Here is a 43,167-nt window from a genome sequence, read left to right as displayed (position 1 = left end):
ATACTAAAGACATAGTTTTTCATATATATTTTTTAATCCTCTCTTTTTGAATAGCTTTGTGATCGCACAAAGCTATTTTTTTGCTGCAAAGTTCCGTCATCAGCAAATACATAAAGAGCACGGCGAAAGTTTACTTGCGAGTCGTGCTCTTTATGTATTTGCAGTGATGGGCGGAACGCCCATCAGCCACAGACGGGAGCTGCGGAAGCGGCGGCGGGATCGAAGAGACCAGGTCTGTGGGATGATGACGGAACGGAGCGGGAAGAAGCCAGAAGGGAAATTAACGGGATTTTTCATATTAATAAGTTGACATATAAAAATGAAATGATATAATAAATATATGGTAAAAATAGTAAAAACAGCATTGCACTGAATCATACTGTATGGTAAACTATACTTATCTATTATTCTATTTGCATGTCTTATGCATTTATGCGGCGTTTCTGCCAGAATTTCAAGAAGGTAACAGATAAGTACAGAATTACCTGCACTCCTGGTGATTCTGTATGGAAGGATTACAAAGGAGGTAACACGATGGGACAGAAAGATATTGTCGAAAAGATGCTGGAAGATTATCCGGATGTGTTTGCGGATATCATCAATGTACTGATATTTCATGGGGAACCGGTGGTAAAGGAGGATGAATTACACCAGACAAAGACAAGATCGCAGTATAAGGCGGATGACAGTGAACTCCATGAGCAGGAGAGGGATAATCTGAAGCTGTGGATCAGCGGATCCCGGATTGTGCTTTTTGGACTGGAGAACCAGACAGCCATTGATCATGACATGTCTCTGCGGGTGATCGGCTATGATGGAGCGTCTTACCGGGAACAGCTGCTGGAATCTCCCGGAAATAAAAGGTACCAGGTCGTGACTCTGGTGCTCTACTTTGGAGATCAGCCATGGAGGAGTCAGAAGAGCCTTCAGGACCGGATATCCAGAGTGGAAGGGATCATGGGCAGCGATTATAAGATCCAGGTATTTGAGATCGCATTTCTGACAGATGAACAGGTTCAAATGTTTCGAAGTGATTTTGGGATCATAGCAGATTATTTTGTAAAAAGACGGAGAAGAGAAGTATATGAAGGCAGTCGGAAACCGATCCGTCATGTGGATGCGATGCTGAAATTTATGGCGGTATTTGCGAAAGACCAGCGGTTTTTAAAAATAAAACTGGATGAAAAGGAGGAGGTCAATATGTGTGTGATACTGGATCGGGTAGAAGAAAGAGGGCGCCAGGAAGGAATTCGAATAGGAAGGGAAGAAGAAAGGGCCAGGACTGATAAGATACTGGATCAGGTGGAAGAAAGAGGACGCCAGGAAGGAATTCGAATAGGAAGGGAAGAAGAGAGAGCCAGGACTGATAAGATACTGGATCAGGTGGAAGAAAGAGGACGCCAGGAAGGAATTCGAATAGGAAGAGAAGAAGAGAGGGCCAGGACTTTACGATTGATCGGGATACTGCTTCAGCAAGGCAGAGCTGACGATATTGAACGAGTCTGTGCAGATGAGCAATACTGCAAAAAACTGCTGAACCAATATGGATTGCAGTAATCTTAATGGAAACGCTATCGGCAGAAATTTAAATGCTGACAGTGTTTTTCGCTTTGCAAAAAGTTTCGTTATCGGAAAATACAAAAAAAGCACAGCGCAAGCCTGCTTGCAGACTGTGTGCTTGACACTTTTGCAAGTGAAGTGGTATTGTATTTTTTAAAAAAACCGGTTGACCTTCGAAAGAGAACGTGATATGATTATCACGCTAGACTTTAGCGTTGGAAGAAGGTCTTTTTTTTATGCCTTATTTTAATTTAATTAAGAATCATAATGGAGGTGGAAGTTGTGCGCACAAGAGTAACATTAGAATGTACAGAATGTAAACAGCGTAATTACAACATGACGAAGGATAAGAAAACTCATCCGGAACGCATGGAAACAAAGAAATACTGCAAATTCTGTAAGAAACATACACTGCACAAAGAAACAAAATAGTGTTTCCGACGTGGCCCAAGCTTAAGGAAGTGGAGTATGGAAAAGAAGGACAAGAAAAAGAAAGCCAAAAAGACAAACTGGTTTAAGCAGATGAAAGCTGAATTCGGAAGAATTATCTGGCCGACCAAAGGAAGAATTGCAAAAGAAACAGCAGTTGTAGTTATCTGTGCCTTGATCATTGGTATTATAGTCGCTGTCCTGGACATGGGACTTCAGTACGGAATACAGGCACTGGTAGGATAGAGGTAAGGAGAATTTATGGCAGAAGCAAATTGGTATGTCGTTCACACTTATTCCGGCTATGAGAATAAGGTAAAAGCAAATCTTGAAAAAACCATTGAAAACCGCAAGCTTCAGGATGAGATACTGGAAGTTAAAGTACCCCTTGAAGATGTGGTTGAACTTAAGAATGGTGTAAAAAAGAAAGTTTCCAAAAAAATGTTTCCGGGATACGTATTGATCCATATGGTGATGAATGATGATACCTGGTATGTTGTTAGAAATACCAGAGGAGTCACAGGCTTTGTAGGACCAGGATCAAAACCGGTTCCCCTTACTCCTGCTGAAATGAAGCCGTTAGGAATCCAGCTGGGTGGAGGAACAGAAGCTGAAGCGCCAAAACAGGAAAAAGTCGAGTTTGACGCTGAGGTAGGAGACATGATTGTTGTAACTTCTGGTGCTTGGGAAGGAACAACAAGTGCGATTACTGCAATTAATGAACACAAGCAGACAGTAACCATTGAAGTAGAGATGTTTGGAAGAGCTACTTCTGTGGAGATTAATTTCTTGGATATCAAGAAAGCGTAGCAAAATAAAGAAACAGAACTTCTTTATTTGAGACAAAGTGGGAGGGCTATCCCGTAATTACCACAATAATCAGGAGGTTAACGATTATGGCAAAGAAAGTAGAAGGTTATATCAAACTTCAGATTCCAGCAGGAAAGGCAACACCTGCACCACCAGTTGGACCAGCTCTTGGTCAGCATGGTGTAAACATTGTACAGTTTACAAAAGAATTTAACGCAAGAACAGCAGATCAGGGAGATGTTGTAATTCCTGTTGTTATCACAGTATATCAGGACAGAAGCTTCAGCTTCGTAACAAAGACTCCGCCGGCTGCAGTTTTATTAAAGAAAGCATGCAAGATCCAGTCTGGATCAGGCGAGCCAAACAGAAAGAAAGTAGCAACGATTTCTAAAGAAGAGATCCAGAAGATCGCTGAGACAAAGATGCCAGACTTAAATGCAGGTTCTCTCGAAGCAGCTATGAGCATGATTGCCGGAACTGCAAGAAGTATGGGAATCACAGTAGAAGACTAGAAATCAGATGTGCTGCCTTAAAATTAAGAATTAAGAAGTGGGAGGGCTGGCTTCCCGATATTACCACAGGAGGTATTTTAGAATGAAAAAAGGTAAGAGATATGCAGAACTTGCAAAATTAGTAGACAAAACAACTACTTATGAGGCAAAGGACGCAGTTTCATTAGTAAAAAAATTAGCAAACGCAAAATTTGACGAGACGATCGAAGCTCATATCCGTCTTGGTGTCGATGGACGTCAGGCAGATCAGCAGATCCGTGGAGCAGTTGTACTGCCAAACGGAACAGGAAAAGAAGTAAAAGTTCTTGTATTCGCAAAAGATGCAAAAGCAGAAGAAGCAAAAGCTGCTGGAGCAGAATATGTTGGAGCAGAAGAATTAGTACCAAAAATCCAGAAAGAAAACTGGTTTGACTTTGATGTTGTTGTAGCAACACCAGATATGATGGGTATCGTAGGACGTTTAGGTCGTGATCTTGGACCAAAAGGTTTAATGCCTAACCCGAAAGCCGGAACTGTAACTATGGATGTTGCAAATGCGATCAAAGAGATCAAAGCAGGTAAGATCGAGTATAGATTAGACAAATCTAATATTATTCATGTGCCAGTAGGAAAAGCTTCCTTTACGGAAGAACAGTTAGTGGACAACTTCCAAACGTTAATCGATGCAATTGTAAAAGCAAAACCTGCTGCAGCGAAAGGTCAGTATTTTAGAAATGTAACAATTTCTTCTACAATGGGACCTGGAGTGAAAGTTGATACAACAAAATTTGCTTAAGTCTTAACGATAATCCTCTCTGTGAGATTCACAGAGAGGATTTTTTGATTTATGAAAACGATGTTCCTGTGAAATGAAAACACCCTGGAGGATCACAGTCATAGGAATTTGGAAAAAAACAAAAAAATAGTTGACAGATATAACAAAGTATGATATCTTTATAAAGTATTACTGCCGAAGACAGTAGGTGCCGTAAGGCGTAACGTAGAACTACCTACCGAGGAGAATCATTAGTATGAGCTAATTATGCCCTTTGTCTTTGGAGACAGAGGGCTTTTCTTTTTTAGGTGCGGCGGTACACGAAAATAAATCAAGGAGGTGCACCATTTCAATGGCAAAAGTTGAGTTAAAACAACCGATTGTAGACGAAATCAAAGAATTACTTGCAGATGCTCAGTCAGCAGTGCTTGTTTCTTATCGTGGAATTACAGTTGAACAAGATACAGCAATGCGTAAGGAATTAAGAGAAGCAGGTGTTGACTATAAAGTATACAAGAATACAATGCTTCGTTTTGCAGTGAAAGATACGGATTTTGATTCTTTATCCGGAGATCTTACAGGACCTACTGCGATTGCTGTTTCTAAGACAGACGCGACAGCTCCTGCACGTATCATTGCAAAATATGCAAAAGACGTAGAGTCTTTAGAGATGAAGTCTGGAGTTGTAGAAGGAACATTCTATGACAAAGATGGAATCAAAGTTATCGCAAGTATTCCATCAAGAGACGAACTGCTTGCAAAATTCCTTGGAAGTATCCAGTCTCCAATTACAAACTTTGCTCGTGTTATTAATCAGATCGCTGAAAAAGGCGGAGCAGGGGAAGCAGCAGAAGCTGCAGAATAATTTTAAGTAAAATATTAAATTTGAATTAGGAGGAAAATCATAATGACAACTCAGGAAATTATTGAAGTTATCAAAGGTTTATCAGTATTAGAATTAAATGAATTAGTAAAAGCTTGTGAAGAAGAATTCGGTGTATCTGCAGCAGCAGGTGTTGTAGTAGCAGCAGGCGGAGCTGAAGGCGGAGCAGAAGAAAAAGATGAATTCGATGTAGAATTAACAGAAGTTGGATCTGCAAAAGTTAAAGTTATCAAAGCTGTTCGTGAAATCACAGGACTTGGATTAAAAGAAGCAAAAGAATTAGTTGACGGAGCTCCTAAAGTTGTTAAAGAAGGTGTATCTAAAGCAGAAGCTGAAGAATACAAAACAAAACTTGAAGAGCAGGGAGCTAAAGTTACTCTTAAATAATTTAAGAGAATGCTTTCTTATTGAATATGTGAATGAAAACTGCCAGACTGACGATAATGTCAGGATGGCAGTTTTTTGTGTGCAAATATATAGGAATTCTACAAAATGGAATCTGCAAAAACTTTCATTGCAGATTTTACATCTTCTTTCACCCCTTCTTTTCCTGCGGCAATAATGTCATGAAGGAATATTTCGTTATTTCCAACACTCTTTACATATTCTCGGATTTTATTTCCTCCAGCCATGGCTCCATAGGTATAATAATTGATCTTGGTGATTCCGTTTTGGATCGCTGTTTTGAAATCTTCATCTGACACGCCGGATCCGCCGTGCATGACAAATGGAATATCAATCTGTTTTTTGATTTCTGTAATACGGTTCAAATCAAGTTTTGGTTCTGTCAGATAGACTCCGTGGGTTGTGCCAAAAGAGATGGCAAGAGCATCTACATGAGTGGCTTCTACAAAATTCTTTGCGGTAATCGGATCTGTATAACAGTCATCAAGTGAATTAAAATCTTCAGCTCCAACAGCGCCCCGCCCTTCTCCTCCTCCTATGGAAGAAGTAAAAATATGCCCTAATTCAGCTTCCACTGATACACCGGCGGCATGAGCGATTTTTACGATTTCTTTTGTCTCTTCCAAATTTTCTTCATAACTTTTTGCAGAGGCATCATACATGATAGAAGTAAAACCGAGACGAATTGCCTGGATGCATAAATCAAAAGAAGCTCCATGATCCAGATGAACGCAGACAGGAACGGAAGCTCTTCTGGCGTAATCCAGCATGATCGGTCCAATTTCCTGCATGGAAATCAGATTTTCATGTACTTCTGCATGCTGCAGGATGACAGGAACTTTCAGTTCTTCTGCAGCGGCGATAACAGCCTGAATGGATTCAAGGTTTGGAACGTTAAAAGCGCCAACCGCATACTTTCTATCTTTGGCATCTTTTAGTATTTCTTTCATCGTCATTAACATATTATATACCTCCATAAAATGTGAATTGCTTTAAATCTGATCTAATTATAACCAATGGTAATAAATATGTCAATTGGTATTGACAAAGGATGTGAAAGTGGGTATTTTTAAAATGACCAATGGTAATTAAAAAGGATGGAGGTAAACTTATTATGGATAAAATGGCAAAAACTCTGGTATTTACCGGCGAACGACAGATAGAACTACGAGAATATCCAATTCCAGAAGTCAGTGATAATAAAGTTCTGGTCAAAGTAGACGCATGTGCAATCTGCACATGGGAACAAAGGGTTTATACAGGTGTGAAAAAAGTGGAATATCCGTTTATCGGGGGCCATGAGATGGTAGGAAAGATCATTAAGATGGGGAAAAATGTTGACAGGCGGCAGTGGAGCGAAGGTGATTTTGTTGCGGTTGGTGTGACTCTCCCATGTAAAAACTGTTATCAGTGTAAAAGTGGAAATGAACAGAACTGTGAGCATTTTGACCACAGCAAACAGCAGGAAGGCCTTCCGGAAAAAGGAATGGGCGGTATGAGTTCTCATCTCCTGGTAAGTCCGGATAATCTGTTTCATATCAGTAATGTTTCGCCGGAAGAAGCAACGATTACAGAGCCTTTGTCATGTGTGCTTCACAGTGTGGAAACAGCTCAGATTGAATTTGGAGATGTGGTGGTTGTCATTGGATGCGGCATTATGGGACTGCTCCATACACTTTTGTCCATAAGAAGAGGCGCATGTGTGATCGTATCGGACACAAATGAAGAAAGAACAAAACTGGCTTTGGAACTGGGAGCATCCTATGCTGTGAATCCTGCAAAAGAGAATTTGGAAGAGAAGGTAAAGGAAATCACAGGCGGTATCAAAGCGCAGGTTGTATTTGACACAACGCCGATTTCGGCGGTTGCGGAGGATGCGGTAAAATCGGTAGCCAACAATGGAAGACTGGTGCTCTATAGCTCCTTTTATCCGGATACACCGATTTCTATCAGTCCGGACTGGCTTCATAAGAGTGCTGCAAAGCTTCTGGGAACAGCGAATTCGAATACGGTTGATTTTACAAAGGCAACCAGACTGCTGTCCCAGGGGATTATAGATGTGAAACCATTTGTCAGCGAAGTTTATGAATTAGAAGAATATAAGCAGGCTTTTGAATCGGCGATCAAGGGAGATAAATTCCGTGTTGTAATTAAGTTTTAAAAGCGAGCAGTCAGACCGTATTGGGCTGGCTGCTGCTTTATGTATAAATCAGATATCCTGTATTGGAAAAATTTTGTAAGGAGGAAATGAGATATTGGCAGGAATATCTCAGAGATATAAATATGGATGAAATATTAAATATGCAGATCAACGATATGGCGAAAGTGGAATTTGAATGCAGCTGTGGAAGAAAACATTTTCTGGATATCGATAAAATTGTGATGGGACAGGGCGTAATCAGCCGTCTGCCGGAGATTTTATCAGATTATGTAAAAGAGAAGATCTATATTCTGTATGATCAGAATACATACAGGGCGGCAGGAAGGAAGGTAAAAGAAGTCCTTGAAGATGCAGATTTTCAGGTAAAATGTACCGTCCTTGATTCCGGAGATCAGATTTTGATTCCGGATGAAAAAGCAGTTGGAAAAATGTTCATGGAACTGGAGGCAGGCACGGGAATGATTGTGGCGGTTGGTTCTGGTACATTAAATGATATGGCAAAATATATGTCTTCCAGAACGAAAATTCCATATACCATTGTATGTACAGCGCCTTCCATGGATGGATATGCTTCTTCCGGAGCTCCGCTGATGAATGGAGGACGTAAAATTTCCTACACGGCGACTCTGGCTTATGCGATTGTAGGGGATACAGATGTCATGAAAGAGGCGCCAATGCGTATGATCCTTGCAGGATATGGAGATATTATCGGGAAACTGACCTGTCTTGCGGACTGGCGGCTGTCTCATGAATTAACCGGAGAATACTATTGTGAAACTATTGTCAAATTGGTACAGAAAGCCATCCAGAAAGTAGTGGATCATCGAAAAGGACTGGAGCAGAGACAGGAAGAAGCAGTTCGGTATCTGATTGAGGCTTTAACTCTGACCGGCGTGGCCATGGGACTGGCAGGCAATTCCCGTCCGGCATCCGGAGCAGAGCATATGCTGAGTCATTATTGGGAAATGAAAGTGATTGCAAGAGGTGAAAATCCGGAACTGCATGGCATCAAAGTAGGAATTGCAACCCCTGTGATTGCGGAAGTCTTCGATGAGATGCAGGATCTGTTTCCGGAATCTGTGAAAGAAATGGCGCCTTCAGCCGATCAGATTAAGACATTGATGAAAGAAGCGGGAGCTCCAATCAAGCCTCAGGAAGCAGGCTTGGATAAGGATCTGTTCTATCGGGGAATTTTGGAAGGAAATACCGTCAGAGACCGGTTCAGCATTCTGGATCTGGCAGTAAAGGAGAATCGAATAGAGCGTATTGCCAGGAAAATAACAGATGAGTATTATCAGGAATAGGAGTGAGATTCATGGGGAAGATAGATCAGATCAAATGTTTCGTCCTGGATATGGACGGAACTATTTATCTGGAAGGAGAATTATTCAGCTTTACAAAAGGATTTTTAAAGCGGGTAGAGGAAACAGGAAGAAAATATTATTTTTTCACCAATAATTCTTCAAAAAGCCAGCAGGATTATATCGATAAACTTGAAGGTATGGGAATCGAGATACAGCCATCACAGATGATGATTTCCAGCCATGTGGCAATTCAGTACCTGAAGAAATACCACCCGGGACAGTCTGTTTATATTGTAGGAACGCCTTCACTGATCCGGGAATTTCAAATGGCAGGAATGACTCTGGTACAGGAGAATCCGGACATTGTGCTGCTGGGATTTGATATGACTTTGACTTATGAAAAAATGGCTAAAGCGTGCCATTATGTGAGAAATGGATGTATTTATTACGGGGTGAACCCGGATTGGAATTGTCCAATACGAAATGGCAATTTTATTCCGGACTGCGGTTCCATGGCCAAGATGATCGAGGCTTCTACCGGAAGATTTCCTGAATTTTTTGGAAAACCGTCGGTTCATACACTGGAATATATGATTGAGAGGACAGGATGTGAGCCGGAAGAGATTGCGGTCGTAGGAGATCGGCTTTATACAGATATTGCAGTGGCGGAAGGAAGCAGCGTCACATCTATCCTGGTGCTGAGTGGAGAGAGCACCATGGAGGATGTGGAGAAAAGTGCGAATAAACCAGATTTTATATACAGGGATTTAAGTGAAATTCCATTATAAAATTTAGAACAAAATACCAGGAGAGAAACCTTGAAAGAGAAACAAGGAAATGATATGATTACCTTATGAATACATAAACTGATATATCTCATCATGTTGCAGTGAGAATACCGGCGTATTTCAAGGAAAGAAAAGGCGGAAACAATATGGCGGAGACAAAGAAAAGAAAGCTGTTGTATATGCGCCTTCGGGAGCATATTTTAGATGATTATAAAGAGAAACCATATTATTCTCCATTGCCTGGGGAGCGTGAGTTGTGTGATATCTATAAGGTAAGCAGACCAACGGTACGGAAAGCTCTGGAGGTTTTGGAGGAAGAAGGCTGTATTGCCAGATTTCCGGGCAAAGGAGCTTTCTATATCGGAAATAAGGAGGGGCATAATCAGAAGATTTCCACAAATATAGCTTTCTATAATCAGGTAAAGCTGCGGGGGGATTATACACGAAGCAAAGTCCTGGCTCAGCGGATTGAGCTGGCGGGAGAAGAAACAGCGCGTGTTTTGGGAATCGAAGAAGGGGAGAAGATCTTTCATCTGGAGAGACTGCGCTTTATCAATGATCAGCTGTGGTCTTTGGCGGATGCTTATGTGCCATATTCTCTGTGTCCGGAATTGATCGAGTACGATTTTACGGAGAGGTCATTACATAATACATTGTCCAATTACGGACATATCCCTGCAAAGGCAAGACGCCATATTACCGCGAGACATGCAGATGAATATGAAGCCTTTAATTTAGGACTGCAAAAAGGAGATCCAGTGTGTGTTGCAAAAACTTTGACCTGCGATGAGGCAGGAAGCCCTTTGGAATATTCTGTCAGCAGAAGTGATGTATATAACATGTCGATTGAACTGACACTGCAGAACAGAACCAATGTCAGCGAAGGAGACAGTTATTCCAATATGCTGTAAGAACAGAATATCCTGAAAGGGATTTTTTGTGGGTAATAATGTTAAAAAATTAACAAAATAAAAGGAGGAAGAAACGATGCACGCAGATGAAAGCTTATTGGGGATAAAGCATGCGGTACTCTATGAAGTGGCAAAGCTTGCTTTTGAGGGAGAGCTGGAGGAAAAGAGGGATGATATAGCAAAAAAGCTGATCCCTGGTCCAAGAGCCAATTTCCGCTGTTGTATTTATAAGGAGCGAGAGATTATCCGTCAGAGAGTACGTCTGGCAGAAGGAAAGGGAGTCGAGGCAGAAGATAATGGAAATATCATGCAGGTAATCTATTCAGCATGCGCAGACTGTCCGATTTCAAGCTATACGGTAACAGAAAACTGTCAGAACTGTCTTGGAAAGGCATGTATCAATTCATGTAGATTTGGTGCGATCGAGGCGGGACGTCACCGTTCTCACATTGATCCGGCAAAATGTAAAGAGTGTGGACAATGTGCAAAGGCCTGTCCATATAATGCCATTGCCCATCTGCAGAGACCATGTAAATTCAGCTGTCCGGTTGATGCGATTACATATGATGAAGATGGAATTTCTGTGATCGATCCGGATAAATGTATCCGGTGCGGACAGTGCATTCACAGCTGCCCGTTTGGAGCAATCGGAACAAAATCTTTCATTACTCATGTAATTGAAGCGCTGAAATCCGACAAGGAAGTTTATGCAATGGCAGCGCCGGCGACAGAGGGACAGTTCGGAAAAGATATTACGATGAACAGCTGGAAGAAAGCCATGAAGGAAGTAGGATTTGATGATTTTATCGAAGTAGGACTTGGAGGAGACATGACGGCTGCCTACGAGGCAGAAGAGTGGGCAGAGGCATACAAGGAAGGAAAGAAGATGACAACATCCTGCTGTCCGGCCTTCGTTAATATGATCGACAAACATTTCCCGGAATTAAAGGATAATGTTTCCACAACGGTTTCACCAATGTGCGCGGTATCAAGATGGATCAAATCCCAGCATCCGGATGCGGTCACTGTATTTATCGGGCCATGTATCGCAAAGAAATCTGAGGCTGTGGAACATGGTATAGAAGGAAATGCTGATTTTGTACTGTCTTACAGCGAAATCGAAGCAATCATGAAAGCAAAAGGCGTTGAGCTGCAGCCGGAAGAAAACAATTACCAGGAAGCTTCCATTTACGGTAAGAAATTTGCAAGTTCAGGAGGAGTTACAGCAGCCGTTCTTGAAAGTCTGAAAGAATCTGAAGATGAGATCAACGCAACCGTATGCAGGGCTGATGGAGCTGCTGAATGTAAAAAAGCGCTTCTGTTTATGAAAGCCGGAAGACTGAAAGAAGACTTCATTGAAGGTATGGCATGCGAAGGCGGATGCGTGAACGGACCAAGCTGCAATCAGAAACCAAATGTTGCAAGAAAGAACCGCAGCGCAATGCTTGCAGAGGCCGATAAACGAGATATTCACGAGAACTTAAAGAACTATGATATGGATGCATTCTCTATGCACAGATCGTAGATCAGAAGATAAAAGATTCATTAAAATTTTTTATTTTGAATAATCAAAGAAAGAGAAATTCCTTGTGCGAAGGAACTTCTCTTTCTTTTTTTATAAAAGTAAGTGATGGACCGATGAAGGGCAGGGAATTTGTCTGGGAAAGAGCTTATTCTCTGGCAAGACAGGAGTAGGCGATGATTCCAAGATAAATAAAATAAATGAGAGTAAAGGAACCGGCAAAAGCAAAAATATTGCCTGTTTTCAGACAAATGAACCAGACTGCCAGCGGTAAAAGGATATCAGTACAACAGAAAATTTTTGTAAGAGCATTATTTTTTTCATGGAGAATGGTTTTGGATACTATGGGGATCATAATGCCGATCAGAACAAAGCCGATGCATTGAAGAAAAAAGAAAGCAGTCACAGAGACCGTGGAACTGAACTGAACGATCAGATGAAATCCACCGGTAACGAGGCAAATGACGTAAGAAAACAAAGGACCAATAAGAATCAGGATTTTCTTCATAACTACCCCTCCTTATAAAGAAAATAAATATGTAATAACTATACTTGAATTATATTATGAATTGAAATGATTGTAAAGACAACAAAGAAATATTTCGATAATATCAAAAGGCGCTGATTGGATTCAGCGCCTTTTATATATAAGATATTATTTTTATATCAGATTAGATGTCCAGCAGATCACTGAAGGCTTTTAATGCTCCGTCAGTGTCATGAGCAAGAACGCGTGTTGCAAGGACTTTACCAAGCTGTACGCCTTCCTGGTCAAAGCTGTTTACGTTCCACAGGAATCCCTGGAACATGATCTTATTCTCAAAATGAGCAAGCAGTGCACCTAATGATTCAGGTGTTACCTGGTCTCCGATGATGATGCTGGAAGGACGTCCTCCTGCAAATCTCTTGTTTGGATTCTCATCATCTTTACCACATGCAAACGCAATGATCTGGGCAGCCACGTTAGCGCAGAGTTTCTGCTGGCTTGTTGTTCCCTGGATTTCTACGTCTACACCTAACTGATTCTTTCTGTATCCAACAAACTGTAATGGAACGATGTCGGTTCCCTGATGTAATAACTGATAGAAAGAATGCTGTCCGTTTGTACCAGGCTCACCGAAGATGATAGGTCCTGTTACGTAGTTAACAGGTTCTCCATCACGGTTGACGCTCTTACCATTGGATTCCATGTCACACTGCTGTAAATGTGCAGGGAAACGGTTCAGCGCCTGTGAATATGGAAGAACAGCAGTTGTAGGATATCCCTGTACGTTGCGCTCGTAAACACCGATCAGGGCATCTAACATATCAGGGTTCTTACGGATATCTTTGTTCTTGGCAAGTTCATCTTCATCAGCAGCACCGTTGAGGATTCGTGCGTATACATCCGGTCCGAATGCAAGAGAAAGGACAACGCCGCCAACAACGGAAGAAGAAGAATAACGTCCTCCGATAAAGTCATCCATGAAGAAGGATTCAAGATAGTCATCACCCTGAGCCAGAGGAGAAGTCTCACTTGTAGCAGCAAGCATATGGTTCTTTGGATCTAATCCAGCCTTTACCAAAGCGTCTTTTACGAAGGCTTCGTTTGTAAGTGTCTCTAATGTAGTTCCGGATTTGGAAACCACGATGAACAGAGAACGGGATACATCAATAGAGTTAAGAACGGCAGCAGCATCATCTGGATCGACATTACTGATGAATTTTGCTTCCATCTTAAAGGTATCATTTGCTTTTGCCCAGTTCTCAAGAGCGATATACAGAGCGCGAGGACCTAAGTCACTTCCGCCGATACCAATCTGTACAACGGTTGTGAATTTTTCTCCAGCGGCGTTTGTAATCTCTCCAGCATGAACTTTCTTTGCAAATTCAGCAGCTTTTTCCTGCTGAGAAACATAGAATTTACGTTTGTCCACTCCGTCAACGATAACAGGATCGCCCTGCTGTCTTCTTGCTAAGTGATGAAGAACACGGCGGCCTTCTCCTGTATTGATGATTGCACCGTTATATAATTCTTCATATTTTTCAACCAGCTGCTGTTCCTCTGCCAGATCAGCAAGAGCGTCTAAAACAGTGTCGTCCACTTCTTTTGCAGCGTAGTTGTAATTGAGTCCGGCAGCCATTGGTGTGTTGTACTCAGCCACACGTTTGGCACCGTTCTCGCCGGACATTGCTTCCACAATGTTTACACGGCCTTTTAATTCGGCAAGCTTATCAAAGGATGCCAAAGTGTCAAGATTCTTCCATGTTGCCATAAGTAATTCCTCCTTAATATGGGCATTGATTAATTAGATGTCACACATGCAAATACAAATGTTGTTCTGCAAAACCTAATTTATCTCAATTATACTAAAAAAATTGTGCCATTTCAATGGAATACATTCCTGGGTCTAGAAATTTAGCATAAATTTGCCAAAAGATTCACAAAAATACGGAGGAGGAGAACAGAAAAAATATGTGCGGAGGGATTATGATTTCTGGCGGTGAGCCGATGGTACCGGTGGATTTTGAAGAGTGCTGTGGAGAAGGAAAAGCAATGTTAGATTAAAAAAGATAAAAAAGAACATTATAGTGAAAAAGTGTGCATTTTCTATTGACAGATTAGTAGAGGAAAACTATAATAAAACCATAAAGAACAAACGCACACTATAATGGAATTATGAACAAACAAAGCAAATAAAGAAAGGAAGAGGAACAGTGAAGTATTACAAACCAGAAACAGTGAATGAAAATCTGCCGGGGATCATATTGCTGAGTCACGGCCCGTTTGCGGTATCGCTTCTGGATACGGCAAGAATGCTTTTTGGAGATGCTGAGAATCTGGCGGCTTTTTCTTTTGAAGAAGGGGATGATGCAGATCAATATCGGGAAACTTTTGAGGAAACCATCGATGCTTTTCCTGAAGGAACCCTGATTCTGGTAGATTTGTTTGGCGGAACGCCATGTAACCAGGTTATGCGGTATGTACAGGAAAGGGAACGACCGCTGGAAGTTGTCGGTGGAATGAATCTGCCGATGCTTCTAAATGCAGTAATTGCCAGAGAAAAAAAGAACGGAAAGGAATTCAGTCTGGATACTGTGGAAAATGGGAAAAACGGAATTTTCCGGGTTGATGTAGAAAGATTTCTTCAGAGTGATGACGAGGATGAAGATGAATAAGAAGACGTTTGCGGAAGGAGATAGTGTATATGGCAAAACAGTTAGCAGTCAGAGTTGACGACCGGCTGATTCATGGACAGGTTGTGACACAGTGGGTCAAAGTATTTAAGGCACAGAAGATAGTTGTAATCGATAACAATGTGGCGAAAGATAAGATGCAGAAAAATATTTTGAAATTTGCTGCTCCGCCTGAGATGAAAGTTAGCATTTTTTCTGTAGATAAAGCAGTGGAAGTATGGAATAAAAATCAGTTTGGCAACATGAATGTTTTCGTTCTGTTTAAAGACGTAAAGCAAATTAAAGAACTGGAAGAAAAAGGCTTGAAATTTAATGAAATAACAATTGGAAACATGTCTGTTGTGGGAGATAGAAAACTAATTTATAAATCTACAGGCTTTACAGAAGAGGAAGCTCAGGCTTTATTTGATCTTCAGAAAGATGGAGTGAAGATATATTTTCAGACCCAGCCGACTGATCGCAAGGAGTCTTTGGATATTATGACGAAGGTATTTCCAAATCTCGATGCATGAGCAGATAATAAAAAACTAAGGAGGATAAAAATATGACAATTACATTGACACAGGCAATTTTACTTGGACTGTTGGGTGGAATTGCAAAATGCTGTATCCCATATACGCCAGGAGCTTTTATGTTTAATACTGTTATTTTTAATGCAGTTGTAATTGGAGCGGTTCTTGGGGATATGAGTCAGGCAATGATTATAGGAGCGTCTTTACAGTTGATTTATTTGGGGGTAATTGCGGCAGGAGGTAATCAGCCGACAGATCCATGTCTTGCAGCTTATGTGGCAATCCCTGTAGCAATGGCTTCTGGACTCGATACTAACGCCGCAGTAGCTCTTGCAGTTCCGGTTGGTCTGCTCGGGGTTCAGATTACTAATATTTTGTATCTGGCAGCAGGATTCTTTGCGCAAAAAGGTGATGCGTGTGTAGAAAAAGGAAATGCAGCCGGAATGATACGCTGGTCTATTGTTACAGTGGGACTTCTCCGTCTGCTTTGCTTTGGCGCATTAATTTCGATTGCGCTATATTTTGGAAGCAGTGCACTGCAGGGAGTACTGGATGATATTCCGGGATTTGTAACTAATGGACTTGCGGCAATGGGGGCTTGTCTGCCGGCAGTAGGATTTGCAATTATTGCAAATCTGATTTCAAAACCGAAATATGTACCATTCTTCTTTGCTGGATTTTTTCTGATTCAGTATACGAAGATTGGAACAATTCCGTTGCTGATGATTGGAGCATTTATCACATTCCTTTATATTACATTTACAAAAAATGAATATGCAGGAAATGCCGATTATGATGAGGATGAAGACGAGGATGAGGATGAAGACGAAGATGAGAAAGCGGAATCAGGAGAGAAGATTCTGACTAAAAAAGATGTTCTAAAGGCTTATCTGATTTACTGGGTGACAGGAGAGATATGTCATAGTTTTGAAAGAATGCAGGCGCCGGCTTTCTGCGCAGCTTTGGTTCCGGCTCTTAAAAAGTTTTATCCGAATCAGGAAGATAAACCAAAATATATCGAAGCTTTGAAAAGAAATATGACATTCTTTAATACAGAGGCTCACTGGGGCGGAGGTCCCTGCCTTGGATTGACTCTGGCGATGGAAGAAAAGAAATCCAGAAATTATGAAGCGATTCCTGGAGAAATGATCATGAACCTGAAAACAGGTCTTATGGGACCTCTGGCAGGAATTGGAGATACGATTTCATGGTCTACCTTGATGTATTTGCTGATTGGATTGTTCCTGCCTTTGGCACAGAACGGAAATCCGCTTGGAGGAATTGGGCCGATTGTACTGTTGACAATTATCTGCTTTGGAATCGGAGGGTTCCTGACAACAAAATGTTATACTTTTGGTTATTCTTTTGCAGAAAATATGCTGAAATCCGGATTGGTTAATATGATTATCGCAGGTGCAAGTATACTTGGATTGTTTATGATGGGAGGGCTGGCTTCTACATATGTTACAGTTTCAACTCCACTTAAATTTGCAACCAGTGCTTACACAACAACACTGCAGTCCATCCTGGATTCTATAGCTCCTGGACTGCTTCCTCTGGCAGTTGTTCTCCTTGTATGGGGATATCTGGCAAAGGTAAAACGCAATTATTTTGTAGCAACTCTCGGACTTACGATTCTCTCTCTGGTTTTGGGATGCCTGGGAGTGATTGCCGGTTAAAATTAGGAATTCTGGCACTTGTGATTGACGGACTCTTCCAGAATTTTTATACTATATTATAGAAAAAGAATTTTTAGAAGAAAGGCGGATAAAACGATTGAGGGAAGAGCGATTTATTATTAAAGTGGTAGAAATGCACTACAAGCAGGGACTGTCACAACAGGAAATAGGAAAGAAGCTGAATGTATCGAGGACAACTATTTCACGAACGCTTGCACAGGCAAGACGGGAAGGATATGTGCAGATTAAGATCAATTATCCGGAAGGTTCTGCGATTAATCTGGAGGGGATGTTAGAAGAAAAATTCCAATTAAAAGAAGTTGTGATTGCAAGTGCACAGAATGAAAAAGAATTAAAAGAAGAAGTTGCTTTTTATGCCTCAGATTATCTATTGAGAACGCTGAAAAATCATGTTACCCTTGCTCTGACCAGAGGGGTAACTTTACAGAATATGGTAGAATATCTTGGAAAAGATATCCGCCTGAAATTTTTAAAAACCGATGATGTAAATGTAGTGCCATTACTGGCGGCAACAAATATTTCAATATCTGCACCGAAAAGCTACCGTATGGCTTACTCTAATTATTTGATTGAGGAAGTCGCGCGGATATTAAATGGAAATAGTTATCAGATGCTGGCACCGCAGTATGTAACTTCGCCGGAATCGAAAGAAGTATTTATGAATGAAAAAAGTATTAAAGAGGTATTTGATCTTGCAAAAAATGCGGATATCGCAGTTGTGGGTATTGGTACCTTGGATCACAATTCAGCTTTGATCAATGCAGAATTGATTCCTATAGAAGAGTTTCAACGGCTGCAGAAAAAAGGTGGTACTGGAGAAATCTTATCGCATGTAGTCGATAAAGATGGAAATGTAATACGCGATCAGTTTGAACAGCATTTGCTTAGTCTGGATTTGGAAGATTTCAAGAAGATACCAGTTCGGGTTGGGGTCACTTATGGAATGGACAAGAAAGACGCGATTCTATCGGCACTGCGGGGAGGCTATGTTAATGTGTTGATTACAGATGAGAAGGTAGCAAGATATCTAATAGAAGAAAATGAGAAATAAGAAAAAATCCCAGAGAATTTAATTCTTTGGGATTTTTTATGCTTAAAAACGCAGATTCTGCAGAAAGAAGGGTGAAATTATGAATATTACGATTAAGAAAAAATTGGAAGAGGACAGACCGCACGCATTTGATAAAAAAGTCCTGCAGAGAGAGATGGCAAAAGGGGAGCCTATGGTGAAATGGTTTTATAAGGAAGATCCGGCACCAATTGAAGACCTGGATCTGGAGACCCTTCGTACTGATATGACCAAAGGAGGAGAAGATATTACATCGACACCGATGGAAGAATTCAAAAAGCTGATTCGGGTTGGAAAACACATGATTCAGGTAACTGTATACAAAAAGGAAGGAGAAGATATTCAAAGACCGGGAATTTTATTTATTCATGGCGGTGGATTTTTTGGAGGAGCTGTAGAAGCCAAGGGAAATCAGTGCCGTTATCTTGCGGAACAGTCCGATGCAGTTGTTGTATCGCCGGAATATCGTCTGTCACCGGAGACGCCATACCCGGGAGCCATCGAAGATGTACTTGGTACACTGGACTGGATGACGGATCATGCGGATGAACTTGGTATGGATCGGAAAAGAATAGCGGTTTCGGGTGAAAGTGCCGGTGGAACATTGGCAGTGAATTGCTGCCTTTTGGATACAAAGAAACGTATTAAACTGGCAGCAGTCATATACGGAGCGCTGGATGTTCTTCCAGCGGAACAGACGGCGTATCATTGGGATTATTCTAAATATGAGATGGATGAGAGTCAGAAAGACTATATTATGAATCGATTATATCGTTTTAAAAAGCTGTCTAAGTATATGGAAAAATTGTATGTTCCGGAAGGTTTTGATCCAGGGGATGGGAATATTTCTCCTGTGTATGCAAAGGACGTTACAAATATGCCGAAAACAGTCATGATCGAAGCAGAATTTGACTATTACAGACTATCCAATGAGGTATTTGTGGAGAAAATGATACAGGAGGGGAAAGATGTGGAAGTCATACTGTACGAAGGATTGGATCATGGATTTTTTGACCGGCTGGGCAGATTGCCGCAGACAGCCGACTGTATTGAAGAAATTGCCCGGCGTGTGAAGGAAATGTAAAAAACTTGTTGACATTCATAAACCTGTATGATAATATAGGAAAATGCTTTAATGTGGGTTTGTGTGCCCATAGTCTAAGAAAAAATAAGCTTTGAATGTCAGAAAATCCATCGAAAACAAGGGGATTTTCTGCAATGTGTAGTATATAAACCAGGTTTAGATCAAGAGGTGAAAAAACGTCCATGGAAAAGAACAGAATACAGCCAATAAAATCAGGTACCGGAATGCGTATCAGCTATGCCAGGCAGGATGATGTCCTTGAAGTGCCGAATCTGATCGAAATCCAGAAAGATTCTTATAATTGGTTTCTAGAGGAAGGATTAGCGGAAGTCTTTGAAGACATTTCTCCGATTGAAGACTACAGCGATCAGTTGAGCTTGGAATTTGTTGACTACCAGCTGTGCAGGGATGATATCAAGTACTCAATCGAAGAGTGCAAGGAGAGGGATGCGACATATGCGGCACCTTTGAAGGTGAAGGTAAGGCTTTACAATAAGGAAACAGAAGAAATCAAACAGCATGATATTTTTATGGGCGACCTTCCTTTGATGACTGAAACTGGAACATTTATTATCAACGGGGCAGAGCGTGTTATCGTCAGCCAGTTAGTGCGTTCCCCTGGAATCTATTATGGAATTGCTCATGATAAGATTGGAAAGAAACTGTACTCAGCAACTGTGATTCCGAACAGAGGAGCATGGCTGGAGTACGAGACGGATTCCAATGACGTATTTAACGTACGTGTGGACCGTACAAGAAAAGTTCCGATCACTGTGCTGATCCGTGCTCTGGGCATCGGAACCAATGCAGAAATTAAAGAATTATTTGGAGAAGAGCCAAAGATCCTCGCAAGTATTGAAAAGGATCCTTCTGACAATTATGAAGACGGTCTTCTGGAACTGTATAAGAAGATCCGTCCGGGAGAACCATTGTCTGTTGACAGCGCACAGAGCCTTGTAAACAGCATGTTCTTCGATCCGCGCAGATATGATCTCGCGAAGGTCGGCCGTTATAAATTTAATAAAAAATTAGCGCTTAAAAACCGTATCGCAGGATTTGCTCTGGCAGAAGATGTTATTGATACATCAACTGGAGAGATCCTGGCAGAGGCAGGAACAGTTGTAGATAAGGAACTGGCAGATAAGATTCAGAATGCAGCTGTTCAGAGCGTTGTAATCCAGACAGAGACTGGAAATACAAAAGTATTATCTAATATGACCGTAAATCTTGCGGAATATGTAGATTTTAATCCGGAAGAAATTGGAGTACATGAAAATGTATTCTATCCGGTGCTTGAAAAGATTCTGGAAGAAGGATATGAAGGAGAAGAATTAAAACAGGTACTGAAAAAGAATGTACATGAGTTAATTCCAAAACATATTACAAAAGAAGATATCCTGGCTTCCATCAACTATAACATTCATCTGGAATACGGAGTTGGAAACGATGATGATATTGACCACCTTGGAAACCGTAGAATCCGTGCGGTAGGAGAACTGCTTCAGAATCAGTACCGTATCGGCCTTTCCAGACTGGAGAGAGTGGTACGTGAGAGAATGACAACACAGGACATTGAGTCCATCACACCGCAGTCCCTGATCAATATCAAGCCTGTTACAGCGTCTGTAAAGGAATTCTTCGGAAGTTCCCAGCTGTCACAGTTCATGGATCATAACAACCCGCTGTCTGAACTGACACATAAGAGACGTCTGTCTGCACTGGGACCGGGAGGTCTGTCCCGTGACCGTGCCGGATTCGAAGTACGAGACGTTCATTATTCTCATTATGGAAGAATGTGTCCGATCGAGACGCCGGAAGGTCCGAACATCGGTCTGATCAACTCACTGGCAACTTATGCCCGTATTAACGAATATGGATTTATCGAGGCGCCATACCGTGTTCTGGATAAAACTGATCCGGAAGATCCGGTCGTAACCAATAAAGTTGTATATCTGACAGCAGATGAAGAAGACAATTACGTTGTAGCTCAGGCGAACGAACCGCTGGATGAAGAAGGACATTTCGTTCATGCTCATGTATCCGGACGATTCAGAGAAGAAACATCCGAGTTCGACAAGGCGAGACTCGATCTGATGGACGTTTCTCCAAAGATGGTATTCTCTGTTGCTACATCTATGATTCCGTTCCTGGAGAATGACGATGCGAACCGTGCCCTGATGGGATCTAACATGCAGCGTCAGGCAGTGCCGCTTCTTTCTACAGAAGCGCCGGTTGTCGGAACAGGTATGGAAGCAAAGGCTGCTTATGATTCCGGTGTCTGCATTACGGCGAAAAACAGCGGTGTGGTAGAAAGATCTACCAGCACAAAGATTGTCGTAAAGAATGATGACGGCGGAAGAGACGAATATAATGTCATCAAATTTGCCCGAAGCAACCAGGGCAACTGTATGAACCAGAGACCGATCGTATTTGTGGGAGACCGTGTGGAAAAAGGAGATATCCTTGCAGACGGAGCTTCTACCTGCAACGGAGAAATGGCTCTTGGTAAAAATCCTCTGATTGGATTCATGACATGGGAAGGTTATAACTACGAGGACGCGGTACTGTTAAGTGAGCGTCTCGTTCAGGAAGACGTATATACATCTGTTCATATTGAAGAATATGAGGCAGAAGCCCGGGATACAAAATTAGGACAGGAAGAAATTACAAGAGATCTGGCAGGATTAAGCGAAGACGCGCTGAAAGATCTGGATGAAAATGGAATCATCCGTATTGGTGCAGAAGTGCGTGCCGGTGATATTCTGGTCGGTAAAGTAACTCCGAAAGGAGAGACAGAACTGACAGCAGAAGAAAGACTGCTGCGTGCTATCTTTGGTGAAAAAGCAAGGGAAGTAAGGGATACTTCTCTGAGGGTTCCTCACGGCGCTTATGGTGTTGTAATGGATACCAAAGTGTTTACAAGGGACAATGGAGATGAACTTCCGCCGGGAGTTAACAAGAGTGTTCGTGTCTATATTGCTCAGAAGAGAAAAATCTCTGTAGGTGATAAGATGGCCGGACGACATGGTAACAAGGGTGTAATTTCCCGTATTCTTCCGGTTGAAGATATGCCGTATCTGCCGAATGGACGTCCGCTGGATATCGTACTGAATCCGCTGGGTGTGCCATCTCGAATGAACATCGGACAGGTACTGGAAATCCATCTTTCCCTGGCTGCAAAAGTTCTGGGATTCAACGTTGCGACACCGGTATTCAACGGAGCGGACGAGAATGATATCGCAGATACTCTGCAGATGGCAAATGACTACGCCAATACAACATGGGAAGAATTTGAAGCAAAATGGAAAGATAAAGTCAATGATGATGTAATGAAGTATCTCTATGACAACAGAGATCATAGAAAAGAATGGGAAGGCGTTCCGATTGATACAACAGGAAAAGTAAGGCTGCGTGACGGACGTACAGGAGAAGAATTTGACAGCCCTGTAACCATTGGATTCATGCATTATCTGAAACTGCATCATTTGGTAGACGATAAGATCCATGCACGTTCTACAGGTCCATACTCTCTCGTAACACAGCAGCCGCTGGGTGGAAAAGCTCAGTTCGGCGGACAGCGTTTTGGAGAGATGGAGGTATGGGCTCTGGAAGCTTATGGCGCAGCTTATACACTGCAGGAAATCCTGACAGTAAAATCCGATGATGTTGTAGGAAGAGTGAAGACTTATGAAGCTATTATCAAGGGCGACAATATCCCTGAACCGGGTGTACCGGAATCCTTCAAAGTACTGCTGAAAGAGTTCCAGTCTCTGGCTCTGGATGTTAAAGTACTGGATGAAAATGCTTCAGAAGTTGAAATTAAAGAAAATGTAGACGGCGGAGATGTAAATCAGGATCTTGCGCCGATGATTGAGGGCGACGGCGTCTTCAATAATTATGAAGAAAGTGAGTCCGCGCTGGGTGCCCTGGGATATAAACAGGGAGAACTCTCAGAAGGCGAAGACAATACAATCTTATAGAAATGGATAAGCAATAGATAGTAGGAAGGAGCAGCCTTAATGATAGAATCAAGCAACGAATATTCAAGCAGCAAAATTTCATTTGATGCAATTAAAATCGGGTTGGCTTCTCCGGAAAAGATCCGAGAGTGGTCAAGAGGAGAAGTAAAAAAGCCTGAGACGATCAACTATCGAACATTAAAGCCTGAAAAAGACGGACTTTTCTGCGAAAAGATTTTCGGACCTACCAAGGACTGGGAATGTCATTGCGGAAAGTATAAAAAAGTACGTTATAAAGGCGTTGTCTGTGACCGATGCGGAGTTGAGGTAACAAAATCTAATGTCCGCCGTGAAAGAATGGGTCATATCGAATTGGCAGCACCGGTTTCTCATATCTGGTATTTCAAAGGAATTCCAAGCCGTATGGGATTAATGCTTGACATTTCACCTAGGACCCTGGAAAAAGTCCTGTATTTTGCCTGCTATATCGTGCTGGATCAGGGAGACACAGATCTTGCATATAAACAGGTTCTGACAGAGAAAGAATACAGAGAAGCATATGAAAAATACGGAGATACTTTCCGTGTTGGCATGGGAGCTGAGGCGGTCAAAGAACTGCTTCAGGCAATCGATCTGGAAGCAGAAGCAAAACAGCTGAAAGACGAATTCAAGACTGCGACAGGGCAGAAGAGAGCAAGAATCATCAAGAGACTTGAAGTTGTGGAAGCTTTCTGCAACTCTGATAATAAACCGGAGTGGATGATCCTGGATGCAATCCCGGTCATCCCGCCGGATATTCGTCCGATGGTACAGTTGGACGGAGGAAGATTTGCAACATCAGACTTAAATGACCTGTACAGAAGAATCATCAACCGAAACAATCGTTTGAAACGGCTTCTTGAACTTGGAGCACCGGATATTATCGTGCGCAATGAAAAGAGAATGCTTCAGGAAGCAGTAGACGCCCTGATCGATAACGGACGAAGAGGCCGTCCGGTCACCGGTCCGGGAAATCGTGCATTAAAATCTCTTTCTGATATGCTGAAAGGTAAGCAGGGGCGTTTCCGTCAGAACCTTCTTGGAAAACGTGTTGACTATTCCGGACGTTCTGTAATCGTCGTAGGACCGGAACTGAAGATTTATCAGTGCGGTCTGCCAAAAGAAATGGCGATTGAGCTGTTTAAGCCGTTCGTAATGAAAGAACTGGTAGAAAGAAAACTTTCTCATAACATAAAGTCAGCTAAGAAGATGGTAGAAAAACTGCAGCCGGAAGTATGGGATGTGCTGGAAGATGTTATCAAAGAGCATCCGGTTATGCTGAACCGTGCACCGACACTGCACAGACTTGGTATCCAGGCATTTGAGCCGATCCTTGTAGAAGGTAAAGCAATCAAGCTTCATCCTCTGGTATGTACAGCGTACAATGCCGACTTCGATGGAGACCAGATGGCCGTGCATCTTCCGTTGACAGTAGAAGCACAGGCAGAATGCCGTTTCCTTCTGTTATCTCCAAACAACCTGCTGAAACCGTCTGATGGTGGTCCGGTAGCCGTTCCTTCTCAGGATATGGTACTTGGTATTTACTATCTGACACTGGAAAAAGAAGGAGACAAAGGAGAAGGAAAATACTTCAAATCCGAAAACGAAGCTTACCTTGCTTATGAAAATGGGGTTATTACACTTCATGCCCGTATCAAAGTAAGACGTACCGGAGTCGACAAAGATGGAAATCCGATTTCTCAGATCGTAGAATGTACACTGGGACGTATCCTGTTTAATGAAATCATTCTTCAGGATCTTGGATTTGTTGACAGAAGCAAACCGGAAAATGCTCTGGCGCTTGAGATTGACTTCCATGTAGGAAAGAAACAGTTAAAACAGATTCTTGACCGCTGCATCAATATTCATGGAGCGACAAAATCTGCGGAAGTCCTGGATGACATCAAAGCAATCGGATATAAATATTCTACAAAGGGAGCACTGACAGTATCTATTTCCGATATGACAGTGCCGCCTGAGAAACCTCAGATTCTGGAAGATGCCCAGAAACAGGCAGAGTTTATTTCAGAACAGTATAAGAGAGGTCTTATGACAGAAGAAGAACGTTATAAGGCTGTTGTAAAAACATGGTTTGATGCCGATGAGGAGCTGACAGATAAGCTGATCAATGGACTGGATCGTTTGAATAACATCTTTATGATGGCCGATTCCGGAGCCCGTGGTTCTAATCAGCAGATCAAACAGCTGGCTGGTATGCGTGGATTGATGGCGGATACATCAGGACGTACGATCGAACTGCCGATCAAGTCAAATTTCCGTGAAGGTCTTGACGTTCTGGAGTACTTTATTTCTGCTCATGGAGCTCGTAAAGGTCTGTCTGATACAGCCCTGCGTACAGCCGATTCCGGATACCTGACCCGTCGTCTGGTTGACGTATCACAGGATCTGATCGTTCGTGAACAGGACTGCGCAAAAGATGGAGAAATTCCGGGAATGTATGTGGAAGCGTTTATGGACGGACAGGAAGTCATTGAAAGTCTGGAAGAACGTATCAGCGGAAGATATGCCGCAGAGGAAGTAAAAGATCCGAATACAGGAGAAATTATCGTAAAAGCAAACCATATGATCACGCCAAAACGCGCGAAAGCAATCGTTGACGCAGGATATACAAGAGTGAAGATTCGTACTATGCTTACATGTAAATCCCCAATGGGCGCATGTGCAAAATGTTATGGATCCAACATGGCAACAGGTCAGGCAGTACAGGTAGGAGAGGCTGTCGGAATCATCGCGGCTCAGTCTATCGGTGAACCTGGTACACAGCTTACCATGCGTACGTTCCATGCCGGCGGAGTTGCCGGTGATGATATCACCCAGGGTCTTCCTCGTGTCGAAGAGCTGTTTGAAGCCCGTAAGCCGAAAGGACTGGCAATCATCGCAGAATTTGGCGGAGAAGTCCAGATCAAGGATACGAAGAAGAAACGTGAAGTTATCATCAGCAACCGCGAGACTGGAGATGTTAAGACATATCTGATTCCTTATGGATCCAGATTGAAAGTGCAGGATGGACAGATCCTGGAAGCCGGAGACGAGCTGACAGAAGGTTCCATCAACCCTCATGATCTGCTCCGCATCAAAGGAATCCGTGCAGTTCAGGATTATATGATCCGTGAAGTCCAGAGAGTATACCGTCTCCAGGGTGTAGATATCAACGATAAGCACGTAGAGGTGATCGTTCGCCAGATGCTGAAGAAAGTCCGCATTGAAGACGGTGGAGATACAAGTTATCTTCCGGGTGCTATGGTTGATGTTCTGGAATATGAAAAGACGAACAAAGAGATGGAAGAGAAAGGACTTCAGCCTGCGCAGGCTGAACAGATTATGCTTGGTATTACCAAGGCATCTCTGGCAACAGATTCTTTCTTGTCTGCAGCATCATTCCAGGAGACAACAAAGGTACTGACAGACGCAGCAATCAAAGGAAAAGTAGATCCATTGGTAGGATTAAAGGAAAATGTAATCCTTGGTAAACTGATTCCGGCAGGTACCGGAATGAAACGTTACCGCGATGTCAAGATCAGCACAGATGTAGAAGACTTTACAATCGGTGATGAAATTGACTTCGAAGATGAAATTGATTTTGAAGAATCAGATCTTCAAAAATAATTCATAAAATGAAATGAAGGGGAAAGCCGGGATATGTCCTGGCTTTTTTCTTTTTGGAAAACAACGAAAAGTTTTTAGCGAACAAAGCAAAAGAAAATTATGTGTACTGTATTCAGTATATTACGATAGAATATCTTAAGAAATCAGAAAATACTTTTAACTTGACAAATAAATCAGAAATTGATATAATAAAACCATCAAAAGAAAGACAACTTAATAAAGAAAGAAATAGCTTAAAATGCTCCCGAAAGTTCGAAAAGAACTTTCTAAACCGGCAGTCGGTGGATGTATTAATTGGAAGAATGAGACTGACTTAACAAGATATTGCGATTCCCGGACGGAATACAGCAAGTCTTTGAACGGAAAGAACGGTAAAGGAGTCAACCTCATCAAAAAAGATACAAAGGAAGTAATTTAAGAAGTCAAAGATTTTCAGTACCGGAACAAATCATAAGAATCAACAGCTGGATCATAACAACATCCTGGGAAGGAAAAGGAAGATTCAGATGTCCGCATGGATTCCAAAGAGAAAAGAAGGTTCAAAGAATTCTTGGGATTCAGAAAATCAGGAAAAGACTTTTAAAAGGAGTTTCAGAAAGAAACTTCAAAGAGATTTCAAAAGGAGTCTTAATTCTTTAAAGAGAAAGGAAATTCGAAAAGGATTTCAGACAGGAACTCAAAAGAGATTCCGCAGAAAGTTTAAAGGATAGAAAAAGACTTTGAAGAACTCTTAAAACGATAATTTCCGAAAGGAGGAAATTTTAAAAGATACACCGACTGACCGGTGGGGCGTTTTGATAAAAGGAACTCATTAATCAATTCTCCAGAATATGTTATAAATCGAAAAGATGATGTAAAGAAATCATTTTTTTAAAGAGAAGCAGTAGGAGATGAGAAGACGGAGATAGCCATGAGAACGAAAAAGCTGCTGCAGGACGAAAGAAGGAATGATGTGACGAGAAAGCATGATTCCGGCAGCTGGAAAGATGGCGGTGATTTTCCCGATATCCATAAAAGTACTGTAAAAGATTTATAATAATTCAGGAGAAAGGTATTGACAAAGACACGCTGGAGTTATATACTAATCTAGCGTGTCTTTTTGGGTGCAAAAAAACACGTGAGTCACTAGGTGAAATGAAGTAACCAAAAGTAGAAAACATGTATGGAGGTGAAATCAATGCCAACTTTTAACCAATTAGTTAGAAAAGGGAGAAAGACATCTGTAAAGAAGTCTACAGCACCAGCTCTTCAGAGAGGATATAACTCCTTAAAGAAGAAAGCTACAAATACAAGCTCTCCGCAGAAGAGAGGTGTTTGTACAGCTGTTAAAACTGCAACTCCTAAAAAGCCTAACTCAGCTCTTCGTAAGATTGCCAGAGTTCGTCTTTCTAACGGAATCGAAGTAACAAGCTATATCCCAGGTGAAGGACATAACTTACAGGAACATAGCGTTGTTCTGATTCGTGGTGGTCGTGTAAAAGACTTACCAGGTACTCGTTACCATATCGTTAGAGGTACACTGGATACAGCTGGTGTAGCTAACAGAATGCAGGCTCGTTCTAAATATGGAGCAAAGAGACCGAAGAAAAAATAGAGTAAAACTAAATTGGTACAAAGCAGCGTAAAGATTTGATCTTTCGCTACCTTGTATAGTTGTGCCGGAACTTTATTGTTTCCTACAAAAGGTTACAGGAGATATATAGGTCCTGCACGAACATACAGAATTAAAAGTATGAGTACCGATGAATTAATTATTATTAAGGAGGGAAGAACCGTGCCGCGTAAAGGACATGTTGCGAAAAGAGACGTATTGGCAGATCCTATTTACAACAATAAGGTTGTGACAAAGTTAATCAACAACATCATGTTGGATGGTAAAAAAGGAATTGCTCAGAAAATCGTATACGGAGCATTTGCCCGTGTAGAACAGGAAGCTGGAAAACCAGCTCTTGAGGTCTTCGAAGAAGCTATGAACAATATCATGCCAGTTCTTGAAGTAAAGGCCAGACGTATCGGTGGTGCTACTTATCAGGTGCCAATCGACGTAAGACCGGACAGAAGACAGGCATTAGCACTTCGCTGGCTGACAACTTTCTCCAGAAAAAGAGGAGAGAGAACAATGGAAGAGCGTCTTGCAAAAGAAATTCTTGATGCATCCAACAATACAGGTGCATCTGTAAAGAAAAAAGAAGATATGCACAAAATGGCAGAAGCAAACAAAGCGTTCGCACATTACAGATTCTAATCTTATCAAAAGATTTATTCTGCGGATGTTTTACTTAAAAACAATAGGAGGAAAAAACCTTGGCTGGAAGAGAATATCCATTAGAGAGAACCAGAAATATTGGTATTATGGCTCATATCGATGCTGGTAAAACAACATTAACAGAGCGTATCCTTTATTATACTGGTGTTAACTATAAAATTGGTGATACTCATGATGGTACTGCTACCATGGACTGGATGGAGCAGGAGCAGGAAAGAGGTATCACAATTACTTCCGCTGCTACGACATGCCACTGGACTCACCAGAAAGAAAACAAACCAGAGCCAGGTGCGCTGGAGCATCGTATCAACATCATTGATACACCAGGCCACGTAGACTTCACAGTAGAAGTAGAGCGTTCCCTGCGTGTACTTGACGGTGCAGTTGGTGTGTTCTGTGCAAAAGGCGGAGTAGAACCTCAGTCTGAGAACGTATGGCGTCAGGCTGACACATACAATGTACCAAGAATGGCATTTATCAATAAGATGGATATCTTAGGTGCAAACTTCTACGGAGCTGTAGACCAGATCAAAGAACGTCTGGGCGCTAATGCGGTTGTACTGCAGCTGCCGATTGGTAAAGAAGATGACTTCCAGGGAATCATCGACCTGTTCGAGATGAAAGCCTACATCTACAATGATGAAAAAGGTGAGGACATCTCTATTGTTGATATTCCTGAAGATATGCAGGAAGATGCAGAACTTTACCATACAGAGCTGATCGAAAAGATCTGTGAGTTAGATGATGATCTTATGATGGAATACTTAGAAGGAGATGAGCCATCTGTTGAATCATTAAAAGCAGCCTTAAGAAAAGGAACATGTGAATGTACAGCTGTTCCAATCTGCTGCGGATCTGCTTACAGAAACAAGGGTGTTCAGAAATTACTGGATGCAATCCTTGACTATATGCCGGCTCCAACAGACATCCCATCTATCAAAGGTGTAGATGAAGATGGAAATGAAGTCGAGAGACATGCCTCTGATGAAGAGCCATTCTCAGCACTTGCATTTAAGATCATGACAGACCCATTCGTTGGAAAACTTGCATTCTTCCGTGTATATTCCGGAACATGCAAATCTGGATCTTATGTATTAAATGCTACAAAGAACAAAAAAGAGCGTGTTGGACGTATCCTTCAGATGCATGCCAACAAGCGTGAAGAATTAGATACTGTATACTCAGGAGATATCGCTGCTGCTGTTGGATTTAAGACAACAACAACAGGTGATACAATCTGTGATGAGAAGTATCCAGTTATTCTGGAATCCATGGAATTCCCAGAGCCGGTTATCGACGTAGCGATCGAGCCTAAAACTAAGGGAGACCAGGGCAAGATGGCAGAAGCACTTGCTAAACTGGCAGAAGAAGATCCTACATTCAGAGCTCATACAGATCAGGAGACAGGACAGACGATCATTTCCGGAATGGGAGAACTTCATCTTGAAATTATCGTTGACCGTCTGCTTCGCGAGTTCAAAGTAGAAGCAAACGTAGGTGCTCCTCAGGTAGCATACAAAGAAACATTTACAAAAGCAGTCGATGTTGACAGCAAATATGCAAAACAGTCTGGTGGACGTGGACAGTATGGACACTGTAAAGTACACTTTGAGCCAATGGATGCCAACGGAGAAGAACTGTTCAAGTTCGAATCTACTGTTGTCGGTGGTGCGATTCCAAAAGAATACATCCCAGCAGTTGGAGAAGGTATCGAAGAAGCAGCTCAGTCTGGTGTCTTAGGTGGATTCCCAGTACTTGGTGTAAAAGCTACAGTATATGATGGATCTTACCATGATGTCGACTCTAGTGAGATGGCATTCCACATTGCCGGATCTATGGCATTTAAAGAAGCAATGCAGAAAGCAGATCCAATCCTTCTTGAGCCAATCATGAGGGTTGAGGTTACAATGCCGGAAGAATACATGGGTGATGTAATTGGTGATATCAATGCACGCCGCGGACGTATCGAAGGTATGGATGACATTGCTGGCGGTAAGATGGTTCGTGCATTCGTTCCACTTGCAGAAATGTTTGGATATTCTACAGACCTGCGTTCTAGAACACAGGGACGTGGTAACTATTCAATGTTCTTCAGCAGCTATGAGCCAGTGCCGAAGAATGTACAGGAAAAAGTACTTGCAGATAAGTAAGAAAACACGCTTTTTTCAGGAAAATAGGCTTGAAATATTTATGTAAATGAAATATAATCAAATTTAGGACAGCCCTTATACGGGCGGCTATATAGAAGTAGTAAATTTTATTATTTGTAATTGCCCGTAGGGCGAATAAGGAGGACATTTAAAATGGCTAAAGAAAAGTTTGAGAGAACCAAACCTCATTGTAACATTGGTACCATCGGACACGTTGACCATGGTAAAACAACTTTAACAGCAGCTATCACAAAAGTTCTGGCTGAAAGAGTAGAAGGAAACAAAGCTGAGAACTTCGAAGATATCGATAAAGCTCCAGAAGAAAGAGAACGTGGTATCACAATCTCTACAGCTCACGTTGAGTATGAAACAGAAAAACGTCATTACGCTCACGTTGACTGCCCAGGTCATGCTGACTATGTAAAGAACATGATCACTGGTGCTGCTCAGATGGACGGTGCTATCCTTGTTGTTGCTGCAACTGATGGTGTTATGGCTCAGACTAAAGAGCACATCCTGCTTTCTCGTCAGGTAGGTGTTCCTTATATCGTTGTATTCATGAACAAATGTGACATGGTAGACGATGAAGAATTATTAGAATTAGTAGAAATGGAAATTCGTGAATTATTAAATGAATACGAATTCCCAGGTGATGATATTCCTGTAATCCAGGGATCTGCTTTAAAAGCTCTTGAAGATCCAAGCGGAGAATGGGGAGACAAGATCATGGAACTTATGGATGCTGTTGACAGCTACATTCCAGATCCACAGCGTGACACAGACAAACCATTCCTTATGCCAGTAGAGGACGTATTCTCTATCACAGGACGTGGTACTGTTGCTACAGGTAGAGTAGAGAGCGGTGTTCTTCACGTATCTGACGAAGTTGAAATCGTTGGTATCAAAGAAGAAACAAGAAAAGTTGTTGTAACTGGTGTAGAAATGTTCCGTAAACTGTTAGACGAAGCTCAGGCTGGTGATAACATTGGTGCATTACTTCGTGGTGTTCAGAGAGACGAAATCGAAAGAGGACAGGTTCTCTGCCAGCCAGGATCTATCACATGCCATACAAAATTCACAGCTCAGGTTTACGTATTAACAAAAGATGAAGGTGGACGTCATACTCCATTCTTCAACAACTATCGTCCACAGTTCTACTTCAGAACAACAGACGTAACAGGTGTTATCGAATTACCAGAAGGAACAGAAATGTGCATGCCTGGTGATAACGTAGAAATGACAATCGAACTGATCCATCCAATCGCTATGGCTCAGGGATTATCTTTCGCTATCCGTGAAGGTGGACGTACTGTAGGATCAGGACGTGTTGCTCAGATCATCGAGTAATTATATCTGATAACAGAATATTGATGTAAATACAGCCCTGGAAACTTCGGTTTCCGGGGTTTTCTGTTATCATAAAAAAGCCCCAATAGTTTCTTTCACTATTAGGGCCCAGATTTTGACAATCCTTTATTCAACAACAACAGCGGTTCCACTTGCAGTTACCATCAGCATACCATTATCAGCGCCGAGAACCTCATAATCAATATCTACTCCGACGACGGCGTTGGCTCCAATGGATTCTGCTCTGCTTTCCATTTCCTTAATTGCATCTTCTCTTGCCTGGATCAGTTCTTTTTCATAGCTTTCTGAACGGCCTCCAAAGAAGTTGGTAAAGGAAGCTGCGATATCTTTTACAAAATTGACACCGGAAATTACTTCTCCGAAGACAATCCCTTTATATTCGATAATTCTTTTTCCTTCTACGGAAGGTGTCGTTGTAGTAATCATAACAATTCTCTCCTTTCTCTATTAAATATATCACAATAAAAGTATACCATATCTTATCCAATTGACAATGAGATGCAGTTTCTTTTGTAAATTCATTACGACTTTTTTCTTCCTTTAAAAATCAACATTTGCGGCATTTCAGAGATTACTTTGTGATAAAAAGCAAATTACTGCCAGAGCCGAATAAGATGGAGAAAAAGAAACTTAAGGAAAATAAGAATTTCCTTACATTTGTTTAGAATCCTTTTAGAAATGTTTATAAGGAGAATATTGATGAAGTGTGGAATTCTGCTATAATAAAGACATACTTTTTCATATATTTTTTAATCCTCTCTTTTTTGAACCCCGCGAAAGCGGGGTTTTTTTATTGTTAGGCTTTAAACTTTGAAGAACAAATAAACTACCTGCTATGTAGGTAAGTCAGCACCGCTTTAGCTTACAGTAAAAAACCTCCAGTAATACAATAATGTTGGTTTGCCAGCCACATTAAGGATCAAAGGAGATTATCCATATGGATGTGCAGGGTATAGCACATGCGAAATGGAATTGTAAGTACCATCTGGTATTTGCGCCGAAATTTAGAAGAAAGATCATATATGGAAAGTTAAAAGCAGATATAGCAAAGATTCTCAGTATGCTATGCAGGAGAAAAGGAGTAAAAATTGTAGAAGCAGAAATGTGCAGAGATCACGTTCATATGCTGGTAGAGATACCGCCAAGCATAGTGTGTCAAGTTCTGTAGGGTATCTAAAAGGGAAAAGTACGCTCATGATATTTGAAAGGCACGCAAATCTGAAGTATAGATTTGGGAACCGACATTTCTGGTGCAGAGGATATTATGTAGATACGGTAGGGAAAAATGCGAAAAAGATACAAGAGTATATCCAAAATCAATTGCAGGAAGACTGGGAATATGACCAAATGACTCCCAAGGAGTATATAGATCCGTTTTACGGGAGAGCCAGTAAAAACAAACAAATAGAAAGAGTCTGAAAGGACTCAGTGAGTAAATGATGCTGTGGCTGGCAGACCAATTCGATGAGTCTTTAGACTACAGTACCGGTAATGAGCCCTTATAGGGCGTGAGCAAACCACCGGCTAAGTCGGTGGTTTTGATTACTATAAAATATTTCCTTGAAATCTTATAAAGATTCCGCATCGGTACTAAGATAGTTAATAATGGTTTCGGTAATAATTAGTAAAGGAAGATGAGAGTATACAGTGAGGCCTTTTTCTTCCATAATGACATCCGAATGTCCGATTAAAACAACGTCTGCATATCTTTCTAATTCTGTCATGGCTTTACAACAACACACAACAGTTCTTGCACCGATATGGCGGGCAACACGAAGAGATTGTGCAAGTTCTGGAGTGCTATTTCTTACGGAGAGAACAAATACGGTATCTGCGGATGTAACCAGATTTTTGGTTTGTTCCATCCATTTTACATCTTTTACAACAATAGCATGATATCCCATTAACTGTAGATACATTTGAAAATGTTCAGCAAACATGGCAGTAAAGCCACGAGCATAGATGAAAATTTTTTCAGCATTATTGATATGATCAATTGCCTTTAAAATTGCAGGAATTGGAATATTTTCAATAGTTTGCGTAGATTCTTGATAGACTTTATCCAGTAATTTATTGATGGCATATGGGGATACATTTTTACTCTTATCTTTATCTTCTTTTGAAATCAGATAACGTAATTCTGCGATCCCCTTAAAACCACATTTTTGGATAGTTCTTGATACAGTCGCTGGGGATGAAAATGTTTTATCAGCAATATTTGTTATGGAAAGATAAGAAATTTTATTTTCGTTTTGAATAATAAAATCAACAATGTATCGCTCGGTCTCTGATAATTGTTCATATATGGTTTTGTCAATTTGAAAAATCATGGTGGTGCCTCCACAAATGATGAAATTTATAATAATTGTAACATATAAATGGAAGCAGTACCAATGATGGTATGAAAATTGTTTCATATTTGATTTCAACCTGGACTAAGTGTGAAAGGGTTTTCGGTCAAAGTCTATTTATTTTGAGTTTAAAATTAATTAGAATAATTACAACAGATAAAACAAATAAGAAATTCAATGGCCATGAATGACTTAATGTGACAACATGATAGGAAATAAGATTTAACATGAAAGAAGGAGGAAGTATGTATACAACATTAAAGGAAGTACTAAAAGAAGCGGAAGATCTTAATATGGCTATTGGAGCATTTAATACGCACAATTTGGAAATGTTGCCATCAATTATTAAAGCGGCAGTTAATCAGAGAACACCGGTGATCATTCAGACGAGCTGCGGAACAGCAAATTATATCGGACATAAAAATCTGGTCAGTGTTTGTAAATCTATGGCAGAACAGTATGGGATAGACGTAGTTCTTCATTTGGACCATGCAAAAGATTATGATGAGATCAGAAAGGCAATTGATGCCGGATATAGTTCTGTTATGTTTGATGGATCATCTTTGCCATTAAAAGATAACATCCTTGGGACAAAAAGGGTTGTTGAATACGCAAAGAAAAATGGAGTCAGCGTAGAAGCTGAATTGGGAACTGTTGGCGGAACAGAAGATGGAGTCGTGGTAGAACAAAAAGATGTATGTTATACAAACCCGGAAGATGCTGTAGAATTCGTTAAACAGACAGGAATTGATGCATTGGCAGTAGCAATTGGTACAAATCACGGGCAGTATAAATCAAAAACCAATATTAATTTTGAAAGATTAAGGGAAATTAAAGAGGTCGTTGATATTCCGCTTGTCATTCATGGAGGTACGGGAGTAAAAGAAGAGGATGTCAAGAAGGTTATCAATCTTGGAATTCGTAAATTTAATGTAGGAACGGAACTCCTGGTTGGATGGAACAGACAGGCAAAAGAATGCTATGATAAAAACAAAGAAAACATTTCAAACAGAGAAAATGTCGTACCATGCTTAAATACAATTGATGAAATTGTTGAAAGAAAGATCAGTTTATTTAAGAATATACAATAATGAGGGGGGCAGCATAAATGAGAGCTGGATTTTATTTAGGAAACCATACTTATGAAGTGAAGGAAGTTCCAGATCGTAAACCAATAGATCATGAAGTTAAGATTGAAGTTGCATGGTGTGGACTTTGTGGAACAGATATTCATAAGTTTGAAGGGAAAAATGGAGCAAGTGTTGTCGTACCACCTATTATTTTGGGCCACGAGTGTTCAGGAATTGTTACAGAAGTAGGAGAAAATTGTGAGTACTTTAAACCGGGGGACCGTGTGGCATGTGATCCAAGCTGGGGGTGTGGAAAGTGTGAATGGTGTAAGAAAGGATATCCCAATTTCTGTATTCACAGGCATGGTGTAGCAAAGGGATTTGCAGAATACGTTTATCCTCCAGAAGAAAATGTATATAAAATTGATGATTCCCTGGATTTAGAGGATGCGGCATTTACAGAGCCATTATCTTGTGTATTACATGGTGCAGATTTGCTGCATATAGAAAATGGTTCGAATATTGTTATGTACGGTATGGGTTCTATTGGAAGTTTAATGTTGCAAGTCATAAAATTGTCTGCTCCAAAAAATTTGATCGTTGTTGAGCGGGAAAAGAATAAGCAGGAATTAGCAATGGAATTAGGGGCAACTATAGCATGTACAGATCAGCAGATAGAAGAAATTGCTGGAGAATTAAATATTGATTATGTTATAGAATGCATCGGATTAAAAAGCACGATGGAACAGGCAATTCATATTGCGGGAAAACAAGCAAAAGTATTGTTGTTTGGATTAGGTGATCCGGAAAAACCGGTAGCATTCAATCAATTTGAGGCGTATACAAAGGAATTGAGTATATACACTTCTTATCTAAATCCACATACGAGCAGGAGAGCGATTTCGCTGCTTGAGAGTGGAGTGATTGATACAAAAAAAATCATTAGTAAGAGATTGACATTAGAGGAGATGGGGGAAGAACTTAAAACGAAAAAATATTCACGGAAAGGAAAAGTAATGGTTTCTCTTAGCGGGAAACATTAAGGAGGATAATATATGGTTATATCTGCAATTTTAGTAGCTTTATTAGCAACATGTGGACAATGGTGGTTCTTTGGACCAATTACAAAATGTTTGGTTTATCCATTAACAACCGGTACGCTCGTTGGAGTATTCATGGGGGAACCAATGACCGGTATGATCGCAGGAGCGACAATTCAGTTAATTTATCTTGGATGGATTTCAGCCGGAGGCACCATGCCAAGTAATACAATCGTAGCAGGAATTTTTGGTACAGCACTTACGATAATGTCTGGAGCTGATCCCAAAATGGCGGTAACATTTGCGATTCCTTTCAGCATGCTGGGATTGTTGCTAAATCAGGTTTATATGACAGTAAATGCAGCATGGATTCATCAGGCAGATAAGCTGCTTGAAAAAGGAAACATTAAGGGTGTAAGGCTTATGAATTATCTGCCATCATTTTGTATGGCACTGCTGTTATATGGGGTGCCGGCTTTTGCAATGATTATGTTTGGAAGCAGCTGGGCACAGTCAATGCTAAATGCAGTACCAGAGAGTATTATCAATGCATTGGAAGTTGTTGGAGGAATCATGCCTGCATTAGGTATCGCAATGTTACTAAATTATCTTGGAAAAAAGACTTTAATGCCATGGTTTTTTGCAGGATTTTTCTTAACAGAGTATAGTAAACTGGATTTAACAGCAGTTTCGATTTTTGCAGCGGTTATAGCAATTATTTTATATTTCAATCAGGGTAAGGAAACAACGTCAGAGCATAGAGAGAAGAAAAAAGTCAGACGTTTATCTGTGAACAAGAAAGTAGAAGTAAAAGAAATAGGAGAAAATACGGAAGAAGTAAAAGAAACAGCAAAAACAACAAATGAAGTGAAAAAGAAATTATCGAAGAAAACGTTAATTAAGACATGGCTGCTAACCACGAGTACAGAAGCATGCTACAATTATGAAAGATTACAGGCACTTGGAATCGCAAATTTAATGATCACGCCAATTAGAGCATTATATGATAAAATAGAAGATCAGGTAGTCGAATTAAAGAAATATCTTGTATTTTATAATTCAGAAGTATTTACAATTGGGCCGATCATCAATGGTATTACATGTTCTATGGAAGAAGCAAGAGCAAACGGAGAAAATGTAACAGCTAAAGATATAAACTCTGTAAGGACAGGATTAATGGGACCGGTAGCCGGTATTGGAGATACTGTAATGCAAGGAATTCTTTTCCCTATTCTATTTGGAATTGGATGTTCTATGGCATTAGATGGCAGTTATCTTGGGCCAATTTTTGCGACAGTAGTATTTGAGGTTTTAATTTTTACATGCGGATACTTTATGTTTATGACAGGATATAAACAAGGAAAAACCTCATTGCTGAAAATCCTGAAAGATGGAACGGTTGACAAGATTATTAATTCATTTAGTATTGTTGGACTTATGGTAGTAGGGTCTATGGCGGCAACACGTGTGGCAGTAAATACACCGTTAGCAATTACTGTGGGTGAGGGTGTTACAGAAATTCAGAAAGTTTTAGATTCTTTGGCACCAGGGTTAATTCCTCTTGGAATTACAATGCTTGTATGGCAGATGCTCCGAAAGAAAGTAAATACACTTTGGATTATTGTAGCAATTTTTATTGTTGGTATTATCGGATACTATACAGGAATCTTAGGATATGCAGGATAATTAACAAACAATAAAAAATATAAAACAAATACAGGAGGCAGAAAAATATGGTAAACATAATTTTGATCAGTCACGGAGAGTTTTGCGAAGGGCTGTTAAAATCGCTGATCATGGTAACCGGAGATGATTATGGGATTAAAACTGTAGCATTATATCCGGGAATGACAGCAGATACTTATAGAGAAAAACTGAATCAGACCATTTCTGAAAATGAAAATGCAGATGGAACATTGATTTTGGCAGATATCGTTTTTGGAACACCATTTCAAAGTGCGGCGTATATGTCGAAAACACATAAAATTGGTCTGGTATCAGGAATGAATATGCCAATGTTAGTGGCGGTTGCCTCCGAAAGAAATGAAAGCAGCACATTAAAGGATCTCGTTGCGGTTGCAACAAATTCTGATTACTATGGAATTAAAGGAACTTTATTTGAGGAAGGAGAAACAAGACGTCGTGGAAAACTTAGTATTAACAAGGATTGATGATCGGCTGATTCATGGACAGGTTATGACAGCGTGGATAAAAAATAAAAAAGCAACACAAGTGGTGATCGTAGATGATCTGGTAGCGGAAGATGATTATATGATTGAAGTATTGGAGATGGCAATTCCAGAGGAAATTGCTATCGGGATTTTCAATAGAGAAGATGGGGTCACGTTTTTTTCACAGGGACTTGATGAGCCAACAATCCTTCTTGTAAAAGGGCCGGAAGTATTAAATTATCTGGTAGATCACGGAATCAATATTGAAGAAGTTGATGTCGGCGGAATGGGAGCAGGAAATGGAAGGAGTGTATTATACAAAAATATTTCTACCAGTCCAGAAGAAAATGATCAGTTTAAGGCATTATTAGATAAAAATGTAAATGTTTTTATTCAGGTAATGCCGAACAATAAACCAGTAGATATTAGCAGTTATTTGAAATAAGGAGTGCTCATATGAATACAGAAAAACTAACGGGGAAAGTAATTGTTATTACAGGAGCAGCAAGTGGAATGGGGGCTGCGATGGCAAAAGACTTTTCAGCCAGAGAAGCAAAAATAGCAATTTTTGATATGGATGAAAAAAAAGCGCAGCAAGTCGTAAAGGAAATACAGGATGCAGGAGGAATTGTTGCATTTTATAAGGTTGATATTACAAATAAAACTCAGATTGAATCAGCAGCTTCTGATGTAGAAGAAAAATTTGGGGCAATCACATCTTGGGTAAATTCGGCAGGAGTATCAAAGATGCTTCCATTTTTGGATTGTGATGAAGAACTTTGGGATCTTACGATGAATGTTAATTTAAAAGGAACATTTTTATGCTGTCAGGTGGCAATTGATAAAATGCTGAAAAATGGTGGCGGATCAATTCTTAATATGTCTTCTTTGTCTGGGAAAAAACCAAGTTCATGGCAGACAGTGTATTGTGCAAGCAAATTTGGGGTACAAGGACTGACACAATCTATAGCAAAAGAGTTTGCAGATAAAAATATTCGTGTGAATTCCATTTGCCCTGGGATTGTGCATACTGAAATGTGGGATCGATTAAAGTATGAATATGCCAAAAAACGAGATTTAGATCCAGAAGAAGTGTTACCATATTTTGAGAAGAATATTCCAATGCATAGATTAGTAGATCTTCAGGATGTAATTCAGGCAGCAATTTTCTTATTGACAGATTGTTCTTCTTATTTAACTGGTCAGTCTATTAATTTAGTTGGTGGAGAGTGGATGGATTGATGAAGAAAGTGTTAATTCTTTTAGCTGGATATCCTGGAACTGGCAAAAGTTATATGGCAGACATCATTATAAAGAAATTTCCAAAACTAAGATTGCTTTCACCAGATGATATAAAAGAAGAATTCTGGGATAAGTATGGATTTGATACTTTAGAGGAAAAAGAAGAATTGATCTTAAAAGCTTGGAAAGCATATTATGAAAGAATGGAAGAAGCGTTTTTACAAAAAGAAAGTCTGATCTCTGACTATCCTTTCAGTGTAAAACAAAAATCTTCGATTGAGAAATTAGCACAAAAATATGAATATCAGATATGTACGATTCGGCTTGTTGGTAAAATTGATATTCTATTTGAGAGACAAAAACAACGGGACTTGAATGATTCTAGACATTGGGGGCATATTCTGACAAGTTATCATAAATCAGATATAAAAATAGATCGTAAAAGGGCTGACAATCTTTTAGATTATAAAGAATTCTATAAAAGGTGTACGCAAAGAGGATATGGAGAATTTACGCTCGGAGATACTATAGAAGTAGATGTCAGTGATTATGATAAGATTAATTATCCAGAAATACTTCAATGGCTGGAAAATAAAATATAAGATGTAATAATTAAAAAGTACCATCAGTCTCTAGAGAAAAGGTGGTGCCGGCATTACCGCCGGCACCACTTTTTCTATCCTGATTCCCTTTCAATTTTGGGGTAATACAAAAAGATAATAATAATGAAACCTCTAAGATTTAATATTCTTTGAAAAAATCTGCAGTGAAGCTTATAAACTGTTTCAGCAAAACGCAGTTCTTGGAATTATCATTGATAATAAGATAAATACTGCGTTTTGGCAGATCGGTGATGGGAAGCAGTTTCAGACCGGGAGTCTGTGCGCACAGCGTGTAAAAACGTTCTGGAAGCAGGGAAATTCCAAGTTTTCCAGAAGGAGCCATGCAGTTTCCGGAAGGAAAATGGGGCTGTGTAGTGGCAATGCTGAATGCCGCATCAAAAGGACGCAAGGCCGCATTTTGTGATAAAACCGTAGTCTGCCGTGGCGGAAAAGCAGGGCTTGGATTTCAGACGCTGGAAAAGGGAACTAAGGAATACTTTTTATCAACCGGAGAAAAAGGACCAAAAGCCGGAGAATTTTATAAAAAAAGTCCCCAGCTTGCCAGAAACTATATGTCAGAGATACCAGAACCGACTTCAAAGGAATATGTGGTCTTTGTGCCACTCAATGAACTGCTGGCGGATCAGCATCCGGATGCGGTTGTATTTTTGGCAAATGCAGATCAGATTTCTGGGCTGGCGACTCTGGCAAACTATGATAAAAAGACGCAGGATCATGTTAAAGTTCTGTTTGGGGCAGGATGTGTCCAGGCCATTCGTTATCCAATGGCGGAAGAAGAGAAAAATGGAGACTGCTGTTATATCGGTCTGACAGATCCATCAGCCAGAAAGTGTATAGACAAGGATATTTTGTCATTCAGTATTCCGTGGCACCGGTTCCTGGAGATGGAAGAAGAAGCAGAAGGAAGCTTTCTGACAAAGGAAAGCTGGAATCAGATTGCCAGGAGAATTGTGTCATAAAAAGAACCCTTTTCTTTTTGCGCAGGATTATATACAATAAAAGAAGATGACAGCATTTTATAAATGCAGAAGGAAGAAGGGAACGATATGTCAGTAAAGAAAGTAGAAGAATATTTAAAACAGTTCCATATTGAACATAAGATTCAGATTCTGGATCAGTCCAGCGCTACAGTGGAACTGGCAGCAAAAGCGGTGGGATGCGAGCCGGCAAGAATTGCGAAAACATTGTCATTTTATGTCGGACCGCAGCCAATTTTGATCGTAGCGGCAGGTGATGTGAAAATTGATAATAAGAAATATAAACAGGAATTTGGAACAAAGGCAAAGATGATTTCATTTCAGGATGTGGAAAAGGTTATCGGCCATGCTCCGGGCGGTGTATGTCCGTTTGCTGTAAACCGGGGAGTTAAGGTATATCTTGATCAGTCTCTGAAGCGTTTTAAGACAGTTTTCCCGGCAGCAGGAAGCGGGAACAGCGCTATTGAAATGAATATGAAAGAACTGGAACAATGTTCAAAAGCAGAGAAATGGATTGATGTGTGTAAAGAGGTATGAGAAATCATACCTCTTTTTTATTACTGTGAAACATTAACTTTCAGGTAGCCAAAAAAGCGCAGACTACTCCCTGATAAATTTTAATGTCTTTTTAAACTTAACTGGAAATCTTATGAGGCAACGACAGGAGCTTCCCAGCCAAGCGCTTTTAACTTTTTGAGATATG

At 40.7% G+C, this 43,167-nt stretch carries 39 protein-coding genes, 1 pseudogene and 1 other annotated feature; of the genes and pseudogenes, 35 read left to right on the top strand and 5 right to left on the bottom strand.

Features of this window, described 5'->3' with window-relative positions; genetic code table 11:
- The first annotated feature begins 534 nt into the window (after positions 1 to 534).
- The 8 genes from JMF81_RS09350 (at position 535) to rplL (ending at position 5,335) form a co-directional block, all read left to right on the top strand.
- Positions 535 to 1,557 carry a transposase gene (locus JMF81_RS09350; protein WP_201311191.1) on the top strand — a complete coding sequence of 341 codons (1,023 nt, stop codon included), beginning with the start codon at positions 535 to 537 and terminating at the stop codon, positions 1,555 to 1,557.
- Positions 1,558 to 1,827: 270 nt separating this feature from the next.
- On the top strand, positions 1,828 to 1,992 hold the full coding sequence (rpmG, locus tag JMF81_RS09345; RefSeq protein WP_274954264.1) for a 50S ribosomal protein L33: 165 nt from the start codon (positions 1,828 to 1,830) through the stop codon (positions 1,990 to 1,992).
- Positions 1,993 to 2,028: 36 nt separating this feature from the next.
- Positions 2,029 to 2,235: a preprotein translocase subunit SecE gene (secE, locus tag JMF81_RS09340; RefSeq protein ID WP_201311189.1), complete on the top strand. Its 207-nt coding sequence runs from the start codon at positions 2,029 to 2,031 to the stop codon at positions 2,233 to 2,235.
- Positions 2,236 to 2,250: 15 nt separating this feature from the next.
- The gene (gene nusG, locus JMF81_RS09335; protein ID WP_201311188.1) at positions 2,251 to 2,799 is read left to right on the top strand and encodes a transcription termination/antitermination protein NusG; all 549 of its coding nucleotides are present in this window, start codon (positions 2,251 to 2,253) and stop codon (positions 2,797 to 2,799) included.
- Between the two features lie 86 nt (positions 2,800 to 2,885).
- A complete protein-coding gene (gene rplK, locus JMF81_RS09330) occupies positions 2,886 to 3,311 on the top strand; it encodes a 50S ribosomal protein L11 (RefSeq protein WP_201311187.1) in 426 nt (141 codons plus the stop codon).
- A gap of 82 nt (positions 3,312 to 3,393) precedes the next feature.
- Positions 3,394 to 4,086 (top strand): 50S ribosomal protein L1, encoded by a 693-nt coding sequence (rplA, locus tag JMF81_RS09325; protein ID WP_201311186.1) that lies wholly within the window; start codon positions 3,394 to 3,396, stop codon positions 4,084 to 4,086.
- Between the two features lie 156 nt (positions 4,087 to 4,242).
- Positions 4,243 to 4,375, top strand: a sequence feature (ribosomal protein L10 leader region).
- A gap of 42 nt (positions 4,376 to 4,417) precedes the next feature.
- Positions 4,418 to 4,930: a 50S ribosomal protein L10 gene (rplJ, locus tag JMF81_RS09320; RefSeq protein ID WP_201311185.1), complete on the top strand. Its 513-nt coding sequence runs from the start codon at positions 4,418 to 4,420 to the stop codon at positions 4,928 to 4,930.
- Between the two features lie 42 nt (positions 4,931 to 4,972).
- On the top strand, positions 4,973 to 5,335 hold the full coding sequence (rplL, locus tag JMF81_RS09315; RefSeq protein ID WP_201311184.1) for a 50S ribosomal protein L7/L12: 363 nt from the start codon (positions 4,973 to 4,975) through the stop codon (positions 5,333 to 5,335).
- Between the two features lie 98 nt (positions 5,336 to 5,433).
- On the opposite strand, the gene JMF81_RS09310 is transcribed toward rplL, so the two are convergent.
- Positions 5,434 to 6,315: a class II fructose-bisphosphate aldolase gene (locus JMF81_RS09310; RefSeq protein ID WP_201311183.1), complete on the bottom strand. Its 882-nt coding sequence runs from the start codon at positions 6,313 to 6,315 to the stop codon at positions 5,434 to 5,436.
- A gap of 152 nt (positions 6,316 to 6,467) precedes the next feature.
- On the opposite strand from JMF81_RS09310, the gene JMF81_RS09305 reads away from it, so the two are divergent.
- The 5 genes from JMF81_RS09305 (at position 6,468) to JMF81_RS09285 (ending at position 12,042) form a co-directional block, all read left to right on the top strand.
- The gene (locus JMF81_RS09305) at positions 6,468 to 7,514 is read left to right on the top strand and encodes a zinc-dependent alcohol dehydrogenase (RefSeq protein WP_201311182.1); all 1,047 of its coding nucleotides are present in this window, start codon (positions 6,468 to 6,470) and stop codon (positions 7,512 to 7,514) included.
- Positions 7,515 to 7,600: 86 nt separating this feature from the next.
- A complete protein-coding gene (locus JMF81_RS09300; RefSeq protein WP_308805591.1) occupies positions 7,601 to 8,818 on the top strand; it encodes a sn-glycerol-1-phosphate dehydrogenase in 1,218 nt (405 codons plus the stop codon).
- Positions 8,819 to 8,829: 11 nt separating this feature from the next.
- On the top strand, positions 8,830 to 9,606 hold the full coding sequence (locus JMF81_RS09295) for an HAD-IIA family hydrolase (protein WP_201311181.1): 777 nt from the start codon (positions 8,830 to 8,832) through the stop codon (positions 9,604 to 9,606).
- Between the two features lie 146 nt (positions 9,607 to 9,752).
- Positions 9,753 to 10,517 (top strand): GntR family transcriptional regulator, encoded by a 765-nt coding sequence (locus JMF81_RS09290; RefSeq protein WP_201311180.1) that lies wholly within the window; start codon positions 9,753 to 9,755, stop codon positions 10,515 to 10,517.
- A gap of 76 nt (positions 10,518 to 10,593) precedes the next feature.
- On the top strand, positions 10,594 to 12,042 hold the full coding sequence (locus JMF81_RS09285; RefSeq protein ID WP_201311179.1) for a 4Fe-4S dicluster domain-containing protein: 1,449 nt from the start codon (positions 10,594 to 10,596) through the stop codon (positions 12,040 to 12,042).
- Between the two features lie 145 nt (positions 12,043 to 12,187).
- Here JMF81_RS09285 and JMF81_RS09280 read toward each other — a convergent pair whose 3' ends face one another.
- On the bottom strand, positions 12,188 to 12,547 hold the full coding sequence (locus JMF81_RS09280; protein WP_201311178.1) for a hypothetical protein: 360 nt from the start codon (positions 12,545 to 12,547) through the stop codon (positions 12,188 to 12,190).
- Between the two features lie 163 nt (positions 12,548 to 12,710).
- Complete coding sequence (locus JMF81_RS09275) at positions 12,711 to 14,294, bottom strand: glucose-6-phosphate isomerase (RefSeq protein ID WP_201311177.1); 1,584 nt, start codon at positions 14,292 to 14,294, stop codon at positions 12,711 to 12,713.
- 442 nt (positions 14,295 to 14,736) lie between these two features.
- On the opposite strand from JMF81_RS09275, the gene JMF81_RS09270 reads away from it, so the two are divergent.
- The 12 genes from JMF81_RS09270 to tuf all read left to right on the top strand — a co-directional run bounded on the left by JMF81_RS09270 (position 14,737) and on the right by tuf (position 32,969).
- A complete protein-coding gene (locus JMF81_RS09270) occupies positions 14,737 to 15,198 on the top strand; it encodes a PTS sugar transporter subunit IIA (RefSeq protein ID WP_201311176.1) in 462 nt (153 codons plus the stop codon).
- Positions 15,199 to 15,227: 29 nt separating this feature from the next.
- Positions 15,228 to 15,728 carry a PTS sugar transporter subunit IIB gene (locus tag JMF81_RS09265; protein WP_201311175.1) on the top strand — a complete coding sequence of 167 codons (501 nt, stop codon included), beginning with the start codon at positions 15,228 to 15,230 and terminating at the stop codon, positions 15,726 to 15,728.
- A gap of 32 nt (positions 15,729 to 15,760) precedes the next feature.
- Positions 15,761 to 17,407, top strand: coding sequence for a PTS system mannose/fructose/sorbose family transporter subunit IID (locus tag JMF81_RS09260; RefSeq protein WP_201311174.1), 1,647 nt, complete (start codon positions 15,761 to 15,763; stop codon positions 17,405 to 17,407).
- 97 nt (positions 17,408 to 17,504) lie between these two features.
- Positions 17,505 to 18,479 carry a sugar-binding transcriptional regulator gene (locus JMF81_RS09255; protein WP_201311173.1) on the top strand — a complete coding sequence of 325 codons (975 nt, stop codon included), beginning with the start codon at positions 17,505 to 17,507 and terminating at the stop codon, positions 18,477 to 18,479.
- Positions 18,480 to 18,558: 79 nt separating this feature from the next.
- Positions 18,559 to 19,581 carry an alpha/beta hydrolase gene (locus JMF81_RS09250; RefSeq protein ID WP_201311172.1) on the top strand — a complete coding sequence of 341 codons (1,023 nt, stop codon included), beginning with the start codon at positions 18,559 to 18,561 and terminating at the stop codon, positions 19,579 to 19,581.
- 182 nt (positions 19,582 to 19,763) lie between these two features.
- A complete protein-coding gene (rpoB, locus tag JMF81_RS09245; protein ID WP_201311171.1) occupies positions 19,764 to 23,561 on the top strand; it encodes a DNA-directed RNA polymerase subunit beta in 3,798 nt (1,265 codons plus the stop codon).
- Positions 23,562 to 23,600: 39 nt separating this feature from the next.
- Entirely contained in the window at positions 23,601 to 27,206 is a 3,606-nt protein-coding gene (rpoC, locus tag JMF81_RS09240; protein ID WP_201311170.1) for a DNA-directed RNA polymerase subunit beta', read from the top strand.
- A gap of 910 nt (positions 27,207 to 28,116) precedes the next feature.
- Complete coding sequence (locus JMF81_RS16530; RefSeq protein ID WP_274954671.1) at positions 28,117 to 28,242, top strand: hypothetical protein; 126 nt, start codon at positions 28,117 to 28,119, stop codon at positions 28,240 to 28,242.
- Positions 28,243 to 28,383: 141 nt separating this feature from the next.
- Positions 28,384 to 28,800: a 30S ribosomal protein S12 gene (rpsL, locus tag JMF81_RS09235; protein ID WP_201311169.1), complete on the top strand. Its 417-nt coding sequence runs from the start codon at positions 28,384 to 28,386 to the stop codon at positions 28,798 to 28,800.
- Between the two features lie 180 nt (positions 28,801 to 28,980).
- Positions 28,981 to 29,451 carry a 30S ribosomal protein S7 gene (rpsG, locus tag JMF81_RS09230; protein ID WP_201311168.1) on the top strand — a complete coding sequence of 157 codons (471 nt, stop codon included), beginning with the start codon at positions 28,981 to 28,983 and terminating at the stop codon, positions 29,449 to 29,451.
- A 59-nt stretch (positions 29,452 to 29,510) separates the two neighbouring features.
- A complete protein-coding gene (fusA, locus tag JMF81_RS09225) occupies positions 29,511 to 31,622 on the top strand; it encodes an elongation factor G (protein ID WP_201311167.1) in 2,112 nt (703 codons plus the stop codon).
- A gap of 153 nt (positions 31,623 to 31,775) precedes the next feature.
- A complete protein-coding gene (gene tuf, locus JMF81_RS09220; RefSeq protein ID WP_201311166.1) occupies positions 31,776 to 32,969 on the top strand; it encodes an elongation factor Tu in 1,194 nt (397 codons plus the stop codon).
- Positions 32,970 to 33,095: 126 nt separating this feature from the next.
- Here tuf and JMF81_RS09215 read toward each other — a convergent pair whose 3' ends face one another.
- Complete coding sequence (locus JMF81_RS09215) at positions 33,096 to 33,416, bottom strand: putative heavy metal-binding protein (protein ID WP_201311165.1); 321 nt, start codon at positions 33,414 to 33,416, stop codon at positions 33,096 to 33,098.
- A gap of 511 nt (positions 33,417 to 33,927) precedes the next feature.
- Here JMF81_RS09215 and tnpA point away from each other — a divergent pair.
- A pseudogene (tnpA, locus tag JMF81_RS09210) lies at positions 33,928 to 34,409 on the top strand (IS200/IS605 family transposase).
- A 149-nt stretch (positions 34,410 to 34,558) separates the two neighbouring features.
- Here the strand turns inward: tnpA and JMF81_RS09205 are convergent.
- A complete protein-coding gene (locus tag JMF81_RS09205; protein WP_201311164.1) occupies positions 34,559 to 35,320 on the bottom strand; it encodes a MurR/RpiR family transcriptional regulator in 762 nt (253 codons plus the stop codon).
- 266 nt (positions 35,321 to 35,586) lie between these two features.
- Here JMF81_RS09205 and JMF81_RS09200 point away from each other — a divergent pair, with 266 nt between their 5' ends.
- The 9 genes from JMF81_RS09200 (at position 35,587) to JMF81_RS09160 (ending at position 43,001) form a co-directional block, all read left to right on the top strand.
- Entirely contained in the window at positions 35,587 to 36,432 is an 846-nt protein-coding gene (locus JMF81_RS09200) for a class II fructose-bisphosphate aldolase (RefSeq protein ID WP_201311163.1), read from the top strand.
- 17 nt (positions 36,433 to 36,449) lie between these two features.
- Positions 36,450 to 37,454, top strand: coding sequence for a zinc-dependent alcohol dehydrogenase family protein (locus JMF81_RS09195; protein WP_201311162.1), 1,005 nt, complete (start codon positions 36,450 to 36,452; stop codon positions 37,452 to 37,454).
- 12 nt (positions 37,455 to 37,466) lie between these two features.
- Positions 37,467 to 39,137 (top strand): PTS system mannose/fructose/sorbose family transporter subunit IID, encoded by a 1,671-nt coding sequence (locus tag JMF81_RS09190; RefSeq protein WP_201311161.1) that lies wholly within the window; start codon positions 37,467 to 37,469, stop codon positions 39,135 to 39,137.
- A 47-nt stretch (positions 39,138 to 39,184) separates the two neighbouring features.
- A complete protein-coding gene (locus JMF81_RS09185; protein ID WP_201311160.1) occupies positions 39,185 to 39,622 on the top strand; it encodes a PTS sugar transporter subunit IIA in 438 nt (145 codons plus the stop codon).
- Positions 39,594 to 40,067, top strand: a complete 474-nt coding sequence (locus tag JMF81_RS09180; RefSeq protein ID WP_201311159.1) for a PTS system mannose/fructose/N-acetylgalactosamine-transporter subunit IIB — start codon at positions 39,594 to 39,596, stop codon at positions 40,065 to 40,067. The genes JMF81_RS09185 and JMF81_RS09180 overlap by 29 nt, the downstream gene beginning before the upstream one ends.
- Positions 40,068 to 40,078: 11 nt before the next feature.
- Entirely contained in the window at positions 40,079 to 40,864 is a 786-nt protein-coding gene (locus JMF81_RS09175; RefSeq protein ID WP_201311158.1) for an SDR family NAD(P)-dependent oxidoreductase, read from the top strand.
- Positions 40,864 to 41,466 carry an AAA family ATPase gene (locus JMF81_RS09170; RefSeq protein ID WP_201311157.1) on the top strand — a complete coding sequence of 201 codons (603 nt, stop codon included), beginning with the start codon at positions 40,864 to 40,866 and terminating at the stop codon, positions 41,464 to 41,466. The genes JMF81_RS09175 and JMF81_RS09170 overlap by 1 nt, the downstream gene beginning before the upstream one ends.
- A gap of 317 nt (positions 41,467 to 41,783) precedes the next feature.
- Positions 41,784 to 42,446 (top strand): DUF169 domain-containing protein, encoded by a 663-nt coding sequence (locus JMF81_RS09165; RefSeq protein WP_279323889.1) that lies wholly within the window; start codon positions 41,784 to 41,786, stop codon positions 42,444 to 42,446.
- A gap of 87 nt (positions 42,447 to 42,533) precedes the next feature.
- Positions 42,534 to 43,001, top strand: a complete 468-nt coding sequence (locus JMF81_RS09160) for a YbaK/EbsC family protein (protein ID WP_201311155.1) — start codon at positions 42,534 to 42,536, stop codon at positions 42,999 to 43,001.
- Positions 43,002 to 43,167: the final 166 nt, after the last annotated feature.

Origin of the sequence: Anaerostipes butyraticus, assembly GCF_016586355.1 — a bacterium.
In the GTDB taxonomy this organism is placed as follows: Bacteria; Bacillota; Clostridia; order Lachnospirales; family Lachnospiraceae; genus Anaerostipes; species Anaerostipes butyraticus.
The sequence above is the reverse complement of the archived record's forward strand: the minus strand, read 5'-3'. Positions and strand labels throughout refer to the sequence as shown.

What these genes read in the sequence shown, in the direction of transcription:
- secE (WP_201311189.1), top strand. Translation starts at nt 2,029, where the DNA reads ATGGAAAAGAAGGACAAGAAAAAGAAAGCCAAAAAGACAAACTGGTTT.
- rplK (WP_201311187.1), top strand. Translation starts at nt 2,886, where the DNA reads ATGGCAAAGAAAGTAGAAGGTTATATCAAACTTCAGATTCCAGCAGGA.
- JMF81_RS09160 (WP_201311155.1), top strand. Translation starts at nt 42,534, where the DNA reads ATGTCAGTAAAGAAAGTAGAAGAATATTTAAAACAGTTCCATATTGAA.
- rpsL (WP_201311169.1), top strand. Translation starts at nt 28,384, where the DNA reads ATGCCAACTTTTAACCAATTAGTTAGAAAAGGGAGAAAGACATCTGTA.
- JMF81_RS09195 (WP_201311162.1), top strand. Translation starts at nt 36,450, where the DNA reads ATGAGAGCTGGATTTTATTTAGGAAACCATACTTATGAAGTGAAGGAA.
- JMF81_RS09170 (WP_201311157.1), top strand. Translation starts at nt 40,864, where the DNA reads ATGAAGAAAGTGTTAATTCTTTTAGCTGGATATCCTGGAACTGGCAAA.
- JMF81_RS09275 (WP_201311177.1), bottom strand. Translation starts at nt 14,294, where the DNA reads ATGGCAACATGGAAGAATCTTGACACTTTGGCATCCTTTGATAAGCTT.
- rpmG (WP_274954264.1), top strand. Translation starts at nt 1,828, where the DNA reads ATGGAGGTGGAAGTTGTGCGCACAAGAGTAACATTAGAATGTACAGAA.
- JMF81_RS09305 (WP_201311182.1), top strand. Translation starts at nt 6,468, where the DNA reads ATGGATAAAATGGCAAAAACTCTGGTATTTACCGGCGAACGACAGATA.
- JMF81_RS09290 (WP_201311180.1), top strand. Translation starts at nt 9,753, where the DNA reads ATGGCGGAGACAAAGAAAAGAAAGCTGTTGTATATGCGCCTTCGGGAG.
- nusG (WP_201311188.1), top strand. Translation starts at nt 2,251, where the DNA reads ATGGCAGAAGCAAATTGGTATGTCGTTCACACTTATTCCGGCTATGAG.
- tuf (WP_201311166.1), top strand. Translation starts at nt 31,776, where the DNA reads ATGGCTAAAGAAAAGTTTGAGAGAACCAAACCTCATTGTAACATTGGT.
- rplJ (WP_201311185.1), top strand. Translation starts at nt 4,418, where the DNA reads ATGGCAAAAGTTGAGTTAAAACAACCGATTGTAGACGAAATCAAAGAA.
- JMF81_RS09310 (WP_201311183.1), bottom strand. Translation starts at nt 6,315, where the DNA reads ATGTTAATGACGATGAAAGAAATACTAAAAGATGCCAAAGATAGAAAG.
- JMF81_RS16530 (WP_274954671.1), top strand. Translation starts at nt 28,117, where the DNA reads ATGAGAACGAAAAAGCTGCTGCAGGACGAAAGAAGGAATGATGTGACG.
- JMF81_RS09265 (WP_201311175.1), top strand. Translation starts at nt 15,228, where the DNA reads ATGGCAAAACAGTTAGCAGTCAGAGTTGACGACCGGCTGATTCATGGA.
- JMF81_RS09250 (WP_201311172.1), top strand. Translation starts at nt 18,559, where the DNA reads ATGAATATTACGATTAAGAAAAAATTGGAAGAGGACAGACCGCACGCA.
- rpoB (WP_201311171.1), top strand. Translation starts at nt 19,764, where the DNA reads ATGGAAAAGAACAGAATACAGCCAATAAAATCAGGTACCGGAATGCGT.
- rpoC (WP_201311170.1), top strand. Translation starts at nt 23,601, where the DNA reads ATGATAGAATCAAGCAACGAATATTCAAGCAGCAAAATTTCATTTGAT.
- JMF81_RS09285 (WP_201311179.1), top strand. Translation starts at nt 10,594, where the DNA reads ATGCACGCAGATGAAAGCTTATTGGGGATAAAGCATGCGGTACTCTAT.
- JMF81_RS09280 (WP_201311178.1), bottom strand. Translation starts at nt 12,547, where the DNA reads ATGAAGAAAATCCTGATTCTTATTGGTCCTTTGTTTTCTTACGTCATT.
- JMF81_RS09300 (WP_308805591.1), top strand. Translation starts at nt 7,601, where the DNA reads ATGAGATATTGGCAGGAATATCTCAGAGATATAAATATGGATGAAATA.
- JMF81_RS09350 (WP_201311191.1), top strand. Translation starts at nt 535, where the DNA reads ATGGGACAGAAAGATATTGTCGAAAAGATGCTGGAAGATTATCCGGAT.
- JMF81_RS09175 (WP_201311158.1), top strand. Translation starts at nt 40,079, where the DNA reads ATGAATACAGAAAAACTAACGGGGAAAGTAATTGTTATTACAGGAGCA.
- JMF81_RS09205 (WP_201311164.1), bottom strand. Translation starts at nt 35,320, where the DNA reads ATGATTTTTCAAATTGACAAAACCATATATGAACAATTATCAGAGACC.
- JMF81_RS09185 (WP_201311160.1), top strand. Translation starts at nt 39,185, where the DNA reads ATGGTAAACATAATTTTGATCAGTCACGGAGAGTTTTGCGAAGGGCTG.
- JMF81_RS09200 (WP_201311163.1), top strand. Translation starts at nt 35,587, where the DNA reads ATGTATACAACATTAAAGGAAGTACTAAAAGAAGCGGAAGATCTTAAT.
- JMF81_RS09190 (WP_201311161.1), top strand. Translation starts at nt 37,467, where the DNA reads ATGGTTATATCTGCAATTTTAGTAGCTTTATTAGCAACATGTGGACAA.
- rplA (WP_201311186.1), top strand. Translation starts at nt 3,394, where the DNA reads ATGAAAAAAGGTAAGAGATATGCAGAACTTGCAAAATTAGTAGACAAA.
- JMF81_RS09215 (WP_201311165.1), bottom strand. Translation starts at nt 33,416, where the DNA reads ATGATTACTACAACGACACCTTCCGTAGAAGGAAAAAGAATTATCGAA.
- rplL (WP_201311184.1), top strand. Translation starts at nt 4,973, where the DNA reads ATGACAACTCAGGAAATTATTGAAGTTATCAAAGGTTTATCAGTATTA.
- JMF81_RS09260 (WP_201311174.1), top strand. Translation starts at nt 15,761, where the DNA reads ATGACAATTACATTGACACAGGCAATTTTACTTGGACTGTTGGGTGGA.
- JMF81_RS09295 (WP_201311181.1), top strand. Translation starts at nt 8,830, where the DNA reads ATGGGGAAGATAGATCAGATCAAATGTTTCGTCCTGGATATGGACGGA.